Genomic DNA, 57,671 nt, shown 5'->3' on the forward strand with positions numbered 1-57,671 from the left:
AAGAAGTTAGCTTGTAAGGTAAAAATTGATCTGAGTTGTGCACTTACTCATTGGCCATCCTTTGCTTCAAGTCCGGCTTCAAGCAGACTTGCAACAGCGCTGCCGCATACCGTGCCAATAACTCTGCTTCAGTGAAAATTTGCGTGCACATATTCTTTCAAAAGAAGATACACGATGAACATGCACGAGTCTGATTTACATTCGCTTATCTTCATTCAGCGTGCTTTGCTTAAAGACAGTGAGGGCTGCTTGAACGATGTGTCAGAGAAACTTGCTGAGAGGCTTTCCCTTAATGCGGTCTCAATCTACGATGCTTCGCCTCATTCCGATAGCTCAGTGGCTTTTCATCGTGTTGGCAGCACGCAAAAGAGGTCTGCTTCGCTGCCTGCCGCTTGTCTTCCTTCTACACTTAGTTCGGAGCTAAGCCAACGTCTTAGCAAAAGAGAGACCGTGGAAGCGTTCGAGGAACAGGCTTTCATGCTCTACATTCCTTTTTGCCATGAGCAAGACATTTTAGGGTGCCTGCTACTTTGTGGCACTGCCACGCATCGCAACACGCTGTCTACTTCACCTTTAGTGCGTGCTGTTATAGACTCGCTTGGCGATTACGCTCAGCGCAAACGTGCAGAAAGGCTGCACCTGCGCTCACCCTCTGATGCACTCCCTTCGCATACATTAGCGCTCGATGCTTCGCTTGCTCAATCCATCTTTCTTGCCAGCATTAGCCATGAGATTCGCACACCAATGAATATCATGCTAGGCATGAGTGAGCTTTTGCTTGAGACACCGCTTTTGCCCGAACAACTTCACTATATTGAAACTTTCCGCCACGCTGGCACTTCACTGCTTAAACTCTTGAACGACCTCATTGAACTCTCTAAAATCGAGCCAAACCCGCTCGAGATTCAGGCATCTACCTTTTCTCTTTTCTGCACTTTGAAATCACTCACAGAAATGGCGTCGGCAAAAGCCAAAGGAAAAGGCCTCGACTTGCACATGCGACTTGAGCCCAATGTGCCCGATCTTCTTCTTGGCGATGCCAAACGTGTTCAGCAAGCGCTACACTATTTGCTCGAGCATGTTATTAAATCCACTAAGCAAGGCAATCTTGAACTTTGCGTAGCGTTAGAGGCTACTCAATCCGACAGCGCAACACTACGCTTTGAGATAGCAGACAGCACGATTGGTATTGCAGAGCAAAAATTCGGCATCATTTCTGATCACTTCGCGCAAGCTGATTCATCTCGTCTGCTTCAGCATGGTAGCGCTGGACTTGGATTAGCGATTTGTAAGCAACTTGTCGATTCAATGGGCGGCACACTCTGGACAGAAATCAAACCGAATCACAGCCGTTGTCTTTGTGTGCACCTTACCTTTCGCCTTCCTAACAAACAGGAAAGTGTCGCGCAAGCACTTGAAGATAAATTCTTTCTTTTTGCAGATAGCGACCGTACCAGTCGGAACTTGTTACACACTTATTTCAGCCACAAAGGGCTGCACGCCGTTTTTGTCAATACCTCTGACGAAGTGCTGCAGACGCTGCAAACTCTTATGTCTCAAGGTCAAACTTGCGCCGCCATTCTTGTCAACTCTCATTTACCTGAGAAAGAACTCTGCGCAATATGTGATACGCTGACTGCGATAGCATCGCATACTACTATCGTTTTTTACAATGCTCGTCGACAAAGCGACATCCTGCGTTTAGAGCGGTTTCCAAATGTCTATCTCTTGCATGCCACTCAGTTCAATGAATTTGACTTGATACTTCAAAAAATTCTTTCTGCTTATCAGACCCAAAACACCATGTCTTCTTCAGCATTATCTTCAATAAACACTGTTTTACCTACGCCAAAGCCGCTTAAAATTTTGGTCGTCGATGATGGGCACGACAATCAACTTTTAATCAAAGCTTTCTTCAGAAAATTGCCATTTGAACTCCATATGGCGGAAAATGGGCGTACGGCTCTCAAACTTTTCCAAGAACAGCAATTTGATCTTGTACTGATGGATTTGCAAATGCCCGATCTTGATGGTTACGCTGCCACAGCTGCTATGCGCAAGTGGGAAATGCAGCATCAAAAAATGAAGACGCCGATTATTGCTCTTTCTGCCTTTGCGCTGCAAGAGGAAAAAGATCGCGCGCTCAAAGCAGGTTGCGATGCATACCTGACGAAACCTGTCAAAAAAGACGCCTTGCTTAAAACGATTTATGCGTATTGCTCAGGATATGAAGAAAATCACCGTGCATGTTGATGCGGAGTTGCAAGACATTGTGCCCCTGTTTTTAGAAAACCGACGCGCGGATGTCGCAAAACTTACTCATGCCGTACAAAATGGCATGCTTACTGAAGTCTATTCTATTGCCCACAACCTTGCAGGCACAGGTGCAGGCTATGGCTTTGAGGAAATTAGCCTCATCGGGCGCGCCATGTGCGATGCACTTAAAATGAATTACCTCGACGCGCTTCCTCCGCTTATCTCTCGCTTGCAGACTTATCTTGACGCGGTTGAAGTTGTTTATAGACCCTCAGAATAAATTTTCTTCTACTTTGCAACGATTCGTGCACTTCTCTTGTTAAATCGTCCAAATCGACCAATGCAAAAAAACGGACATATAAAACGGACCTATTTTTATGAAAGAGAGATTAGACAACTCCACACAACAGCACTCCTGCTACCGCACTTCATCACGCTCTCAGAGTACTTCTGCCACCGTTGCAAAGTCTGAACTCTTGAAAGAGTCAGTCTTTAATGCTACACTGTTTAGTGGGCTCTGTGCGTTTTTCTGTCTTATTTTTTCATTTCACTGGCAAGGTGCAATTTATGGCGCAACCTTTGGGATGCTTTTTGGTACACTCTGCTTCTGGACTACACGCATACTCACTCGGCATCTCGGCGATGTATTTGGTAGTATTCTCCTCTATGGGTTTGCAGGTACTGCCTCAGGTGCACTTGCTGGCGGACTTACAAAAGTTATCTGCACGCCAATTGCTTCCATCGTCCTTGATGCTATCTACGGCAATACAATTGGCGAACCCGAGCGCGCCTTCTACGCAATTGTCTATGCTGGCTTCTTGGGCGGATTCTTTGGTTTAGCGCAAGCCTTGTTCTTTGATGGTTCTCGTGCTATTGATGCTGCGGAAGGTAAACCTATTGTCATCAAAACAGAATTAGAGGAGAAAAAGCCGAGTGTAGAGCCTACACCGCCGAAAAAGACTACACCATCACTCAAGCCACGCTACCGTGTGCCAAAAGAACTTGTCAGAGAAAGTTTTTTTAGTGAGAATTAAGGTCGCATCCGCCATGCTTTGAGTTGCAGCAGTTTGTTTTTGCGTGTCAGACATCACTGATGCTGCAAGTCTCAAGATGCCCATGTCTATCTGCATGGGCTTTTTTCCTTTCACTTCAAATTGCTTTTTATCGGTTTTTACTTTGCTCTCGTGCCTGTCATCATGTTTCGCCACTTCACTTCTGTCTGAATTGCACCTCAATCGGCACCCCTCTGAAGCCGAACTTTTCTCTGATGAGGCGCTCAACAAACTTTCTGTAACTTTCTGGCACTAGCTTCGCATTGCCTGCATAAAAAGCAAAGAGTGGCGGCTCAACTGCAAGTTGTGTAATGTATTTGACTTTGATTTCCTTACCAGATTTTGACCATGGTGGTGAGCGCTGAATTTCTGGCAGCAGCATGCGGTTCAGGAGACTTGTCTCAATGCGTGTGCGACGTGCTTCCCAAATTTCCTTTGCAAGGTCAATGGCTTTGAAGACACGCTGCTTCGTTACTGCTGAAACCGTAAGGACGGGCAAATAAGACAGCGACTTTAACTCTGCGGCGACAGCGTCTCTAAACACCTCTGCGGTTTTTGCGTCTTTTTCAATCAAATCCCATTTGTTGATAGCAATTAGCGCCCCACACTTGCGCTCCAACGCCATGTTGATAATACGCAGGTCTTGCTTTTCAATGCCTTGTGTGGCATCGATTATCACAATTGCCACATCAGCGCGTTCTAAGGCTTTCTCTGTGCGCGTGGTACTAAAAAATTCTACGTCTTCTTCTACCTTGGCACGTTTGCGCAGTCCTGCTGTATCAATCAAGATAAAGTCTTGTCCATTTCGTTTGAACGCGCTGTCAATAGAATCACGCGTTGTACCGGCAATCTGCGTTACAATCTGGCGCTCTTCGCCTAACACCGCATTGACAAAACTTGACTTACCTACGTTTGGGCGCCCCACCACCGCTAACTTCACCACGCTAAATTGACTTTGCTCCTTTTCAGGCAGTGATGGAAAAGACTTTACGATATCGTCTAAAAGTTCTGCGACCCCGAGCCCTTGCTCACCAGCAATAAAATATGGCTCGCCTAAGCCTAACTTTCGGAATGCTTCCGCATCGGCACGCAGCACATCGCTATCGACTTTGTTTACAGCAAGATAGACTTTCTTCTGGGCAGCTTTTTTGCGCAACAGGTCGGCAACTTCGACATCAACATCGGTGATTCCAGCGCGCACATCGCATACGAAGATAATCGCATCAGCTTCTTCTATTGCCAACATTGCTTGTGAAAGCACTGCACGGCTGATTGCATCTTCTTCTTTGGTATAGCCACCTGTATCCACCAAAAGAAAGGTTCGCCCACACCAGTCTGCATCAAGCACATTACGATCACGTGTAACGCCCGGCTGATCATCGACAATCGCATGCCTTTTCCCTATAATGCGGTTGAAGAGCGTCGATTTGCCGACATTTGGGCGACCGATTATCGCCACAGTTGGCTTCATGCTTCAAGACACCGCATTAGTTGAATTCCACCTCAAAGCGAGAGCCGCTGGCAGCATCTTTGCTAACAAAAATTTTAGTCTCAAATTGTTCATGCAGTTTATCCAGATGGGTAACGATGAACACTTTCTCGAAGTCGTCTTTGACAACATTAATCGCTTCAAGCATAGCATCTAAGCCCTCCTTATCTTGTGAGCCGAACCCTTCGTCAATCACAAGCATTTTAGGACCGAAACCATGCTGCGCTGTCAGAAGTTTGCAGATGGCTACACGTAAAGCAAAATCCATACGAAATCTTTCTCCGCCTGAAAATGTGTTGTAATCGCGCACTGCTCCGCTTGCGTCACTGATATAAATATCCAGAGACTCCACAACTTTCTCGTTTTGCTGCTGGCGTCTTGTTTCAATGTTCAACGCAAGATGATTGTTAGTTAGGTTCTGCAAAATGCGATTTGCTTCTTGCTCAATAAGGGGCACAGCTTCTTCAATCAAGACGCTTTGAATACCTCTTACGCCACAGACTTCTTCTATGTATTTGTAAAGCTCTATCTCTTCTGCATTTGCACTTTTTTCGCGCTTTTTTTGCTCGAGTTCTTCCCGCCTCTTTTCAAGCTCGTTCAGACGCTCTTGTAGAGAATTTACTTTCACTGTTTTGTCTGTTATCTCTTTATTGCAGTCGTTGAGACTTTCTTGCAGTTTTAACTTTCTTTTTCTCTGAGATTTTGAGTGCTTCCACTTCTTTTCTCAAGTCTTCTACTTTTTTTTGCACCTTATCTTTTTTACTCTTGAGTTGCTCTAGTTCATCTCTGAGCTCAACAATTTTTTTGGTGCATTTCTCCAAATTTTGTGCGGCAGTTTTGATTTTCTCGAGCTCTACAGGTACTTTGGCTAATTTCTCCAATTGCTTTCGTAGTGCAGCATGCTGCTCTGCATTATAGCCCAGCGCACTGAGTTCATTTTGCAGACTGGTCTCTTGCTGCTTGAGTTCTGTAGCAAAACTTTCCGACTGCAATTGTTCGCGAAGCACTTTTATTTTCTGATCTGATTCTGCCAGCATCTGACACGTTTGCCGCAGATTTTCCTCGGAGTGCTCAAAATTTTCTAACACACTTGTAGCACGTGCAATTTTGTTTCCAATCTCTTTTGCATCTTTCTCATTTTTTTCTCTCTCAGCGATAGCTTTCCTTATGTCTGCAATTTTGAGCTCAATCTCACGCGCTCGCTGATTTAGCATGTCACTTTCAGTTTTGAGTGTGCGGTACTGTTCACGGTAATCTGTCAGCACTTTTTCTCGTCGCTCTGGGGTCAGCTCTGAATGACAAACAGGGCAGTTCGTTTCCTTGAGTTCTTTGAATGCTTTACCTTTTTCTTCAATCTCGCTCATCTGTTGCTTACAGCTCTGCACTTTGGCAGCAATTGTACCGCTTTCTTTAGCAAGATTTTCTGCATCGCTGCGTAGCTTAGGCAAATCAGCAATCATACCTTGCAAAGTGTTGAGCTTTTCTCGAAGTTGCGCAAGTTCTGTTTGTGCTTCGTGCTTACGATTGATTTCGTTTTGGTATCGCGCTTCCTCTTTTCTCAACATCTCGAGGCGCTGCCACTCGCTTTTTATCTCTTGCTCGAGGTTTTGACGCGCAAGCTGAATCTGACTTTGCGTGTCTCGGAGTTTCTCTCTGAGTCTGCGATAGTGCTCAGCCACACCCTCGAGAGCATTTAATTCAGCTTTGAGTCGTTCATATTCTTTTACATCTTGTTCAACCTGCTCGCGCTTGGAGAGCTCTTCAGTTAGTATGCTTTTTTCTCGTTCCTGCTCTTCGATTTGCTTCTGGCGCTCCTCTGCCTGAGTCTCGATATAGCGTAAATGTGAGCTTTCAGTGGCTAAATCAATTTCTTTTTGTTTGATCTCTTCAAGTTCTTTTTCACACTGTGCAAGTTCATCATCCAGTTTTGCTTTTTGCTGCATAAGTTCTGATAAGCGTGCCTGTGCAGCATCAAAGTCTTGTCTTACTTTTGGCTCCTCTTCAAGTTCACGCCCTAATAGTTCAAGGTACGGTGTCAGTTGTTCATCTTTTTGCTCAAATTTTTTGCGTCTCTCTTTTGCAGCCTCTGCTATTTTTGCATAACGCTCAATCTGCAGAATTTCCGCAAGAATTTCTTTGCGCTTTGTGGGACTTTGCACCGTAAATTCATTTGAACGCCCCTGCAGTAAAAACACAGAGTTGATAAAGGTATCGTAAGACACGCCGACAACGCGCAAGATTTTCTCACTGGTTTCTCTAATATTATTTCCACTTAGCGGCATGAATTGTTCTCGTTCAGCATTCCAGCAAAAAAATTCTACGCTTTGTTGTGCAGTATTTCCTGAGCGTCTTGCAGTGCGCACAATTCGGTAGAGTTCTTCATCTTTTTCAAACTCCAATTCTACTCTTGCTTGTTCTGCACCCTGTCGAATTACGTCTCTATTTCTGCCACGAGGGCTTTCGCCCCAGATACACCATGCAATAGATTCTAATAAACTTGACTTACCTGCACCATTTTTTCCTACAATACAAGCTACATGGAATTGGTCAAAGTGCAGTTCGCAAGGCTCTTCACCGTAAGAGAGAAAGTTTATTAGACGTAGTCGCTTTGGAGTCATGACTGTGAGGAATTTAGGGTTTTGTTGAAATGTCGGTCAAAGACTGTATCAGTAAGCTTCACAGCTTCCATAGAATATTCATCAACGTCGTAACGACGAAACACTTCTTGGTCGAGATAGAGCGAGGCTTCGCGCCAAGTTTGTTTTTGATTGAGCGCCGCAATAGCTTTTTCATAATTTTCTTCACTGCCTTTGAAGACGCGCTTGATGATTTTCTTGCGGTCGCTCAGGGTAATCATCATGCGCAAATCTTTGAGTTCACTTTTCGTGCTTGGTGGCGGCACCACTTTCACAGGCAGCAGTGCGCCCTGCGCTCGATGAATGGATTTCGAGCTCTCTTTTGGACTTTCCTTTAGACTTTCAGGGCTGCTCTTAGTGCTGCTCTCTGGCGACACTTGAATTTGTGAGCTCGTTTGTTTAACAGGCTGGTGCTGCTCTTGTTGCAGGCTTGGTGGGCTTTGCAGTTTTGCACTGTCTGTTGGCGCTATCACCTTACTAGGCAGCGCTGCAAACTCTGCTGGTGTTGGAGCACTTTCTGCTTTTGCCGCAATAGGTGCTGGCACGGGGTCTTGTGTAGGCGGCGCCGGCAAAGCACCCTCTTTTGATGCTGGGTCTGCTGATAGCGTTGGTGCAGGTACAGCTGGCGGATTTGTTTCTGCGGTCTCTTTGAGCAAGGCTAAGCTTTGTAGATGCGTGCCCGACTTTGGGAGTGTAGCGTCAGCGAGAGTTTGCGGCGTGCTTTCTGAGACGTTTTGCGTCTCTGTGTCATCGATCTGTATCGCATTGAGCAGATTTTCATCTAAGAGATTGCGCGAGAGATGCGACATCAAGGTTTCTTCAAATTCAGGTGAGACTTTGATGGTCTTGCGCTTGCGCAGCAGCGGTGTAATGTCGCCTTCAAAGAGCCAAATCATATCATCTTTTGCAATTGCATCAATGCCATGCTCACGCAGTTGGGTCAACAGGCTCAGTGGGGCTAAGGCATCTTTTTCTCTTAGGAAAAGCTGCAGCTCGCTGATAGGCACTTTTGCTTCGCCGCCCAGAAAGTAGAAATCGCAGAGCGGCTCCAAGAGATGCGCCCATTCTGCTGGAGAGTATGTTGCACATACTTTTTTGTCAATCTCACTAATGAGTTTTTCGAAGCGCTCTTCTGGTAGCGACTCGATTTGCTTTTTTGCAAGGTACTTACGCAGCACTTCGGAGAGATAGGCATATTCCACAAATGGCTCTAACATTGCGCTGAGCGCCTCAACTTTGAGTTCATAACTCTCTGCGTAGAGATACTTTCCAAGAAAATGCTGTGGACGTACAAGATATTCTGCAGTCAAACGTGCGGTGCGTCTTAGTAGCTTTAGGCAATCTTCACGTGTCAGGACGGACAATTTTGCAGCATTATCTGCCAGCGCATTACGCAAGGCTTCTAGCGAACTATGACCAAAGAGAAATTTTTCGGATTTAAATCGGCGCAATTCTTCGCGCGCTTCACGGCGCAGTTCGACAAAAAAGAGATTCTTGAACAGTGCAGGGAATGGCAAGAGTTGTAGCGCTGAATAGGAAATTTCGGAGAGCTCACCTAAGTGCAAAGCAAGTCTATCGGCCACTTTGTCGTAAATCGGCGTGGTGCTGTTCATAGTCGATAAGGTTATTTTTTTAAAATACAGATCTGCACTAAAGCTGCATGATTGCAAGCTCATGCGCGTTAGTTGTGGGTACAGGAATCTTACGCTATTGCGTGACTTCTTATCCGAAGCGACCTAAAATGTAGTCTTCGGTAATTTTTTGTTCAGGTTTCGTGAAGATTTTTTCGGTCGAGTCATACTCGATCAATTCACCTTGCATCATAAACGCGGTACGGTCACTCACACGGGCAGCTTGTTGCATGTTGTGCGTTACAATCACAAAGGTATACTGACCTTTCAACATGTCAATCAAATCTTCAACTCTTTGCGTGGAGATAGGGTCTAAGGCAGAGCAGGGCTCATCCATGAGAAGAATTTCGGGCTCAGTTGCTAATGCACGTGCGATACACAGACGCTGCTGCTGTCCTCCAGAGAGCCCCATTGCATTGCTTTGCAACCGATCTTTGACTTCATCCCAAAGCGCAGCTTGCTTAAGCGATCGCTCGACAATCTCATCGATTTGCGACTTTGTGTAGCCCCCAATAAGCCGTAAGCCAAAGGCAACATTTTCATAGATTGATTTAGGGAACGGGTTTGGCTTTTGAAACACCATCCCGATACGACGCCTCAACATATTTACATCAACTTGTGGTGCATAGATATCCTCACCCTCAAAGAAAATTTTGCCCTCTATACGCGCTGGATATGAGACTTCATGAATGCGATTGATGGATTTAAGCAGCGTAGATTTGCCGCAGCCTGATGGACCAATCAGTGCCACAACCTCGCCGCGCTTGACCTCCATCGTGATACCATGAAGTGCAGCCTTGACACTACTGCCGTAGAAGAACTTGAAGTCCTTGACACTCAAAATTACTTTGTTCGACAGGCGATTAGTGTGCTTTACCTTATCAGATTCGGCACGGAAAACAGGCGTATTATCCACAGCTGGTGGATTGGTTTGGAACACGGGCGTAACTTTGGGCTCCGAAGATTGTGAGTCGTTCTGCAGCATAACATTTTTAACTTGGTGAGACTGAAGATAAACAAAAATTTGGCTTTTACATGTAAAATTTGTGTTGCTGAATTATTCTTGCACTCACCCTGCTGTCTTTCTTTCTGGAAACGAACTCGACGCTCAAGACGTTAGCGCATGGTGATTTTTTAGCAAGCTGAGTTGTACCGAAAGTTTTTGAAACCACTAAAACCTAAAACAGACACTTAAACAAAAACTTCATCGCATATCACGCATATGGCTTGGCTTATTCTTATTGTCGCAGGCTTGTTTGAAGTCGGCTTTACCACTTGTATGAAACTCTCCAATAATTTCTCCGACTGGCGCTGGACCGCAGGTTTTCTTATCTGTGCAACACTGAGCTTTGTTTTTCTTAGCAAAGCTGCACAAACCCTGCCGCTTGGTACAAGTTATGCGGTTTGGACGGGCGTTGGTGCTGCAGGTACTGCGCTTATCGGCATTGTCTTCTTCAAAGAATCGTCAGATTTCTGGCGGCTGTTTTTTCTCCTAACGCTTATTGCTTCTATCATCGGTCTGAAATTTGTCTCATCAGAGTAATGCCGTTGCGACCTTGCTTTACTTGAAGCGCCTAATTTCTCCGCTCTTTAGACGCGCCAGATAAGACTCTAAATCGCGTTTAACTTCTGGCGCAAGAATATACAGCCCAATGATATTGGGGAAACTCATTGCAAAAATCATTGCGTCGGAAAAGTCTGTTACCTTGTCCAGACTCATCGTGGAGCCGATAACAATAAAGACACAAAAGAGAATTTTGAAGGTCAGGCTTGTTGCTTTCTTTTCACCAAAGAGGTATGTCCAGGCTTTTAAGCCGTAGTAACTCCATGAGAGCATGGTAGAGAAAGCAAAGAGGAAGACAATCAGTGCGAGCAGATACGGAAACCATGATAGCACGCTTGCAAATGCAGCGGAAGTCAGTGCCACACCGTTCATATCACTTGGCGCATTGAATCCTGTAACTACAATCACCAGTGCGGTACAAGTACAGACAACTACTGTGTCGATAAATGGTTCTAAGAGCGCCACAATCCCTTCCGTAATTGGCTCATCGGTTTTGACTGTTGAATGTGCAATGGCTGCTGACCCGATGCCAGCTTCATTGGAAAACGCAGCACGACGCACGCCTTGAATCATTGTACCTAAGACGCCTCCTGCTACGGACTCTGGCGCAAACGCCCCCGAGATAATTAGCCATAACGCCCGTGGCACATCAGCAATATGCACTATCAAGACCACAAGTGTTGCTAGTATGTAGATTCCACACATGATTGGTACGATTTTATCCGTCACGCGCACAATAGATTTGATACCCCCAATAATCACCAGTCCGACCAGCACGGCTGTTATCAAGCCAAAGAGCCATCCATAACCGAGTAAAACACTTTCTGATTCGCCCGTGATGACTACAAATTGCTTGAAGGCTTGATTGACTTGGAACATATTGCCTGCACCCAATGAACCGCCGACACACATGAGCGCAAAGAACGTCCCCAAAAACTTCCCGACCGCTGCTTGATTGCGCACAGCAAGCGCTTTGCTTAGGTAGTACATCGGACCGCCCGACACACTACCATCGTCGTTGATAGTGCGATACTTGACGCCCAGCGTGCACTCGACAAACTTAGAGGACATCCCCAGCAACCCCGCTAAAATCATCCAAAATGTTGCACCTGCACCACCTATGGACACAGCAATAGCTACGCCTGCAATGTTGCCCAGCCCAACTGTCCCTGACAGCGCCGCTGCAAGTGCCTGAAAGTGCGAGACCTCACCTTTCTGCGTTGGATTGTCATAATCACCACGCACCAGTTCAATGGCATGTTTGAAACCACGAATGTTGATGAATCCCATGTAGAACGTGAAGATAGCAGCACCGCTAATTAGCCAAACAATGATGAGTGGCAAATTCACTTCACCCATCGGAACCGCATAAAACACGACACTTGAGACGGCATCCGTCAGCGGTGCTACAGCTTCATTGATGCGTTCATCTATGGATTTTTCAGCATAAAGTGTGGAGGCAAAAAACAAAATGAAAGAGACGATGAAGCCTAAGCTTCGCATCAAGTTTTTTTCGACATCCGTTTAGGTTGTTTTGCGATAGATTTTTTGTGTCCATCAATATAATTATCTTAGTTTTTATCTGCAGTCTTTTGTCGCCCTGATGCATTCCGACAGAGATTCGACACAAAAAAATTCTTTGTATTTTCAAGTTTTTGGCAATAAGCAATTATATTCAGAGCAGTTTTAAATTTCAACAATCTACAAAAACCATTTGACCGTTTGATGAAACGTCCTATTGCGTTGTTTCAAGCCACTTTTAGTTTATTCTTGATCCTACTTTTGGTAGGATGCGCTACCCCAAGCGTCACTCTGAAACTTGCTCCACCAGAGGAGACTGATTTGGAACTTGTACCTGTTGATGCCGAGAAAATCGCTTACCTTGATTCACTGAGCCGTGCAAACGCCCTGGCACGCCAGAAGCAAGTCAGTGCGCTTGCTCGAGCTGAAGAAAAAGAACAGCGCAAGACAAAGTCGTTGAAGCTGGCACGTGTCAAACTGCTTGCGGAACTTGCCGAAAAACAACATCAAGAAAAAAACGAAGAGATTGTTACCACACTTACTGAAGCCATTGAACTTATCGCTGAACTGATAGAGTACGAAGAGTTGGAGCGTGATTTTAATTTTAGCTGGATGGCTTTTCGTTTGTTACAACTTTACGATGAACATGTTTTTCCGCTTTCGCAGTTAGATACTGATAATCCTGCACTTGCACTTCGGGAGCGACTGCTTGGCAATGCCGAACACATTGAGATTGATGAGCAACTTTTTTCTGGACTGCTTTTGCCCAAAACGCAAATTCCGCTCGAGATTAACGCGGAGGTCAAAAAATTCATTACATACTTCTCAAAGTCCCCAAAGATGAAAGAGATTTTTCAGCGCTATTTAGAGCGAGCGGCACTTTACTTCCCGACAATGGAGCGCGTCATTGCCGAAGAAGGTGCACCACCTGAACTGATTTATCTTTCTATTGTGGAGAGCGGTGTAAATCCGCATGCACGTAGCCGCGCTAATGCGATTGGCACTTGGCAGTTTGTCAAAAGCACAGGTCGGCTCTATGGTTTGGAAGGCAATAAGTGGTTTGATGAACGGCGCGACCTTATCAAATCCACGCGCAGTGCCATGCGGCATCTTAAAGATCTTTACCAAATCTATGGCGATTGGTATCTAGCACTTGCAGCCTACAATGCTGGTCCTGGGCGAGTCAATAAAGCCTTACGCAAATCTCCTCAGAAACGTGATTTTTGGTCGCTACGCAAATACTTTCGCCGTGAAACCCAGCAGTATGTACCACGCTATATTGCAGCGACACTTATTGCGCTGAATCCAGAACGGTTCGGCTTTGAGCCGATGTATTATGCTAAGCCGATTGAATACGATGAAGTCTCCGTGCCCGACTGCATCGCACTCTCCACCATTGCTGAATATTCAGGCGTTTTTGCTCGATACACTTCAATTTTTGAATCCAGAGCTCTTCAAAGCTATCACGCCACCTGCTTACCGCGGCTACAAGCTCAAAGTGCCAAAAGGATATGCTGCAACTGTTGCCGCTGCAATTGAGAATATTCCTATTAGCGAGCGACTCTATTTTATTGCGCACAAAGCCCAGCGCGAAGAATCTTTGATGACACTTGCTAAACAATATCACGTTTCTGCTGATGCCTTAAAGCAATTCAACGAGCTCAAAAGCTGGTCTGTACCAAAAGGCAGTGTCGTGATGATTCCAACCACGTTTGATGTCTTTCAGACGGTTAGCTATTCCCTGCGCGACCTTTCTGACGATAGTCGAGAAGCGCGTTATCGTGTTCGCTATCGTAAGCGCTATGCCATGCGCAAACGCTACAAGAAACGCTCCACGCTGCGGTGCTCACGCCGCCCTCTGCCCCTTTGGTTCGCTAACACATGGGAAAAATGTGCGCCTTTTCTGATTTACAGAAAAATTCGATTATGGAGTTTTAACTCAACTTGCTCTAGCGTGAGGCAATTTGCGGCGCACAAAGTCTTTTGGAAACCGTTTGTTTTCCTGCTACTCACGTTTTCATTCAGCGCATGCAGTCCTGACGACAAAAGCCCAATCGCCAATCTTTATCACGAGTTTACGGCTTACTTCAATGCGTATTACAACGCAACAGTTGAATATGAAAAAGGCTTGAAAGCCATGAAAGGCTCGGTCAGCTATGACCGCAATGCCCGCCTGCAGATTTTTGTCTCACTTGAAAATGCGGCGCAAGGCAAGCAGTTCTTTGATCGCGTCATTGAGAAAACTGCCCTGGTTATTAAAGCTCACCCGAATAGTTCAATTGCTGACAATGCTTTGCTCTTGATGGGTAGAGCGTATTACTACCAACGTGAGTTTGCTGCTGCAGAGCGCAAATTCAAGGAAGTGATTTCAAACTACACCGACAGCGATGTGTTAGATGCTGCCACGTTTTGGTACGGCAGATGCCTTGCACAGCAGCAACAGACCCTTCAAGCTAAAGAGATTTTAGGTTCAGTGATTGCTTCACCGAGAACGAGTGCAGCGGTGCGCGCTGATGCACATTTTGCCCTTGCCGAACTTGCCATACGTGATGAAGCTTTTCAAGAAGCCATTAAGCAAATTGAGCTTGGCTTGCCACTTGCCGTTGATATTGAGCAAAAAGCACGGGCTGCCTTTGTGCTCGCACGCATCTATGACCAGCTTGGAGATTTCAAGAGTGCGGCAACCTATTATCAAGCGGTGTTAAAGCTCAATCCCGACTTTGAGCTTCAATATGCGGCACTGCTTAGCTATGCGCTCGACTTGCGCGAACAAAAAGAGTATGAAGCTGCAGAGCGCGTTCTTCTTCGCATCTTGGGCGATGATAAATATCTTGACAAATTTCCTGAAGTGCGTTACGAACTAGCACAGTGTTATGAGCTACAAGACCGCTTAGGTAAAGCGTTAGACCTTTATATCGAAATTATTCGTCGGCATAAAAAGACAGAATTTTCAGCGCGCAGTTATTTGCGCTTGGGGCTTATCAAGCAAGAGATTTCACGCGACTACGCTGCTGCACTTGCGTTTTTATGACAGTGCCAAAGTTGAGTTCAATCAAGGTGAAGTCGGCAAACTCATTGAGGAATCCGTAAAGCGCATGGAGAAAATCTTAAAACTCTATGAAAGCCGCTCTGCTCTGGATAGTACCTTGCGCTTGGGTATTGTTAAGGGGGATACACGCACGGAGCGTAAGCGTGTTGATACCACGGCACTGCGTGAGCGTCGCACCATGCCGCGCACTCGACGTGACTACCGCCGCAGCGTTTTTCTTGAACTTGGCGGCATTGAGAGTTTTAGTGATTCAGCAGAGGTACGCACAACCATCAAACGCCCAAAAATCACTTTTGCAGCGGCACGCGATAGCGCCACCTACCTGCGCTATAAGCTCGACTACATCGATTATTCAGCTGAAATTGCCAACTTCTATCAGATGATTTTACCCATTGCGGATTCTGCAAAAGCGTGGTACCATATCACACTTTCGTATATTGACGACAGTTTGCACACTTTTCCAGATTCCTTGCAGAAGAAACTCCTTGCTCAAAAAGCACCGCTTCTTTACGCGTTAGCCGAGGTTTATCGCGCCGAAGCGCAACGTGCACAGCAAGATTCGCTCTACAAGCTTATCTTAGAGAAATTCCCCCAAAGCAAGTATGCCGAACGCATCCGTGAATATTTTGGATTGCCACCGCTTGTGGAAGAGACGGCTGATGACCGGCGTCTCTATGCACTGGCTCTCTCCAAATTCGAAGATGGCGAAAAGACACTTGCGCTACGCACTTTGGATTCCTTGATGCACGTTTTTCCACGTTCTGCACTCTATCCCAAAATGCTGTTGCTCAAAGGCTTAATCTATGAAAAACAGGCTTTAGCCGATTCTGCTATATCGGCTTACTCTACCTTGGTAAAAAATTTTCCGAACTCCGAAGAAGCACGCTCCGTTCAAGCAAAATTAGAGGTTGTGCAGCAAGCCAAAGCTACAAAACCTGACTCACTTTCATCACAGGTGAGGAGCAGCAACGACACAATAACCACCGATTTTATGAACATTAAGAAACCAGACACGACACTTGCACTGCCACGCGCGAAATCAACCGACAAGAAAGACTCGTTACTTGCATCGCCTTACTCACGAAGAAAAGAAAGACACGATACAACACTTTTGCGCCCCCGCTCAAAACGAACTATTTTGCGCGACACTTCAAACATCAAATAATTATGATGCATCACATGCCTAGCGCCTCACTTGTGCGCGATGAATACGTAGAAGTTGTAGAGAATCTCCGCCTTACCCCTAGCCTCAACATCCTTTCGCTACATGCACCGTATTTTGCTTCAGTTCTCAAGGCTGGGCAATTTCTTGAAATCAAGACCAGTGAGTCGCTTATACCGCTCTTACGTCGTCCATTTAGCATTCATCGCATTGATGGGGAACGCATTGAAATTATGGTCAAAGTCTTTGGCATTGGCTCACGCCAACTCTACGATGCCGAAAAGGGCACAAGGCTGCTTACACTGGCACCGCTTGGGAAGCCCTTCGGCTATGAACGCGATGATTTTGATGTCGCGTTGCTGGTCTCCGGCGGCATTGGTGTTGCTCCGATGGCGCTACTTGAAGAAGCCTTACGTGCACGCAGCAAAGAAGTCTACAATTTTGTTGGTGCTCGCACAGCTGAAGAGCTTGTTACGCGCTATCTCTCTAATGTAGAAGTTAGCCACAGACGACGGCTCCTTGGGCTACAAAGGTAATGTGGTTTCACTGCTCTCGACACGGCTCTCAGCGTTTAGTGGCAAACGGGTGCGCATCTTTGGGTGCGGCTCAAATCGCATGCTAGATGCACTTTGTACATTTTGCAACGCAAACGGTCTTGCTTGCGAAGTCTCAATTGAATCGATTATGGGCTGTGGGATTGGGATTTGTTATGGCTGCCCTATTCGAGTGCGTGATGAAAACGGCACGGTGCATAACAAGTTGCTTTGTCAATACGGCAGTGTCGTCGATGCGCGCGAGATTGTTTTTGACGATTTTTAACTCTAATGAGAGGTCGTGCCATGCAGCTGAGCGATCCTGAACTCAAACTAATTATCATTGGCGGTAAAGGTGGTGTTGGCAAAACCACCGTTGCCGCTTCGCTTGCCCTTGCACTCTCAAAGTCATTTAAGACAATTGTGGTCTCTACTGACCCTGCGCACTCACTTGCCGATAGTTTTGCACAAGTGATTGGCGACCGCATCACGAAGATTGATGCCACAGCAACTTGCTACGCTTACGAACTCAATGCTGAACGTGCCTTCAAGGATTTTATCGCTCAGCACGATGCTGAACTGCGCCTTATCATGGATACAGGCACTTACTTCGATGAAGAAGATATTGACATGCTGATGAACCTTGCTTTGCCCGGCATGGACGAAGTGATGGGTCTTAAAGCGATTATCGATCTGATTGAACAAGGTGACTACGACAAATACATCATTGATACAGCACCAACTGGACACGCTTTACGCTTGCTGATGATGCCTGACCTTTTGGACAATTGGGTAAAAGTTTTTGCGAAGTTACGCTGGAAATACCGCACTGTTGTCTCCACATTCAAGGGCAACTATACGCCTGATGCTGGCGATGACCTTTTGCTTTCTCTTAAAAAGGCGGTCAAACGCATTGAGAGCACTTTGAAAAATAGCACTCGCTGTGAGTTTTTGCCTGTAACGATTCCGGCAGAAATGGCGATTGCAGAAACGCAGCGTTTGGTTCAGTCACTGCGTCAGTATGGCATTGCGGTGCGGCGCTTGATTTTGAATCAAGTTGTGATGCAGAAAGGCACGGATGCGCTGCTTGCCGCAAAGTATGACGAGCATCGTGCTCTCAGACAGCGAGCTTGTGAGTTATTTCATGACCTTGAACTTATTACGATAGGGCTGCAGCCCACGGAAGTGCGCGGAAAAGAAAAGCTGGAGCATTTTTCGCGATTTATTTTCCAGCTTCAGTGCTTTGACTTTGCTTAAACTGCGCTGCAAGTAAATGCGTGTGTCTTTGTAGTTTTCATCACCAATTGCCATGAAGTTTTTGTAGGCACTCAGAAAGTCTTTTCTATCAAATGCGGCTCTGGCAGTTTGATAGAGTTGCTCTTTTTCTGCAGCGGAAAGTTGCGGTGGCTGTTCTTTATCTTCTTTTTCACGTTGTGCAGCACGTGCTCGACGACGTGCGGCTTCTTCAGCAGCACGTCGTGCTGCCTCTTCAGCTTCTAATTTAGCCTCTTCATATCCCCTATTGGCTTCAGCTAGTCCCTGCTGCGCTTCTTGCGATTCTGGATAGGCACTGAGCACTGCGCTAAACGCCACTATGGCTTTCTGAAAGTTTTTTGCTGCTAGTGCGCTCCTACCAGCTGAAAGATTTTGTTCTACATGTTGTTGAATCTCGGCATTGTTACTCGACAGAAACTTTTTTGGCTTCGCTGTTTTCAGGCTCAAGGCGTTGGAGTTTGCGGTAGAAGCCCACTTGAGCAAGAAAATCATTTTTTGCTTTGGCATCTGCTACTGCACTTTGTAGCATTTGCTTTGTTTCACGATAAAATTGTGAGATTTCAAGTAGCTTGTCTTTTGCAGGTTGATACTTGTAGTTTTCAAGCAGAAACTCAAAGTCAGCTTTAGCTTTTTGGAGCGTTCGATGCTCAAAGGTTTCTTTGCCTTTCTCAAATGTACTTAGGGCACGGTTGTAGATAATCTGAATTTTTTCTTCTTCTGTAAATCGGCTCTCCCACTTTGAGATGGATGCACAGCCGATGGCGAAAGTGCCAAGCATAATCATTACCACTGCTCTAAGACACTTCATCGTACAGTACGCGATAGATTGTAACAGCATAGAGTTTATTTTTGAGTAAGAGCGTAAAGGGTTCACTGAGCATCACACTGCCTTTTGGCAAATGGTTAGCTACCTCTTCAGCGATGAGAATTTCATCAGCTTTTGCTACGCTGCAGAGGCGCGCCGCCGTATTGACCACATCGCCAATTGCCGTAAAATCCATCCGTTCCGCACTCCCAATATTTCCTGTTACAGCTACGCCTGAATTGATTCCGATACCAATGCGTAACCTACTGAAGGCTTCCTCTGCCTTGAAAATCGGCTGCAGTTTTTCTTGTATTGCAACTGCCGCAGCTACCGCACGCTGCTCTTTGGCACTGCCTCTAAAGACAGCCATCACTTCATCGCCCACGAATTTGTCAATGTCACCACCGTAACGCTTGATAATTTCTACTTGCAAATTCAGCAGTCGATTTAGCCGTGCTATGACATACTGCGGTTCATTTACTTCCGCAAACGCTGTAAAGCCGCGCACATCAGAAAAGAGCACACAAATCTCTTCCTTGAGTCCATCCTGCACTGCATCATCTACACCTGCCTTGCGAATCATTCCAAGTGTTGTCTGTGAGACATACCGGCTCATCATCAAGCGCTCTTTTACTGCAATCATCATTTTGTTGAACGAATCTGTTAGTTCGCTGATTTCATCATTGCCTTTCACAGGCAGAGGCTCAAAGATACCTTTGCTGACTTGCTTTGTTCCATTGTTGAGTATCTGCACGCGTTTTACAAAGAGCGCTGTAACGATACCTAAGATGACAAGCGCGACCAAAAAACCTGTTGAGCCGATAATGAGCACTTGGCGCTGTTTGCGCTCGACGAGTTCATTGATATGATCAATCGTGAAGAGCAATCGACTATAGCCCACAAAGATGTTCTGCCCGTTTGCTTCGTAGAAAAGTTTCTTGGTAAGGTAGATTTTATTGCCAATCTTGACTTTCTCATCTGCTTGCAACTCCAGCGCATTCCACAAGCTATCGGATGCTACGGCAGTATCACTTATTTCTTCTCCACGCACATTTTGATAGACATAAAACTGACGCTGCGCATCAAGAAAGAAAATTTCTTCTAAGCCATCTAACTTAGAATTAAAGACTTCTCGCACAAATGCACGCAAGACAAGTTTGTCTTGATCGCCTGTTGAGAGCGCCTCTGCCCCGATGCTGTTCATTGTCTGAAAGGTTGTCATAAAGTTCTTTTCGGAGAGGCGAATCAATTCCTCTTTTTCAGAAGCAAAGATTTCAAAAATGATATAAGAGAGTGCTGCAAGGAAAATAGAAGAGAAGGTCAATAGGTATTTCTTTTGCAAAGTAAGGCGTACAAAGCTTTCTTGCTGGCGTCGTAGCGCCGCATTTAGGTTGCTTTGCCATGCTCGCAGCAAGCCTATCTCAGCTTCTATTTGTTCTTCTTCAAGTTTTTGTCTGTCAAGTTGCTGTTGGGTCATAGCACGCGGCGCAGATTAACGCGTTCTTAAGTTGCTGGTCTTTTCTCGTCACTTAGTTTTCTACAATTAGAGCAGTTCCACAGCAATCAGATATTCGTTTTTTGAGCCCTGTTGCAGTGTCTTAACTGTTCAAAAAATATGAAGAAGGAATAGCTTGTGTCGTTTGAAGATAATAAAAATAATTTGTGCCTTACTACTCTATTTCTTGAGGGCACACATTAAATTTGCTCAAAATTCAGTTCAACTTTTTTTGTTATGGAAACCACCGAATCAGAAGTTGCCTTCAAAGTCAAGGAAGGTCTTGCTAAAGATGTTGGACGCAGCATTGCGCGTCTTGACCCTGAAGATATGAAACGCCTCGGCATTTCTGGAGGCGATATTATTGTGCTGCTTGGCAGACGCCAGACCCTTGCCAAAGTCATGCCATGCTATGCTGAAGATCGGGGCAAAAAAATCATCCAAATTGACGGTGTGCTGCGTGAAAACGCACAGGTTGGACTTGATGAAAAAATCAAAGTCGAGAAAGCCACAGTTGTGCCTGCATCGCGCATCATCCTGCAACCGCTCTCTGGTCCGATGCGCACCGATAAAGATGCGCGCTACATTGCCTCACTCCTTGACGGCACGCCTGTGATGAAAGGCGATCGCATCAGAACTGTATTCTTCGGCATTAAGCCGTCAGAATTTCGTGTCTTAGCTACACAGCCTGAAGGCGCTGTCCTCATCACTACCAATACACAGATTCGCTTAGAACAAGAGAACGCTGCAAAAGAACCTTCACTGGGTGTTTCATATGAAGATATCGGCGGTTTGGGCAATCAGATTCAGCGCATTCGTGAGATGATTGAACTGCCGCTGCGCTATCCTGAACTGTTCGAGCGCTTGGGCATTCGTGCGCCAAAAGGCGTTTTGCTCTTCGGTCCACCCGGCAGTGGCAAGACACTCATTGCCCGCGCTGTCGCCAACGAAACCGATGCTTACTTTACCAGCATCTCGGGTCCAGAAGTGATGGGCAAACTCTACGGTGAATCGGAAGCGCGTCTGCGTGCCATTTTCGAAGACGCCTCTCGCAAAGCGCCTGCAATTATCTTCATTGATGAAATTGATGCGATTGCACCAAAGCGCGAAGATATTGGCAGCGAAAAGCAAGTCGAAAAGCGTGTGGTCGCCCAATTGCTCACACTGATGGATGGCTTGTCTGGACGCGGACAAGTGATTGTGATTGGGGCAACGAATTTGCCCAATGCACTCGATCCTGCCCTGCGTCGCCCCGGACGTTTGACCGAGAAATTTCTATCCCGATTCCTGACCAGCGTGGTCGATTGGAGATTCTCAGCATTCACACACGTGGCATGCCGCTTGCTGAGGATGTCTCACTTGAAAAATTAGCTGAACTCACACACGGTTTTGTCGGTGCAGATTTGGAAGCCTTAGCACGTGAAGCGGCTATGTCTGCTATCCGCCGCATCTTGCCTGCAATTGATTTAGATAAAGCTGAAATTCCATATGAGACGTTAATGTCGCTAGAAGTTACCATGGACAACTTCCGTGATGCGTTGCGCGATGTGGAGCCTTCCGCAATTCGCGAGGTCTTCGTAGAAGTGCCAAATGTACGCTGGGAAGATGTCGGTGGCTTAGAGACGATCAAGCAGGAACTTATCGAGGCTATTGAATTTCCGCTGCGCTATCGTGAAGTCTATGATCAACTTCGCATCAAGCCACCCAAAGGCATTTTGCTCTACGGCGCACCTGGCACAGGCAAAACGCTGCTTGCAAAAGCTGTTGCCTCACAGACCAGCGTTAATTTCATCTCCGTCAAAGGTGCAGAACTGCTCTCGCGCTATGTCGGTGAATCGGAACGTGCGGTGCGTAACATTTTCAGAATTGCTAAGCAAGCTGCCCCTTCGATGATTTTCTTTGATGAAATCGATGCGCTTGCTCCGCGACGCAGTAGCGCCAATTCAGAGGTTGCTGATCGCGTCGTTAGCCAACTTCTTACTGAGATGGATGGCATTGAGGAACTCAGTGGTGTGGTCGTGCTTGCTGCCACGAATCGCATTGAACTGATTGATAACGCACTTTTGCGCAGCGGACGGTTTGAATTGCAGTTGCAGTTACCTCTGCCTGACCAGAGCGCGCGACTTGCTATCTTCAAGGTTCATCTTAGAGACAAACCGCTTGAGTCCGAACTTTTGCCGATTGAACTTTCGCTGAAAACCGAAGGCTGCTCGGGAGCCGACATTGAATTTATCTGCCGTAAAGCCACCATGCTTGCAGCCCGTGATTTTGTCTTGAATCAGTCTCAGGGCAAATTGCTCATCACCATGCGCCATTTTGAGCACGCGCTACAGGCTTTGCACTTGCCAGAACGTGCAGCAGGATAACTTGGGTTATCCATCTTTCTTGATGCGCTCAATGATTTGCGCAATTTTTTTCATCGGCTTGAGCATGCGGCAATTGACAAGTACCAGCGCCGCGGTGACCGCCGCCTCCAAAACTTGCCATCAAAGCCCCAACATCCGTTTTGGACGTGCGATTAAAGATGTTATGACCGACTGCTACAGCGACAAACTCGCCTTGCTTGCCATCCATGATGAGCACTGAAATATTTGCTTCTGGAAACAGGGTGTAGATCAGGAAGCGATTGCCCACCGGCGCTTGCACACCACGAAAATCCGTAATTACCACATTTGCTTCTTGACGCGAATGCTTAAGCAACGCTTCTTTGAAGGCTTGTTCATTTTCTTGGTATCGCTTGATGCGTGCTTTCACATCGGGCATTTCCAAGATTTCTTCGACGGAATGTGTTGCTATCCAATCCACGAGCTTGTACATCAACTCCTTGTTGCTGATTTCATAATCATGCTGCTTGCCTAAGCCTGTTCGCGGATCCATAATGTAAGACAGAAGCATCCAGCCTTTGGGATTTGTTACATCTTCTGGTGAAAGTTGCGCAGCATCGGATTTATCGACTTCTACCAGCAACGGCTTGAAGCGTTCCAGTTTTTCACCCTTGCCTTGTGCAGTATAGTAGTCAAATACCACACGCGCCGCACTTGGCGCCACATCATACCGACCTCTAAAATACTGGTCTTCATTGCGAACCACTTCACTGCTGTGGTGATCGAACCACATTGCCGCATCAGGGTGATAGGGCAGATTTGCTACAATATCCTGACTTGTTACTTTGATTTTGCCGTCTTGCATATCCTTGGGATGACAAAATTCAATCGAGTCAATAGGCTCTACTTGTTTGAGCAGCACCGCGCAGACCAGACCGTCAAAGTCTGACCGTGTAAGAAGTCGCATAAGTATTGGTTTGAGTTAAAATTGCCTTAACTCAGTAAGTTACACACAGCAGTGAAGTTTTGAAAATTCTACGGTATTTCTACCGGCGCAGAGTGTGTGCTTTCAATGCCGAAGCGATCAATTGTTGTCAGAAAAAGTCGTCGCCCTGACGCGATATCTATCTGAATTTCTGGCACAAAAATGTGTTGCCTGATGAGTTTTAGAGTATTGCCTTGTTGTTCATAGAGATTATACCAGCGTGCATTAGGCTGTGCTTGCCAAGACAGTTGTACTACCCCATTTTGCTTTGTGATGCGAATATGCTGTGGGGCTTCAGGCAAAGTGCTTTTTTTCCATGTCATGGGTGGAATGCACGCATAGTCTTCAAAGGCTTCGATACCAGCAGTTGCACTGTAAGGGTAGAATATCACGCCTTCGGCGCCAAACTGACGTGCAAGCGCAAGTTGCTCACGCCATTGTTTCTTGACGCTGGGTTTATAGACGCCTAACCCTACATAAAGATGACGGAAGTTTTTATTTGCACACCAATCTGCCAAGAGTTTTGCAAAGTCTGGATTGAATTGTTTTGCGCGCGCTTCTTCTTGTGTGGTTTTGCCAATGTGGAAGTACAACTGCGGTGCAAGATAATCACAGGCTTTGCGGCGCGTCCACTCGCGTGAATCTTGGTAGAGTGCATAGCTTTCCATCACAGGTTCATTGTCCAGGCGACGATAGACCCCAATTGGCGTTACACCAAATTTGAGATAGGGTTTGAGTTGCATGAGACTGTCGTAGAGCGTCTCGACGAACTGCGTAATCATGCCGCGTCGCCATTCGTCTAATGCAAGTTTGCGTGGATTGTAGCGCTGAAATTCTGCAGTATCGGGGAACGTTGTGGATGGATAGCGCAAATAGTCATCGAGTTGAATGCCATCAATATCGTAGCGGCGCGCGAAATTTAGGATAACTTTGAGAAGATGCGCTTGTACATGCGGGTTTGCGGGATTGAGATACGCTGTTGGTTCATCCGGGTTTAGCACCGCACGTGAGTCTATCCACTCCGGATGCCGCTCCCAAAGAGAGGGGACGCCAACTGACTTTTTCGTTGCATTTTTTCCGCGCAAAATCATCGTATTGAACCATGCGTGAAACTCCAATCCATACTTGCGCGAGCAATCAATCGCATATTGCACCACATCATAATCTGGTGCTTTGCCATAGACACCTGTTAAGTATTCGTGATAGGGTTCAAGGTCTGTTTCGAACAGCACATCAGCTCGAATACGCACTTGAAAGAACACCGCATTGAACTTACGCGCTTTGAGATCTTGAAAAATCGAGTCAAGGTGTTGCTTTTGCTGCTCGGCATTCGTGGTTTTGGGGAAATCAATTCCGAAGGCTGTCGCAATCCAGACGCCACGCAGCTCGTAGCGCGGCTCTAAGACAGCACTGCTCGAGTCTTGCGCCTTACTTTCTATGCCTTGAACTGCGATTGCTATCCACGCCAGGCATACCCTCCATGCACTGACTTTCATCTCAAGCCATGCTGCACGTCTGTGGCTACACATTTCCTCTGGTTCAACTCTCAACTGTCGGCTGCTGTGCAATGCGGCGCTTCAAAATCGCTTCGGCTTCGCATAGTTGCTCAGGTGTGTTTACGCCGCAGATTTCCTCAAATGTCTCGGTCATTAGAGCTACAACGGGCAACCCTTCGGCAAGAAAGATGTTGAAGACATCGGGCAAGTAATACTCCTGCTGTGCATTATCGTTCTTGATGCGTTTGAGCGCATCAAAGAGTTCGCGTTTCTTAAAGACATAAATGCCTGAATTGATTTCATTGACTGCGCGCTCTTCAGGTGAAGCGTCTTTGTGTTCGACCATTTTTACGATGTGTTTGCCATCGGCACTGCGAATGACTCTGCCATAGCCTGTTGGGTTCTCGAGGCGCGCGGTGAGCACCGTTGCAACCGCCTGCTTTGTACGGTGCTGCAAAAGAAGTTTTTCGAGTGTTGATGTGGTGATGAGTGGCGCATCGCCTGAGAGCACCAGCACATTGCCGTTGAAGTTTGCTAATGCCGATTCGGTTTGCATCAGCGCATGACCTGTGCCAAGCTGCGGTGATTGTAGGGCATATTCTAGACCCGCTCCTTGTGTGCACGCTTTTACAGCATCAGCTTGATGACCAACAATGAGCACAATTTTTTCAGGCTGCAAGGATTTTGCCACATCAATCACATACTCAATCATGGGACGAGAAAGCAGTGGGTGCAGCACTTTGGCAAGTTCAGACTTCATTCGCGTGCCTTTGCCTGCAGCCATAATCACCACTGCCAGTGCATTTCTTTCAGTCAAGTTCTTTTCAGTCAAGATTTTCAAAAAAGGTTGGGGCAAATTTGTTAGGCAATATCGTAAGATGGTTCAGCCGCTGTTTCTCCGATACGATATCGATGCAACACTCGATTGTTTTTATCGACGAGCACTACAACAGGTTTATACTCACGCGCTTCTTTTGGCTCCATATCAGCATAGGTCATGATAATCACTTCATCACCGACGGCAGCCAGACGAGCACATGCACCATTGAGTTGCACTACACCTGAGCCGCGCTCACCAGCGATGATATAGGTTTCAAACCGCGCACCATTGCTGTTGTTGACAACTTGGACCTTCTCGTTTGGTATCATCTCTGCGGCATCAATCAGGTCTTGATCGATTGTAATGCTACCTTCATAGTACAAATCGGCATGCGTTACGCTTGCCCGATGAATCTTAGATTTCAAAAGAAATATCCTCATTGCTTGCAGTTAAGAGTTGGAATAGCGCAGTTTAAGCCTTGCTTCAAAGCGCAAAATTAAAAAATGTTTGTGCAAGAAACAACTGTGGTGTTTGCTGTTGCAAAAGCCGTACAATTAGACTATGTTGCGCCAAAATCTGGAGCAAGTTTCAGTCAGAGATTTCAGAGCACTATGCGCTACATTTTATTTTTTTCTTCTCTTTTCATGCTGCTTTTGAGCGGTGCTATTGAGGCTTACTCACAAAAACAACACCTGAAAAACCCATGTCATCCGTTGAGCAAAAACTTTCATCTTTGGGCATCACCTTGCCTGCGGTCTCAAAGCCGCTTGCAGCCTATACGCCTGCAGTGCAATCAGGCAATATGGTCTATGTGTCTGGTCAGTTGCCGCTTGTGAGTGGTGAGCTTGTCAAGCCTGGCGGCAAGGGAAAAGTTGGAACGATTGTAAGCAAAGAGGATGCTAAAGCTGCCGCTCGAGTGTGTGCTATCAACTCACTGGCTGCACTTAAATCGCTTATCGGTGATTTGGACCGAGTGACGCGTGTTGTCAAACTTACGGTCTTTGTTGCCAGCGAATCAGGTTTTACAGAACAACCTTTTGTGGGCAATGGCGCATCGGAACTCTTCAAAGAAGTTTTTGGTGAAAAAGGTGAGCATGCACGCAGTGCTGTAGGTGTTGCTGAACTGCCGCTTGGTGCCAGCGTGGAGGTCGAGGCTATTTACGAAGTGCGGTAGTTGCCTTACTTGGCTTTTTTAGGCACTTTGAACGATTCATTGCGCGTTTTGATTGTTTTACTATAAGTACAATTGTTGTTACTTTTTCAACCCAACATGATGCACTATGAAAACAGCTGCTTCTTCTGCCGTGAAATCGACTAAATCACGATCCTTATCTGAGCCTAAAGAACACCATACCAGCAAGCAAGACTTGACACAATCCGTTGAGCAGATTTTTCGTGACTTTCTGCGCAAAAAGGGCTACCGCGCTACTCCCGAACGCAGCGCTGTCTTGCATGAAATTTACTCGGATGCTGGACACTTCGATGCCGATGAACTCTACATCCGACTCCGGCAGAAAAAATATACCATTTCACGTGCCACGGTCTACAATACGCTGGAATTACTTGTAGAATGCAACCTTGTCAGTCCAAATAGTTTTGGACACAAGCATCTGCACTACGAGCGTACCTATGGCTACGAACACCATGATCATATCGTGTGCAATCAGTGCGGTGAAGTCTTTGAGTTTACTAACCCACAAATTGAAGAGCAACAGCAGCAGGTCTGCAACAGCCTCGGTTTTGAAATTAAACAGCATACCTTGCAAATTTTTGCTGACTGCACCAAGCCTGACTGTGAGCATAAAAAACGCATGGGCACTGGGGCAAAAAGTTAATGCCAAGATGCAATCTCGTGTGCTTTTGCCTGCAGCGTCTATTTTTACCGTCTGTTTAATCACTTTTCCGCTCTTTGCCCTGGCGCAACCGGCTTTGCGTGGTGGCACCCTGCGCGGCATTGTCTATGAAAGTCGCACCGCACTTGAGCGCATCACTCGGCTCGACTCTCTTGGCAATTTTGAGACCACGACGATTCGTAAGCGTGCTGAGGTTCCGATTATCGGTGCCCGAGTGCAACTGCGCGGCACATCTTACGGCGCTATTGCTGATACTGCGGGCTTCTACCAAATTAAGAATATCCCCCGTGGCATCTATGATATTATCTACAGCGCACCCGGCTATCAGACTTTTATCTTCAAGTCTATTTCAATCAAAAACGATACCATCACAGAAATCGATATGGCACTTTCGCCTGTCGTCTCCGAAGCCAGCGAAATCACCGTAACCGCCGACCGCTACGAAAGAAAACTTCAAGAGCTCTCACTCTCTGTTTCGATTCTTAAACCTGACTTCATTGTGGAGCGCAATAGCAACACCTTAGACGATGCCCTACGGCATATCTCTGGGGTGAGCTTTACGAATCAAACCCCAAATATCCGCGCCTCCAGCGGCGTCAGTTTCGGGGTTGGTAATCGTGTGCAACTTCTGCTCGATAATGTTCCCTTTCTTGCACCTGACGATGGCTCGGCACGCTGGGACGCATTTCCTGTTGATTTCATTGAGCGTATTGAAGTCATCAAAGGCGCCTCATCGGCACTCTATGGCTCGGCTGGTCTGGGCGGCACCTTGAACATCGTAACCAAAAATGACTTCCAAACTCGCACCTCGCTGCTCACATATGCTGGCATTTTTGACAATCCTGCCTTCGATATCTGGCGATGGTCAGAGCGTGCGCGCTTGCAATCTGGCTTTGAACTTTCACACGCCCAAAATTTTGTCCATTTTCCATTTACGGCTCGCTGACACGGCGCGTGAGCGACAGCTACCGCGAAAATGCAGACTTTCGTCGCTGGCGTTTCTTTACAAAAGCCGCTTATCAATTCTCTGATGCTGCCTCGCTCTCGCTTGTCGGAACCTACGCCGAAGAACAGCGCGGCAACGGCTTCTTCTGGCGCAGCATTGACGATGCACTCCGCGATGGCTCACAGACAAAACCGCGAATCGCTTCCGATAACATCATCGTTGCACCAACGCTCAAAGTTAATCTCTCACGCCTTTTCGAACTCATCGTGCGCAGCCGTTACTACCGCTCCCGCTTTGAAGATACTGACGGACTAAATTCACTTTCTTTGCAACTCGGCACCGAAGCACAACTCTTATTGGACTTCGGCAAAGGCTTTGTCATCACAGGTGGCTTAGAAGGCTCTTTTACAGATGTCCAGTCGAATCTCTATGGCAATCACTCGGCAATAGGCGCCGCACTTTATCTGCAAAGCGATTTGCCGCTCTTCAAAACCTTCATTATGAGTTTTGGGGTCAGAGCTGATGGCTTAGCCGTTAATCGTGAATCGTTAGTCGGTCGCTTCAATCCTCGCTTTGGGCTTAATTGGACGCTTGGCGAGCATCACTCTCTGCGAGGCAATTTTGGCACAGGTTTCCGCAATCCGACCATTAGCGAACGCTTTGTTGCAACACAAACTGGTTTCATTCAAGTGCAACCGAATCCTGACCTGCGCCCTGAAAGTAGCCTTAGCTTTGAACTCGGTTACCTTTTTAGTTATAGCCGCCCCGTTGAACTCTTTCGCGATTTTGCACTCACCAATGTCTCTCTTGATATTGCCGCTTTCTCGAACGTCTATGATAATCTCATTGAGGTGCGCCCGACCGCCGCAGGGTCATTCTCGTTCCAAAACATCACTTCCGCTCACATCTTGGGCTATGAAATTTCAAGTACGCTGGCGTTTAATCAGCGCCTTCTTCTCCTTACGCTCTCTTACACGCATACCAACCCAATTGACTACACTGACGCTGCAAACCTTCGCTGGCTACGCTATCGCAATCGCCGTTTGTTTTATGTCAATGCTGAAGCCAACATCAGTTTCCTTATGCTTGAATGGAATTACCGTTTTCTAAGCCGCTTTGATGCCATCGACCCTGAACTTGCACTCATTGTACCTGATGGCAATCGTTTGGTTGATGCGCATGTCTCCGACGTGCGGCTTGGCACACGCTTCGCTCTTGGCACCGTGGGCTTTGTGGTAAATGTGATGGTGCGTAACCTGTTCAATTACAATTATGTGGAACAGCCGGGCAGTCTGGCGCCAATACGCCATTTTATTTTGCAACTGCGTGCCAGCGTTTAGCCTTGCTGAAACGTCTCACGTCTTACTTTCGTTGAACTCGGCAGTGTCGATCACCTAATTTTCTTGTCCATGCGAGTACTTATATTCGCTCTTCTTTTTCTAACTTGTTGTTTTCTTCACAAGAAAGCTAAATCAGAACAGGAGGATTTACTTACCATGACCACCATGACCCCGTCAGCACATAGCCAGACCGAAGTGATGACCGTCGGCGGCGGCTGCTTCTGGTGCGTCGAGGCGGTCTTTCAGCGCATAGAAGGCGTTCTGAAAGTCGAATCAGGCTACGCAGGTGGCACGGTGCCTAATCCAACTTATGAACAAGTTTGTATGGGAAATACAGGTCATGCTGAAGTGGTACAGGTTACTTACGATCCCCAAAAAGTTAGCTACAAGGAACTCTTGGAAGTTTTCTTTCGCACACACGACCCCACAACACTGAATCGCCAAGGCAATGATGTCGGCACACAGTATCGCTCAATTATTCTCTATCATAACGACGAGCAGCGCCGTATTGCCGAAGAAGTCATTTGCGAAACCAATGCTGCAAAGATTTGGAGCAATCCAATTGTTACAGAAGTGGTACCGTTCACCGTCTTCTACAAAGCCGAAGCCTACCATCAGAATTATTACAACCAAAACCGTACGCGCAACCCCTATTGCATTTTCGTTATCGACCCGAAAGTGGAGAAACTGCAAAAAGAGTACAAGAACAAGTTGAAGCAAGAGTACGTAAAGTAGAAGATCTCTGTTGCTAAATTGCACCGCGTGATTCTCTGTTAAATCAACCTTTGTGCATGATGCGCCAGACTTTTGCTCTTTTTTTGCTCTCGCTGCTGCTTTTCTCGGGTGGATTTGCGCAAACTGTGCCCGACACAGCAGTTGTCATTAGCGAAATCATGTATGATCCGCCCTCTGATGCTAATTCCGCTGACGAGTTTGTCGAGGTCTTCAACACCAGCCCGACACAGTCGTTTAACTTACGCGGCTGGCGCATCGGCGATGCTGCAGTGTTGCGCACGATTGCTGATACCACAGCAACGAACACTGGCAATGCCACACTCGCCCCACGCAGTTTTGCCGTGATTTTCACGGGGACTGATTTTCGCCGCGCCTTTGCCTACTACCGCCCACTTATTCCTGCAGGTACGCTCATCTTGCGTACTACAGCCAGCATTGCCTTCAATAACACAGGCATCGAGAGCGTTCGCTTGCTTAACGAACGTGGTGATACACTTGCTAATTTTACTTACACAGGTGTTTCTTCAAATCGTGGTCGCTCACTTGAAAAAATCATACTCAATCGTGATGATACACCGACAAACTTTTCTCCAAGTTTGAACATTGGCGGCACACCTGGCAGTCAGAATTCTGTCTCGCCGCTGCGCTTTGACTTGCGCAATGTGCGCCTCTCGTTCTTACCTGCTGATTCTGTTGTGCAAGGTACGAGTGTTACGCTTCAAGCCGTGCTGCAAAATGCAGGCACTGAGCCGATTTCTTCTTTTAGCGTAGAGTTCTATGAAGATCTCGACAGCAATCACATTCTTTCGCCGAATGAGCGCTTCGAGACACGCTCTGTCAGCAGCACTCTTCAACCCAACGACTCTCTTCGTTTTGAGATTGCAATTTCTACACCTGCTCTTGGACTGCGCAGGTTTGCTACAGTTGCTGCACTTGCAAATGATGAGCGGCGAACCAATGACACCTTGCGCCGCACTTTGCGTGTAGTCTCTACGCCTGTGCTCACACCTGCCGATACGTCTATCATCATCAGCGAAATCATGTACGATCCGCCTGAGGACGCAAATGCCACAGCTGATGAATTTGTGGAACTCTACAACACACATCCCTCACTTTCTATTGATCTGCGCGGATGGCGCATCGGTGGCACAGTCAATCTCACACTTACCGATTCAGGTGCGACAGGCACAGGGAATACAGTTCTTCCTCCTCGCCGTTTTGCCGTTGTCTTTAGCCCGAGTTACTTCACCTCCGGACAATTTTACCGTAATCGTATTCCGCAGGGCGCCTTAGTCCTGCGTGCGTCTGGCTCACTGAGCCTTTCAAATACAGCTGATACGGTTACACTGCTCACACCACGCAATCTGGAAGTGGCTCGCACATCTTATGTTGGCAACGCGCGCAACAAAGGCTTTTCACTTGAGAAAATTATTCTCTCTCGTGATGATGCGTCCACGAACTTTGCACCAAGTTTGGTACAAGGTGGCACGCCCGGCTTTATCAACTCGGTTACGCCCAAAGAGCGCGATCTGGCTTTACGCATCGCTGAGCAATTTTCTACGCCGCCACAAACTGCTATCACTATTCCCTACACGGTTCAGAATCGTGGGTTGCTTGCTTTTGGTAACGGCGCCACCACACGTGTCTTTGAAGATCGCAATCGTAACGCAATTGGCGAGCCCACCGAGCAAATTAGTACGAGCACACTCATGCGTGACCTTGCTCCACGTGACTCCATACGCCAATCTTTCACCTATACGCCCCGCACTGCTGAACCTGTTGAGTTCATTCTCACACTGAGCATTACTGGCGATGAAGACACCTCGAACAATGTAGCTCGCACGCGCCTTCTTTCTGGCGCACCGCGCACCTCTGTTATCATCAATGAAATCATGTATGCACCGATTCAAGACCCTAATGACTTTAAGCCCGATCAGCCAGAGTATGTAGAGCTTTTTAATCGCAGCAATGCGCCTGTGGATTTGCGTGGATGGTTTATCACGGATGCGCCAAATGAACGTGGCGAGTTTAACCAGTTTTTCTTTGCGCAAGATTCGTCGGAGAATTATGTCTTGCAGCCCAACGAATATGCTGTAGTTGCGCCCGACCGTGCTACCGTGCGCGACAGCACGCGCCTCGTTCAATTCTTTACTTATTTGCAAAGTGATCGTAATGCCAAGCTCTTTACTTCAGTGCGCTCAAGTCCCACCAGCCGCACAAACCTCTCCGATTTGAGTCTGAACAATGATGGCGATCTGGTCGCACTCTACGACAACACAGGTTTCTTAGTCGATTCAGTGCGCTACTCACCGCGCTGGCACAATCCGTTTTTTTCTTCCACGCGCGGGCTTTCTTTAGAGCGCATCAATCCGAATGGTGGCAGCAATGATGCACGCAACTGGACAACTTCAACCAATCGCGAATTTGGCGGCACACCTGCACGGCAGAATAGCACCTTTGCCCCGTCACCAGAGATTTCAGGCACCGCTTCAACGCTTGCGCTTTCGCCCAATCCGTTTTCACCTGATGGTGATGGACGTGATGATTTCCTTGTGATTCGCTATCAACTGCAAGGCACAGCCAATCGCATTCGCATTAAGATTTTTGACGCCAGAGGTCGACTTGTGCGCACACTGGCTAATAGCGAACCCTCGGGCGCACAAGGCGAAGTTATTTGGGATGGCTTAGACGATAATCGCCAACCGCTCCGCATGGGCATCTATATCCTCTACCTTGAGGCGCTTGACGCATCTTCTGCTATTATCGAAACCTTGCGTCAAACCGCTGTGCTTGCTAAACCCATGTGAAACTGAAACTTTGAAAAGTTACTTGCAGTTTGCTATATTGCTACAACAAACATTTGGCTGTCAATCAAATCAAGCTCTGACGTTTTTTTTCTGTTCTCAGTAAAAAACCAATTCAGAGAGAAGCATATGCCCAAAAACAGGTACTTCTATTACTCCGAGGAAGAGTGTCGGTATGTAGAGGTTCGGCGCAACTATACCACACTTCTCGGACAAGCTGCCTTAGTTCTACTTCTTACTGTGCTCTTTACGGTCGGATTTATGCATTTCTATGGCAATCAGATGGTTAAAGATAGGCAGTATCAGCAGCTTGAGGCGCAAGTAGTAGAGTTGACAGCCAAACTTAACCATGCGATGGGAATGCTTGAAAAACTCTCGGAAAGTGATAATTCTTTGCGTCGCGTCGTTAATTTGCCTTTGATGAGTGCAGAAGAAAAAGCGCTTGGTACTGGTGGTCTGCGCATGCCCCTAGATACGACAAACACCATAGCTTCTTTGATTTCTATTTCAAGTCAGATGATTAACCGTCTTGCGCATCAAGTTGAAATTCAAAGCGAAAGCTACGCAGAAATTTTGCAGAAGTATGAAGAAAACAAGCGTTTCTTTGCATCAGTACCTGCCATTAAGCCTATCGATGGGGTACGCACGAGTCCCTTTGGCATGCGGTTTCATCCGATTTACCGCATCATGAAGTTTCACTCTGGTCAAGATTTTCATGCAGCGATTGGTACGCCAGTGTATGCCACAGGCGATGGCATTGTCGAAAGTGCGCAGTATAATGATGGCTATGGCAACTGCATTGTCATTGATCATGGTTTTGGCTTGAAGACGCTTTATGCACATCTTTCAAAGCTTTTGGTAAAGCCAGGTCAAGCTGTGAAACGTGGTGACAACATCGCTCTCTCTGGCAATAGCGGCATCTCTGACGGACCGCATTTGCACTATGAAGTTATCAAAGATGGTGTGAAGGTAAATCCAATTGCGTATATGCTTGATGAGATTTCACCGACTGAGCTTCAAGAAGCAGTAGTTTTAGCACCAGAAGAATTACACCACAATTGAACGAATTAGAGTTTCAAATTGTATCAATCCCTGAATAACAATTAGTCTCTGCTTTAACCCTTAAAATTTCTGGTAGTTGAACTATGTACTGGAACCTTGAACTTGCTCGTTATCTCGTTGACGCTCCTTGGCCTGCAACAAAAGACGAACTCATAGATTATGCCAATCGTATAGGAGCACCTCAAGAGGTTATCGATAACCTTAACGAGCTTGATGGTGAAGAGCCCTACGAGAGTATCGAGGAAATCTGGCCAGATTTTCCTACGAACGAGGACTTCTATTACAACGACGACGACGCCGATAACTATTGATGTGCAGCTGGGCTCTAGCTTGTTTTTGCTTTGAACGTTTATCAGATATCTTTTGGAGCGCAACTGCGAACTGTTGCGCTTCTTTTTTATTTCTTATGCTTTCCCTTACTGCTCTTTGCCCAAGTCTCACCTTCTGTGCCCTCCAAGACCACCTACATTGACCGTCTGTTTATTCTGGGTAATAAAGCGCTGAAAGAAAAAGACCTTTTGGCGGAAATGAAGACGCATGAGAACACCGTGTATCTCTCGTTTTTTAGACCTTGGGTAGGACTCTATCAGTTTGGCAAAATTTTTCCTGACTCCTCGAGCTTTCGCAATTTCTTTCAGAACACCTTGGGCGAAGCCCCTGTGGAATACGATTCTCTGCTTTTTCAGGACGATCTTGCACGCCTTTCAGAACTTTATGCTGCCAATGGCTACCTTGCAGCGACCTTTCACCCCGAGTTTGAATACAATGCCGATAGTTCGCTTGTCATCATTCGCTTGAAGATTGATGAAGGTGCGCCGACGATTATTCAATCCATTCGCTATGTTGGTATTGATATCTTGGAGGAAAGCGAGCGCGATCTTTTTGAGCAAGAGTCTGCTATTCGCATTGGTGAAGTCTATACCATTCGCGACATGCTGCGTGAGCGTGCCCGCATTGTCTCGTTTTTTCAAGAGCGTGGCTATGCGTTTATGTCAACTGACAGCGTGCGTGCCGAAGTACGTCTTTCCAACCAAAACCGCAGTGCCGCTATTACCATCTTTATTCGCTTGCCCGAACAACTGCGCTTCGGCGATATTACCGCCATCGTGCATAACCCTGTGCAAAGTGATACCTCCAGCCAATTACGCCGCAGCATTCAAGATGGCATTCAAGTCGATATTTATAGTGAGCAATACATTGAACCTTATTTGATACGACGCTCGATTGCTTACCGTCCTGACCAACTCTCAAGTCTTTCAGCAAAGCGTGAGACGCTGCAGCAATTAGGCTTGCTTGGCATCTTTGAAGGCGCCACCATACGCGACGACTCTGTGCGAGACGGTCGGCTTTACACCACAATTGACTTGCAACTGGCGCCGCGCCATCAAATCAAACCTGAACTTCGCATTGACAATCGTAACAACGCGCCGAATTTTTCCCCTGCAATTAGTTATCTCAACCGCAATTTGCTCGGTGGCGCACAATCTTTCACGGCTGCTGTCTCTGGGGGCTTTCAACCGAATCTTGGGGCGAGAACTCAAATTTTTGCTGGTGAAGAAATCACGCTCGATCCTATTGTCTATAACTTTGACGCACGCTTGGAATACAGCGTACCTTATTTTTTTAGTCCTCGCAATCGCCTTATCGCCTTGCTTCAATACAGCATTTTGCAGGATGCGCCTCGACGCCAGCAATCTGTACTCTTTCGGTTTCGTAGCCAAATTTTTCCAAACATCTTTCAGCAAATTACTTTAGACTTTTTGGAAGTAGAGTTTGTTGATATTCAACTGCCTAATGTCAGTGATGCGGTGCGTGAAGATCTGTTTAATCGTGGCGTGCCGCGCACATTTCCTCGCAATATTTCGAGCCGCCTTGATTTTTTCTTCTCAAATCTGCCTGAGGCACAGCGCACACTTGACGCTCGTTTGAACACAACCTTTGAGCTTTCAGGCGCCTTGCCTTATCTCTTCGGCGCCGGATTCGGCGAAGGTGACGCACAACTTTTTGGACTGCGTTACAATCAGTTCATACGCCTCAGTGCCTTGGGCAGCGTTGGCATTCCAATTAGCGGAAATAATCAACTGGCGTTCAAAGTCTTTGTAGGCTACCTTTTTCCTTACGCTAAAAGCGCGAACAATCCTACGCCACTTGAACGGCGCTTCTATGCCGGCGGTCCGAATAGTCTGCGTGGCTGGGGATTTAACTTGCTCGGTCCTGGCAACAATCCCGCAGATTCTGCTCTTGCCGTCTCTCGACTTGGCTCCGATATCAAACTTGAGTTTAGTGTTGAAGAGCGTATTTCTTTCTTTAGAACCTTCGGCTACCCTTCAGGTATTGTTATTTTTTTTGATGCGGGCAACATTTGGGCACGACAAGGCGAAAATGCACTTGTAGCCTCCACGTTCTTTGAGCAAGTTGGCTTGAATACCGGCTTAGGCTTTCGTTTCGGTACACCGATTGGTCCACTTCGTCTCGATTTTGCGTATCGTATCTATGATCCATCGCTGCCTTTGGCAGAGCGCTGGCAAATTCAAAAATGGCAACTCGGCAGTTTTCAATTTAACTTTGGCATTGGCGAAGCGTTTTAACAACACACTAATTTATGCAGATACAACCACGCAACATTGTTGCTCCATCTATTCTTTCGGCTGACTTTACGCGCCTCTCTGAACAAATCAAGCAAATTGAGCAGGGCGGCGCTGATTGGGTTCACTGCGACATCATGGATGGTCGCTACGTCCCAAACATCACGTTTGGACCGTTCATTGTTGAAGCAGTTCGCCGCTGCACCTCCTTGCCGATTGATACACATCTCATGATTGTGGAACCCGAAAAGTATGTGAAAGCTTTCATTGATGCAGGGTCAACTCATATTACGGTGCATCAAGAAGCCTGCTTGCATTTGCATCGCACGGTGGAGCTCATTCATTCGCTCGGCGCTAAAGCGGGTGTCTCACTTAATCCAGCAACGCCTGTTTCCACGCTCGAAGAAATTTTGCCGTTCCTTGATCTTGTACTGATTATGTCAGTTAATCCGGGATTTGGCGGACAAAAATTTATTTCATCGTCTATTGACAAGGTGCGCAAGTTGCATCGCTTGCGAGAAGCACTTAACCCGAACCTCATTATTGCTATCGATGGTGGCATTACACCCGAGAATGCACCACTCGTGCGTTCTGCAGGCGCTGACGCACTCATTGCTGGCTCCGCTGTGTTCTGCGCCACAAATATATCTGAGGCAATTTTTCAACTTAGACAGTCAGACTAATTTTTTTTGCCGCATCTTACTGAAATGCGAAGTAAACTTTTTACCTTTGAGTGCCGTCCACGCCTTTTTATTACTCAAGTAGATATGATAATGCCTCCTGCGAAATGTAGAGATATGAAAGTTATTGTGTTACTGCTGCTCATCTTTCCACAACTTGTTTATGCCTCCTTGTCCGGACGCACTAATTCAGATTTTGCAATGCCTGCGCTGTATCGCTATGATGTCCTGCTCGAGCACCAATTTAGTCAGTTTGTTACAGGTGATTTTAATGGCGACCGCAACGCTGACATCGCCCTCATTGAGCCTCAGTGTAACCGACTTGTTATTTTGTATGGCACCGCCGTCTTAGATGAGTTTAGTCCGAAGTTTTTCACACTTCCTGCATCTATTCAAGCTTTGCAAGCAGCAGACCTAAATCATGATGGGATTACCGATTTGGTTTTCCTTGCACGCTCGCCCACGCGATTGATATGCTACTACGGCAGTTCCGCTGAACGCCTTTTACTTAAAGCTGAAATTGAGATTGAGCCCGGCGCAGAAAAAATGTTGATTTTCCCTTCTCATTACCACACTTCCATTTTTTTCTATGGGCAGATGCAGGGCATTGGGCATGTGGAGTATTTTCCATCTTTTGGATTTACGCGCAAGTCTACGCTCTCCAGTCAGAGCATCTTTGCACAGGTTGCACTGTGCGAGCCATCGGGGAGCAATATGCTCCCCAATTTTGTGGCATATAGCGCCGTAGAACGCACCATAAAGTATATTCGAAATGACCAAGATTCGCTCCTTGGTCCTCTTTCCTTTCGTCTTGAACGCACCCTTTCCAGTTTTCTTGTTGCTGACTTTAATCAGAATGGTGTGCCAGATATTGTGCTTGGGTTTGAAGTCTCACGCCTTGCTCCTGCCGAACTGCAAGTGCTTTACGATATCGGTATTCAAACGGGCAAACTGCCGCTGCAGCTCTCACTTTCGGCTTCGCCTATGCATCTCTTTGCACAAGATTTTAACAATGATGGTCTTACCGACATTTTCGTACTCAATTCATCGGCAGAGCAGCTTTCTCTTTTTTTTGGCAAGCCCGGTGGCGACTTTCAAGAATGCTGCGCCCTCGGCATTGATCACGCCTCACAGTTCACACTCACAGATCTGAACGGCGATACCTTTTCTGAAATTCTTTTTCTTCAGCCCACTAAAAAGCGCATCGTGATTTTCTCCACAACCTCCATGCGCGAGCACAAAAAGACTTCTCTACTTATCGAACGCTTGGTCATCAGTCCACACCCAACATCCTTAGTTGCTACAGCACGCAAACCGCAACCACTGATTGGTGTGTTAGGTCATGGACAATCGTCGCTTTCTTTGATTGCAGGTCCCAAACCTTGGCAAATCTATAAGTCTGCTCCACTCGGCAGCAAGATAAAATTTATCTGGCACCCTGATAGTAACTCTGATTTGTTTGCTATTTCCGAGCGGTCAGACAAACTTTTTGTCTTTTCATCCCAATTGCTTCCTTCTGTCGAAAAAGTCGCTGAACTACCTATTCTTGCCTTAAATATCACAGACTTTGAGCATTGGCGCATCTCTCCTTCTTCTTCATTTCTCTTTCTTATTGATCATAGCAATCATGAGATTTTACCACAACTGATTTCTTATCGCCTTACACGCACTGGTACAGCCCAACTCAGTGAGTTTACTTTTGCACCATTTGTTCCGATTGAACATCTTTTCTTTTTGCATCGTGCGCCGTTCTTCAAACAACATCTGATTGCTGCAATTGAGCGCGATCACACCCAGACCATTACAGCGCACCTTTATGCCTTTGGCAAACAGCATCAGCAGCACGTTCAACTTGTCGAGAAACTGCAAATCCGCTTGTTGCGTACCAAACTGCCTATACACACTTGTCTTTGCAATGATTTCGACGGCGATCAGAAACCTGATTGGCTCCTTGCCTCTTCAAGCCAGACTTGGCTTTTGCTTTCCAGCAATCAATACAAGGCAGAATCTCTTAGCTCACTTGTTAGCCTACTTCCTTCTGACTTTGCACGAGTTATAGATATCAATGGCGATGGCTATCTTGATATTCTTATTGGCAAATCTGATAAAGAGCAACTTTGTGTTGCTTTCGGCAGCACAAAAGGTAAGTTTTCCACCCTGAAAATACTTGCCAATAATGTACGCGTCGCTGATGCGAAACTGCTCAAACTGGATTCTGAAACAGTGCTTCTTGTTGCTAATGCAAAACTCCACACGCTTGATGTCATCAAAACAGATCAGCTTTACACCCCTGCAACTGCGCGACAGTAACCCCGCACCTTTGCTTGCAAATTTAGTTTGTCTCATCAGTCACATTAGATTTCATCAAAAAATAAAAGGCAGCATTTGATGATGCTGCCTTTGGAGTTATGCTGCACACTTTTTTGCTGCGAGACTTAAAACTTAATTTACGGTTGTCAGCGGCATCTCGAAGCGCCCGTCCGTGATATTTCTTCTTACGGTTGCGCTAGTTGGACTTGTGCATCTAAAGCTGAACGTACCTGCAACCACTCGTGCCTGCGTGTCAAATCGCGTGAGGGTTAGAGTTCCAGCATTTGCTTCTGTCGTTACAAAACTCTGTACCTGACCTGATGTGTTCGTGCCGTATGTTGCAAATCCTTGACCGCTGCTGCCGACTGTACCAACTGCAACGAGCGTAAATGTTCCTGTACCCTGCACATTGCGGAGCGAAATGGTGATAGCAGACGATGGCGATGCGTCTCCTCTTGCACCATTGAGTGTAAGGTCACGCGTACTTGATGAATAAGCTGCTAAAGCTGTTGCTGCTGACCAGTCTTGTCCATCAACCTTTGCACTCATTGAACCAGTGCCAGTTTGTCCTGTGTTTCCACCAGAATTATCACTGGGATTACTGTTTTGTCCGCAACTCATGAGTAGGACGGATATCAGTGCTGCGAAAAGAAATTTATTCGTTTTCATAGTAGTGGAGAGTTAGATGTTTAATGGAAAATACCCGTTAAAAGTTCGGCACAAGGTTCAGCTAAAAACTGTTGCTAAAGAACTTCTATTGCCTATGTAGATGTGCAGCACTGGCAATCCTCCAATGAGTAAGAATAAGAAGGCGAGCGTTTAGACGCTCGCCTTTTTTGCAACGCATTTCAGCTTAATGGTATCAGTTGAAAGAACGAGTTGTTTCGTAGCGTTTGCCTTCTTGCTTTTCTATTTTTTCGTGCTCATGTTCATCTTTGAAATCTGGGTTGAAGGTTACAAGTCCGTCTTTATCCATCATGACACGGTCATAGTCGTAGCAGCCCCAGAGCATACGCGGGTTGCCCACGAAATTTTCTGTTGGTGGCGGCGAGGGAATCGTCCACTCTAAGCCCAAGGCATACCATGGATTTTTGGGTGCTGGTTTGCCTGCAAAGAGTGAGTGAATAAGATAAATTGCCATGACAATAAATCCTAATGCGAGTATCCATGTGCCGAATGTGGAGAGCATGTGCATGGTTTGATACTGGTCGAGATACGCATAGTAGCGACGTGGCATACCTTGCAAGCCCATGATGAACTGCGGGAAGAAAGTTACATTGAAGCCGATGAAAATCAATGCGGCTGAGACTGCAGCCCAGAATTCATCATACATTTTACCCCACATTTTTGGCCACCAGTAGTGCAAGCCTCCCAGAAATGCCATGACGGCACCGCCCATCATCACATAGTGAAAGTGCGCAACAACGAAATATGTGTCATGCAAATGGATATCAACGGAGAGCGTGCCTAAGAAAATGCCAGTTAGACCGCCGATGGTGAAAAGTGAAAGAAAGGCATGTGTGTAAAGCATTGGTGCCTGAAACGTTAGCGAGCCTCGATACATAGTTGCTATCCAGTTAAACACTTTTATCCCAGAGGGGATCCCCACCAAAAAGGTGAGGAAAGAAAAGATTGTGGAAGTCAGTTCAGACTGTCCGCTGGTGAACATATGATGTCCCCACACAAGGAAACTCACCAGTGCGATGGCGACGCTTGAAAATGCAATCGGTCTGTAGCCAAAAATTTTCTTATGCGAAAAGGTTGCAATCAGTTCGGAAATGATTGCCATCGCTGGCAAAATCATCACATAGACTACTGGATGCGAGTAGAACCAGAAGAAATGTTGATAGAGTACGGGGTCGCCGCCGAGAGCGGGGTCAAAGACGCCGATGCCAAATGCACGCTCAAAGATAAGTAAAAGCAGCGTAATGCCCAGTACAGGTGTTGCCATGACCTGAATTAGCGATGTGGCATACATGCCCCATACGAAGAGCGGCATATTGAACCATGTCATACCTGGGGCGCGCATCTTATGAATTGTCACGATGAAATTAATACCCGTAAAAATCGAAGAGAAGCCTAGAATAAACGCCCCCAGTGTCATTGAAATCACAGAGCCTTTTGTCTCTACGCTATATGGCGTATAAAATGTCCAGCCTGTATCGACACCGCCCGAGAGCAAGGAGTAGACGCAAAAGATTGCGCCGAAAAGATAGACGTAATAGCTTGCCAAGTTCAGTTTTGGGAACGCTAAATCTTTTGCGCCCAGCATCAGAGGCAACACAAAATTTCCGATGATTGCAGGAATGGATGGAACGATAAAGAGAAAGACCATAATTGCGCCGTGCAGCGTAAAGAGCTGATTATAGGTATCGGGTCCGACCAGCCCGCGCTTCATCACTTCAGCTTGCAAGCCTGCCCCGTGAAACCACAGCTCAAAGCGCAGTACAAGCGCATAGATACCGCCAACTAAGAAAAATGTCATCACTGTAAAGAGATACAGCAAGGCGATACGCTTGTGGTCGAGCGTGTAGATCCACGACCAAATCCCTTTCGGGGAGTTGAGATAATTTCTTGACACTTCACTTGATGTCGTTTTTACTGTACCTGCGACATCGGCTTGTTGCAATGCAGCCATTGTTTCCCTCCTTTATTGATTACTCCTTTTAATTTCAATAGCAAGCATATCTGCTTACTTAAGCGTCTTGATGAATTCAATAAGTGCATCAATTTGTTTGTCCTTCAATAAGCCTTGGTAGGTTGGCATTACAGGCTGATAGCCTGCGACCACTTTCGCATTTGGTTCAAGAATTGATTGGCGGATGTAGTTTTCATCGACCAAGACTTCTGAGCCATCTGCCATCTTATGCTTTTTGCCAAAAATGCCTTTCCAAGTCGGACCAGTATTTGCGCTGCCATCAATGCTGTGACAAGTCGCGCAGGCTTTGGACACATAGAGTTTTGCACCAAACTCCTCAGGTGCCATTTTGCCTCCGCTTTCAGCTTCTTCCAGCCATTTCCTGTATTCTGCTTCGGTCTTGACATGCACTTTGCCAATCATTCCAGAGTGGCTTGTGCCACAGTATTCGGCGCAGAAAATGTCGAACGATCCTTCCTGTGTCGGTGTGAAAGAAATGGTCGTGTAGCGGTTTGGCACAGCGTCCATCTTGATGCGAAATGCCGGCACATAGAAACTGTGAATTACATCTGTGGAAGAAATCAGTGCTTTGATGGGTTTGCCAACAGGCACAACAAGTTCATTGACACTATTTGTCCCGTTCGGGTAATCAAACGCCCAGAACCATTTTTTTCCTGTTATTTTGATTTGCATGGAATTTGCAGGTATCACGCGCATATCCATATAGGAGCTGAATCCCCAGAAGAAAATCATAATGACGAGCACTGTCGGAATCAGCGTCCAAATAATTTCTAAGCGACTGTTATGCGAAATCGAAGATGTGAAGGTAGGTTTTTCACTTTTACGTCGATATTTCCAGAGGTAATACAGTGAGACCAGCGTTACGGCAACGAAAAGAATTGCACTTGCATTGGCAATGAAGACAATCAGTGAGTCAACTTCACGTGCAACGGTTGAGGCTTCAGGCGGTACCCAACTGGTTGATACTTTTGGATTCATAATGCTGCTTTCGGTTTAATTCGTTGGAAGATCTACACTCGGTTTTCCGTTGCGTGCATGCCTGCGGCTTTCACGCATCCAGAATGAGCCTACCACAATCGTTAAGACGATGATTGTCAAGACACCGCCCAGACGCATAATGTTCATAGCGACGGGCACATAACTTCCGGCACTTGCGTCGTAGTGGAAGCAAGAGAGAATCAGCCTATCTATCGTTGAGCCAATTTTCCCCTGCGCAGCTTCAATGAGACCTAGTTTCAAATCAAAATTTTTGTAATTGATGCCATAGACATAGCGCGTAATTTTGCCCTCAGGGGAAAGCAACATAATCACCGCAGGATGAGCATATTCATCGCGCTTGTTGTCATAGAAATACTTGAACCCCACGGCGTCCGCTAGCGCTCTTGAGTGCTCTGATGCACCTGTCAGGAAGAACCATCCTTCTTCTACGCCGGGCTTACCAAAGACTTCTTTGTAGCGCGTCTTTTTTGCCGCTGCAAGCTCTGCGGTCTCTCGGCTATCAATACTGACCGTGAGAATCATGTAATCTTTACCCAAAACAAGGTCAAGTGTTTTAGCAGATTCTGCCACGCTATTCAACACCATATTGCACAGCATTGGACAGCGGTAATACGCCATCACCAAAATAATTGGCTTACCTTTGTGCAGATAATCGCTGAGTTTGACAGCTTTGCCTGTCTCATCCTGAAAACTCAAGTCTTCTGGAATAGTCTCTCCTAGATGCTCAACAACATCAATACCTTGTAAGGCTCTTGGCTTTTCCTCAATGAGTTGTGCTTGCGCGCTGCATGCGTAGCTTAAGCCCAAGAGCACCATGTAGAGCGTTCGTTTTATCATCTTATTCTTTTATTCTTGTTCTTTTTCAATCGCCTTCTTCATTTTCTGGCTTTGTGAACTTTCTTGCAATCGTAATGCCAAGCAGTCCGAGTCCTAGGACAACTGTAGTTAGCACGACCATAAAAAAGAGTGTCGATAACATGCTTTGCTTTTTGTTCGCTGCCCTTCGGTTGTGGAACTTTGGTCTCTGTTACTTTGCAAGCGTTATTTTCTCTTAGCTTAATTTATTTCTGGATTACTCTCTTGGTCTCACTTGTCGAGAAATTGACCTTAGGCACGTTGTCTTTTTCTTTGCTTTCTACGCTAGCCGACTGCGCCTCAAGCATGGCTTTCTTTTTCTGGTAGGCTTCATCGGTGAGAATTTTCATTGCTTCACTAATTGGAATTTGGTAAAGGCCTTTCTTTTCATCGATCACTTTGTAACTATTCAGTGCGCCTTCTTCGCGTTGACGCACATCGCGCAAGAGATTCGATTCAGGCTTTAGGGCGTTTTCTAACATCTGCTGCTCACGGCTGATGATAAAGTATTGCGAGATTGCAAACATTATGATCCCCACGAGAATCGTACCGATGATAAAGGAGCCAATAATCCGCCCGCCATTGACGTCTTCACGCTCATAGTCGATTTCCAATTTTTCGAAAATTTCATCTGGGCGCAAAGGGGCGTTTTGTTGCGCTTCTTTGCTAAGATTTTCCGACGCTTGCTTTCTTTCTTGCATTTCAATCATGCTTTGTTCTCCTTTGCGGCAAATTTTTCAATTAGTTAAACTTTTCATCTCCTATTGATGAAACTCCAGCGAAAGTTTGAGGCGTGCGTCACCAATTGGTAAAAGTGGCGTTGAGGTTAGGCGTTGCCAGAAGAACCAAAGGCAGACACCGCCAACACCGAGGAATGTCGCTAGGTGCATCCATGAGAGATGTACGCCATGCGCTGCATGTTCGCCACCGTGCGCACCGTAGTTTGGCATCACAAGCCAGAACAGATCGACAAACTGCATAAAGAGCATCCATGCGGAAATAAGGCGCATAAAGGTAAGATTGCGCTTTGCTGCGCGTGGCAGCAGTGAAAAGAACGGAATGGCAAAGTGCCCAATCACTAAGAACATGGAGACATACTCCCAGCCGTGTTCCCAGCGATGCTTGTAGAAAATGGTCTCTTCTTCAATGTTGCCATACCAGATGAGCATAAACTGCGAGAAAGCAATGTAAGCCCAAAAGACCGTGAAGCCGAACATCAATTTGCCCATATCGTGATAGTGCTCGACTTTGATTTCGCGTGCTAGCACACCATTTGCACGCAGATAAAGTGAAAAGAACACGATGAAAGCCAGGGTCGACCACCATGCTCCAGCGAAGATATAGACACCGAAGATGGTCGAATACCAGTGCGGGTCTAACGACATCACCCAATCCCATGCGGCAAAGGTTAGTGAGAGCGCAAAGAGCAGAATGCCGGGGGCGCTAATGGCTTTGAATGTGGCACGATGTTTTTCGTTGTAGCCTTTGTCTTGATCGAGCGATGTTTTGTAGAGTGAGTATGCCAGTGCGGTCCAGATAGCAAAATAGATGAAGGCGCGTGCAAGGAAAAATCCTGTGTTGAGCCAACCGGCTTTGTGCTGCAAGGTTTTGTCTGCTGCGACGGCTTCAGCATGCGACCAGTGATAGAGGTCATGAATTCCAAGCCCGATTGGGATGAAGAGAATCGCCATGACGGGAATGGTAATCATCAGTGATTCAGAGATGCGGCGGAACACCGTGCTCCAATCTGCACTGACAATATGATGCAGCATGGTGAAAAAGAGGCTACCGAGTGAAATGCCGAGCCAAAAACAATAGGCGACAAGATAAGCGTGGAAAAATTCGGTGCGGTTTATTGCAAAACCAACGGCACAGGCTGCAAGTCCTGCACAGCCTACACCCAGAGCAATTTTTCCAAAGCCGTTATCTTTGATAATTCTGAATTCTTGAACGCTCATAGGTTCTCCTTATTGCTTGATAAGTTCTTTACGCACGTTTTCGGGCACATCGGCGATGTTAGCATGCTGCGCGCGTTGCAGAGCACGAATGTAAGCCACAATCGCCCAGCGATCTGCCACTGAAATCTGATGCTTGTAGCCTGCCATGTTTCTAATCCCATTTGAGGCTACAGCAAAGAGATGACCATCGGGCACGGTGAGCAAGCGTGGCTCATGCAAGTTTGTTGCCGGCACGATGTATCCGCCCTGTGTTGCACGTTCTACTACAATGCCTTTGCCATCACCTACGCGGCTATGGCAGGGCGCACAGTAGATGTTGTAACGCTGCTGACCGCGCTGTAAAAGTTCCATTGTTAGGTCAACTGGCATTACTTTGACGGTATCGCCGGTTTTACTGATGCCTGTATAATAGACGCTGTTTTCACGCAAGCCACCGCGTGCGACTGTGCCTGCCACAGGAATACGCATCGCTAAACCATCTTCGAAAAACTCGCTCTTTCGAAATGGCTTCATTTTTTCTTGCGTATCCATATTTGGGTTTGGGTGAATCGGCGGGTTTTCACTGGGTAGACCGCGTACGCCGCAGCCCGCCACTGTCATCACTATAATCCACGCGCCGACAAGCACCAGCACTGACAACTTATGCTTTGCAAACATTTTTCATTTTACTGCCTCCATCTTTTGGCTTGCCACTTTTTCGACTTCCGATTCTTCAATCGGACGATGTACGATTTCTATGTTTTTGCCCCCAATGCTCTCAAAGAATGCCTTGATTTCTTTGACATTGAACTTTTTGTCCCACATAAAAATCGCAATAAAGAAACCATCGTCAGTTGCTTTTGCCGTAAAGCGCTCGGAGTAGAACATCGGATGGAAAAAGCGGGGCATTTTGTTGAGGTAGAACATACCGATAATTGCGGCAAAGGCTGAGGTGAGTACCATCAATTCAAACATGACCGGCACAAACGCAGGCAGACTGAAATACGGCTTACCTGAGAAGACCAGCGGATAATCCACTGCGTTTGTCCACCACTGCAGCCAAATCGCAAAAAGAAAGCCGCAGAATCCGACGCCAAAGACGATAAACCCAAGTGGCGAACGCTTTAGTCCCATGGCTTCATCCATTCCATGGATTGGGAAAGGAGAATAGCACTCAAAGCGGTCATAGCCAGCCTCACGCACTTTTTCAGCGGCGCGCAAGAGTTCTGCAGGATTATCGAACTCTGCTAGCACAGCTTCGGCTTCAGCTTCAATTAAAATCTGACGTGCTTCATCTTTGACTGATTCTGCTTTGCGCTTGAGTTCTTCGAGCGTTTGCACGCCACCGTTTTGCGTAGGTTGATTGTGAATTTCGTTCATCTTAGTGTCCTCCTTTCGCGGCAAGTTCGGCTTCTTGCTTGTGTGCCTTACTCTCTTGTCTATGTGGTTCATGGTGTCCATCGTGGTGCTGTCCATATCCTTCCCAGTGTGGATTAGCTTGTGGCAAAACACCTTTCACTTCAAACATTGCGATCATGGGCAAGAAGCGCAGAAAGAGCAGAAACAGCGTCATAAACACACCCAGCGAACCGACAAAGGTCATCACATCAAAGATGGTTGGATTGTAGTATTTCCAGCTTGAGGGCAAAAAGTCTGTTGAGAGTGAGGTTACGGTAATGACGAACCGCTCAAACCACATTCCGATATTGATGAGAATGGAAGCAACGAACATGACGGGAATGTTCTGACGCAATTTCTTGAACCAGAAGACTTGCGGCACGACCACGTTGCAGAAAATCATAGACCAATACGCCCACGCATAAGGACCTGTTGCGCGTTTGATGAAAATCGAGGCTTCATATTCGTTGCCGCTATACCATGCAATAAAGAACTCACAGCCGTACGCATAACCGACCATCATGCCAGTTACCAGCATAATGATGTTCATTTTCTCCAGATGCTGCATGTTGATGATGGCTTGCATTTTGGGATAGACGATGCGTGCCAAGACAGCCAGTGTCATTACCATTGCAAAGCCGGAGAAAATGGCGCCTGCAACGAAGTAAGGCGGGAAGATTGTCGTGTGCCAGCCGGGCAAGATACTGGAAGCAAAGTCAAACGAGACGATGCTATGCACGGAGAGCACGAGCGGTGTCGACAACCCTGCTAAAATCAAATAGGCTTTTTCGTAGTGTTTCCACTGACGATTGCCGCCACGCCAGCCCATGGCAAAGAAACCCAGAATGTATTTACGCAGTCCGGGTTTTGCACGATCGCGTAGCGCTGCCAGGTCAGGAATTAAACCAACATACCAGAAAAGCAGCGAGACGGTAAAGTATGTCGACACGGCAAACACGTCCCACATGAGCGGTGAGCGGAAGTTGGTCCACATCTGCATCTGGTTGGGCACTGGAAAGAGCCAATAATCTAGCCACTGCCGTCCTGTATGCAGCGAGACAAACGTTGCGGCACAAATCACCGCAAAGATAGTCATTGCTTCAGAGAAGCGGTTGATCGATGTGCGCCATTTCTGACGAAACAGAAAGAGCACCGCAGAAATCAGCGTACCAGCATGACCGATACCGACCCACCAGACAAAGTTGGTGATATCCCACGCCCAGCCGACGGTTGTGTGATTACCCCAGATGCCGATGCCTTTGAAAATGAGATAGACAATTGTGCCTAACCACATCAGCGCCGCAGCAAAGGAAATCCCAAACGCAATCCACCATGCCTTCGCGCGGGATTTTCTGTCACTTCGCCCACATCTTGCGTAATCGTGTGGAAGGTCGGGTTGTTTTCAATCAGCGGCTTATCAAGAGCTTCTTGCCGCTTTCTTTCTTCCACTGCTGTAGTACTTGCTTGCATAACGCTTTTCGTTTGAACGGTTCAGTGAAACTTTGCTTTCTTGTTTGCTTGAATGTTCATTTGTCTCTCTGCCCTCAATCAGTATTCATCTTTTGAGACTTTGACTGGGCGCGACGGCTTGGAATCTTTTGCTGGTTGCCTATCGCTCATATTCTCGAGCTTTGGATTGTCGTGCATGCGCTTAAATTCCAGCAGTGAAAAAACGATTCCACCAATGAGCAGAATGGTGATAATCGTCCCGAACACCACTAACGCTGTATCGCTCATCTTGCCCGCCCTCCTTCGGTTTGGTTAATCTTGATTTATTGGTGTTCTCGTTACAATGCTTCGGAAATAAAGCCCGAGCGAGATGCTGCCTACGACCCAAATGCCGACAATCTGTCCCGCATCTTGATTGTTTTCAATGAACCAGAGATAATTGCCAAACGCATAGGCAATGATGACCGCGCCAAGAAAGAAGTAGTCAAAGACGCGAATGCTCTTTGGGTTCATCTCTTGCAAGGCAAAGAAAATCCCGATGCAGGCAAGGAGCGTGACCACAAGACCAGCTATCAAAATCATCTGATTATCCATAGCCCTACTCCTTTGGCATAGTGGTTGCAATGTTTCGGAAATAAATCCCCATCACGAGATTTGTTGGCACCCAGAGGCTGACAAAGAGCGCTTCATTGAACTTACCACTCAGTAGCAATACATTTGCCAGCACAAATGCGACCAGTGCTGATAGCATAAAAAAAGATGTCGGAACGGCGTAGCATACTTCTCTCCTTCTCTCTATGCTTTTTGTTGTTCAAGTTCGGGATTCGGATTGCGCAGTTTAGCCAGATAGGTCGTTCTCGGCTTGACATTCAACTCACCGAGAAGTGCATAGTTGCGGTTCTGCGCTTTGATTTGCGAGACCTTGCTGTTTGGATCTCTGATATCGCCAAAGACGACGGCTTGCGTTGGGCACACTTGCTGACAGGCTGTCATGATTTCACCGTCGACTACTTCTCGACCTTCATTTTTAGCCATAATCTTCGTTGTCTGAATGCGATGTACACAGTAGGTACATTTTTCCATCACACCGCGCGAGCGTACAGTTACCTCCGGGTTCATCGCCATTTTCGTGATTTCAGGAATCTCACGGTTCCAGACCACATTATCATTTTGATAGTTGAAGTAATTGAAACGGCGCACTTTGTAGGGGCAGTTATTGGCGCAGTAACGCGTGCCGATGCAACGGTTATAGACCATCGTATTTAGCCCTTCTTGATCATGCACGGTTGCTATGACTGGGCAGACTTGTTCGCATGGGGCATTTTCACAATGCTGACAAGCCACAGGTTGATAGACAATTTCAGGCATATCGCCTTCGCCCGAGAAATAGCGGTCAATGCGAATCCAGTGCATGTGCCGACCTTTCGCCGTTTGCTCTTTGCCGACTACCGGCACATTGTTTTCGCTCTGACAGGCTACCACGCACGCATTGCAACCAATACACGCATTGAGGTCAATCGTCATGCCCCATTGATGCCCTTCATCAAATTTGTAAGGCGATTCGTAGAGCTTCGATGGGGGATATTTCGTCAGATGCGCATCCACAAAGTCAGGCTTTTGCTGATACTCTGCAAGTGTGCCTTCAATGACAATCGTTCGTCCTTCCATGTAACCGTAATACTGCGTGGAAGCCACCAGCATGGTTTTGCCTGTTTTTACAACTTCCACGCCTGAGCAAAAGTCCATAGCATCGCTGGTACGCACGGCATAGACATTTGCACCTACACCGTTACCGACGCGCCCTACCCTTTCACGACCATAGCCTAAGGCGACGGTAATTGAGCCGTCAGCATGTCCAGGCACAATCCACACCGGCAGCTCAACTTCGCGCCCTCTCACACGCAGCTTAATGACTTCGCGCTGTGTTTCATCTAAATTGAACTTCCATTTCAAGCCAAGTTGTCGCGCGGTCTCTTGGCTCATGAGCGCGGCATTATCCCAGCAGATTTTGGTAATGGCTTCGGGCATTTCATGTAGCCAAGCGTTGTTGGCATATCGCCCGTCAAAGGTCGCCGTTGAAGGCTGAAAGCAGAGTTCAAGCCCTTTGGTCTCAGCATCAAACGGCTTTTGTGAGAACATCTGAGCAAGCTCTGCCGTGTTCAGCGTTGGCACAATAGGTTGTGCAGCACTGTTTTCAATGATACCATCATGCAACGCCTTTCGCCAGAAGTCTTCAAAGGCAAGCCCACTTAGCCCAGTGTGTTTTTGCCATGTCTCCTGCGTGAGTGCATAACCTTTGGCATCGACACCTGTGGTAATTAGGTTTAAGACCTCAATGGGTGAGCGCGTATCAAAAAGTGGTGCAATAAGCGGCTGGATGAGGCTTGCTGTACCATCTGCAGCGCGTGCATCACCCCAAATTTCCAAGAAGTGTGCTCTCGGCAAATGCCATGTGGTCAGTGCTGATGTTTCATCATTGTGATAACTAAGGTGAATCGAAGTTTTGACTTTCTTTAAGGCACCCTTGAAGTCCAAATCGGCTGGGGCGTTGTAGACAGGATTGCCGCCTAATATGACTAATGTTTCAACTTGACCTTCATGGATTGACTTCACGAATTTTCCAAATTCACTTCGGCTCGGCAGTGCAGCGTCTTTGAAGGGGACAAATGACAGTGTCTTGCCCAAATTTTCCAGTCCTGCGTTAATTGCAATCGCCAGAGCGTGCACAGGTGCCGGTTGTTCTCTGCCCACCACAACGAGCGATTTACCTTTGTTTGCAATCAGGTCTTTTGCCACAGCTGCAATCCACTTCTTGTCAAACTCCATTTGTGGTGCGCTCAGTGCAGCTGACCCGGCAATCGCCACACCTTGATTTTTGAGCTCTATCGCTAAGGCAGCTAAGAACGCCCCGATGTGTCTTGACTGCATGCGCAAGCGATGATCCGCCATCGCTCCTGTTGCACTGAAAGCGTTTTCAACGACATAGAGCCGATTCATCGTATCTTTTTCCGAGCTTACCCGTCGTCCGTCAATGAACGCACGTGCATTTACAATGCTTTCGGATTCTTTAAGCAAGAAATCTGCATCGAGTGCCAAAATGACCTGCGCGTTGCGGAAGTTGTAAATTGGTCGTAGCCTTTCACCTGTTGCCACGCGCACACCTTCGAAGATGTTTTCATCGCTGATGGGTTCGTACGCCACGACTTCTGCTTGTGGAAAGGCTTTGAGACACTCACTCATCAAGCGCGCCTGTGTTGGTGAGGCAAACGATTCAGTCAGAATCGCCAAGCCTTGTCCTTTGTTCTCGACATAGCGCAAGAGTTCATTGCGCCAAAATTCGGTGAAGGCTTCCCACGACTGCTTTTCACCTGCTTTGAGCACATACTGCGAGCGATCTGGGTCATAGAGATTCAGGATTTCTGCTTGCGTAAACGCACTGCCTGCTCCCAAGCTGGCTGGATGTTTTTCATTGCCCTCGATTTTGTTAGGTCTGCCTTCGTAGCTGCGCACTAACAAGCCATAAGCGGAAAGCCCAAAGGGCATTGTAGTTGCATAGTACTGTGCAACACCGGGCGTGATATCTTCGGGAGCTTTGACATAGGGCACAATTTTCTCAACAGGCGACGGCAACTGGCAAGCCCTGCTAAAAGCAACGACGCGCCCATAATGGTGAGAAACTTGCGACGCGAAATCGGATCGCTCATCTCCACAGCACTCTCGGGGAATTCTCGCTCTACCCACTCTTGAAACTCTGGTGAATTAGCCTCTTCTTCAAGAGCGCGCCAATATCTTTTGCCTGTGTGCGGCGTCTCTATTTTAGGTCGTGGCGTGCGTTTCATACTTCAAAACTTGGTTTGATTTTCTAACAACTTCCTATGTGCCTCTTTATCGATGGCATGCCGAACACTCCGTCGGCGGATTGATCTTGCGCTTAGCTTTAAGTTCCGAGACAAATTCTGTATGATTTGTTGGCACAACCCAATTCATATTCGTTACTTCGTTGACTGGTCGCAGATGCGGATCAGGATTTCGATGACAATCCAAGCACCAGCCCATAGAGAGCGCTTCTACTTGCATCACACCACGCTCATCCATCTGCGCGACATTGCCGTGGCAGCTCTGGCATCCGATACCGACATTGACATGCACACTGTGGTTGAAATACGCATAGTCTGGCACTTTGTGCACTTTGATCCATTCGATTGGCTTGCCTGTGGTCCAGCTCTCACGCACCTTCAAGAGCTTTTCACTGTTCGGCAGCACATGCTTTTCGTGGCAGTTCATGCAGGTCTGTGTCGATGGCACGCTGGCATTTGCGGCTTTTTCAACGGTTGTGTGGCAGTAGCGACAATCCATGCCCAAGTCACCTGCATGCAGTTTATGACTATACGGTACTGGCTGTTTGGGACGGTAGCCTACATCCAGCGCTTTAGGCGACCAGTAATACCAAATCAACAGCACGACCAGCACCAAGCCCCCAACAGTTCCAATTGCAAAGACCGTTGGAAATTTGTTGAGCCATCGCGGAAATAACTGCGCCATATGAAACTCCTCAGATAGGTTATTTCTAATTTGTTAGCGTCTTTAATACCTTAGCTCCAGAGCAAATGCGTTGCTGTGCTACTTGCAATCAGTGCTGCAAATAGCCCGAAGAGATAGACAATAGAATACCCAAACAGGGCACGCACTGCTTCTTTGGTGCGATGTCTTCGTGCACCAAGCGTTTTCTTAACATAGAGCACACCAAGCCCCAGCGCCACAGCACCGAAGACATAGCTCTCAATGACAATTGCTAAAGCTACTGTTACACCGATTGTAATGAAAGTGTAAATCAGAATTTGCCGCATGGTCTCGTCGTCGCCTTTTACCACGGGCATCATTGGATAATTGACTTTCAAGTAATCTTCTTTGCAAAAAATCGCTAATGCCCAGAAGTGCGGAGGTGTCCAAAAAAACACAATTGCAAACAGCAGATAGGCTTCTAGCGCAACATTACCTGTTATAGCTGCCCACACCCCAATAGGCGCCATTGCGCCAGCCGCGCCACCGATGACGATGTTTTGTGGAGTTGTCGGTTTGAGCCAAAGCGTGTAGAAAAATCCGTAAAAAAGAATCGTCCCTGTCGTAATGAGCGCGCTAAGCCAATTAAAGGCAAGAGCGAAAATGCCGATACCCACCGTTGCAATAATGACAATAAAGCCAAGGGCTTGATTTGGTGTGAGTTTGCCTTGCGGCAACGGACGGCGCAATTTGGTACGTGCCATCTGCGCATCGACATTGCGCTCAAAGTATTGATTGAGCGCATTTGCTGCCCCACCTGTGAGATAGACTGCAAAGAGAATGAGCGCAAACTGCAGTGGATCGTGCAGCACACTGCCTTCCAAGCACAGTGCTACAGCTGCCGATAAGACAACCAGCAGCATAATTGTTGGCTTTGTTAAGAGCAGCAGACTTTTCAGCACTTCACCAACTGATTGGTGCGGTCTGCTCTCTTTTTGTGCAACCTTTGCAACCTTATTTAATTCCTTTAATTCCATGTTTGCATTGCACATTACTTATCATCAGGCACTGCATCTTGATGATGATAGTCTCAAACAGATTTATGTTTGAGTCTGCTTGTCTTGAAAAATGTAGGAAAGAGCAAATGTACTTGCTTTGCTTGGTGTGTAGAAAAATGTGCAATGTTAGCGCTTAGAGAAAGGTACTTTGGGATTTCAGATGTTGCGTGTCTTGGGGCTTGCACACACCCACTGTAGCGGGTTGCGCTTTCCCAGAAGCTAAAGCTAACTGGGTTGCCAAATTCAGCGTGAGTGTTGCAAAGAGACTTCATACTACTACAGTTCATTTTTACTGTGCTCACTTGCGTAAAGCGATACTTCTGCTTTAACCTGCGCGGTGCGCGTGTGTTCATTTTTATTTTAGAACTGATGAATAATAGCAAAAAGTCTTTAACGATACAAGAAAAAAATTAGGATGCCGTGTGTTAGCTATTACGATTGCTCTTCATCATCCAATTCATCGAGCTGAAGTTTTTCGCGGTGCTTGCGTAGTTCGGTGCGTCGCAGCCGTGCCTTCGTCCAGTTCTGTGTTCTGACAAAGCGATAGATGCCGTAGAGTGCCAGCACCGCTGCAAGCGTTGTGCCATACTGTTCTGTGATAGGATTACGTCCAAGTTGGAAGTAGACACCAATCGCCAGTGCAAAAAAGAGCACAGCAAAGCCATAGCCTGTAATTTCTGTGAAAGTCAGTCCGCCAAAGATGGTGCGACTTTTGTTGCGCTCACGAATCTTTGCACCAATGCTGCCTTTTTCAGGCAAGTAAATTTTTTCATCATCTGAATCTGCTGCGCCGTTTTTTTGCGCGCTGCCATTTCGTGGATAGTCTTCTCTTTCTCTTTCCTCGTTCATAGCTTTTTTAATCGCTTCGGTTTGAGTTTAGCAAAGTGCCAATAAGTTAGTGCATTTCAAGAGCAATTTCTACCTGGCTGCGCGGGCGCTAAAACAATACAGACAAGGATTGTTGCCGTGTCTCTGAACAAAGGGCTTGCAAAGCATGTGCTTCTTCAAGGCGAAGCTTAGTTCTTTCCTTTCATTAACGCAGGCAGGGCACGTTTTGGTGCTGGTGTAGGTTTGCGCAACAGCGATCGCAGTGAATCTTGCTGATTGCTTTGCGACACAAGAAAGGGCGAGCGAATGTCAGATTGCTTGATGCGCACGAGCACATAAAACAACTCATCTTTCACAGCATTCCATCGCTCTAACACCTCAAGGTTTTTTAGTTGAAACTTGAGTTTCAGTGCTGTTGCAGTCTCATAGAGTCGCTCACGCGCAATGTTGCTCTCTCGAGCCAGACGAATCGAGTAGAACTTGGCAACTGTATTGGTCATAATGGCAAAAAAGGCTTGCTCTTCAGCAGTTTTCCATGCGTCGTTTTTATTGCCTTGCGACGTATAAAACCCTACGCCATAAGCGTATCCATTTTCTATCCAAAACCGCTTTTTAATCCAGTCAGGCTCTGGCAACTTTGAAATATCTATGAAGTTTCTTGGCACATCGATAGCTGAATCCAGTGAGAACAGGCAAGCCATGTCACGCCGTGCTACACTTGTAATAAAGCAATCGACTCGCTGCAGTCTTTCTTGAACTGTTTGCAACAGACTATCAGGGAAGTAGTAGTAATAGTCGCTCTCGATTAAGAAGCGGTCGTCATTCTCATTGGTATAGACAATGTATTTGCCATCTGCAATACACTCTTGATAGACGCAATACATGCGTGCACCATCAATTTCAGCTGGGGTACGGTTGTATGTAAACCCTATAACATGATGAGGATATCGTGCTGGATAAAGAAACCACTCAGGATAGACTTGGGCTTGCAGCCCCAGAGGCAAGAGCCAAGCGGATAGCAGCAGCAGGTACTTCATACAACAACTGGTTAGAGAGATTGGCAGGAAGCGACTTGTTCATGCCCCTCAAAAAAGAAGGGCGAAGGTTTGCTTCGCCCTCCGACTTTGTGCCCTATCTTACTTACTATCGTATTCCGCCATTTCTTTTTCGAGTTCTTTGTAGGCTTGTGATGCGCGGAATCTCTCGTAGAGCTTAGGATTAGTTTTTGTTTGATCAATGATTGATTGATTAAGCATATCAGGATCCATTCCATAGACCACATAGACACGATATTGTCCGTCCTTCTTTTTGTAGGCTTTTTGGCGGAGCGAGCTTCGTTGCGCCTTGCAAAACATTCTTACTGCTGACTTTCATGACATTGGTAAAAGCTTCGTTGATTTCAGGACCACCTGCTGAGGTATTGCCTTGAATTTCTTCCGCAAACTTTTTGGTCAGGGTTTGCACTTTGGCTTCATAGCGCTCTGAGATTTTGCGCTGGCACTCCATCACAGCTTTTTGCTCTGCAAAATCTTGGCGTGGTGACTCAGAGTAAGCGACTTCTGCAATACCTCCCTTTTTGT

At 46.8% G+C, this 57,671-nt stretch carries 49 protein-coding genes and 3 pseudogenes (1 of these 52 running past the window's edge); 22 read left to right on the plus strand and 30 right to left on the minus strand.

Features of this window, described 5'->3' with window-relative positions; translation table 11 throughout:
• Window positions 1–174: 174 nt before the first annotated feature.
• From CMR00_07990 to CMR00_08000, 3 genes are all read left to right on the plus strand, one after another.
• On the plus strand, window positions 175–2,253 hold the full coding sequence (locus tag CMR00_07990) for a hypothetical protein (protein PIO47816.1): 2,079 nt from the start codon (window positions 175–177) through the stop codon (window positions 2,251–2,253).
• On the plus strand, window positions 2,210–2,536 hold the full coding sequence (locus CMR00_07995) for a histidine phosphotransferase (GenBank protein PIO47817.1): 327 nt from the start codon (window positions 2,210–2,212) through the stop codon (window positions 2,534–2,536). The genes CMR00_07990 and CMR00_07995 overlap by 44 nt, the downstream gene beginning before the upstream one ends.
• A gap of 97 nt (window positions 2,537–2,633) precedes the next feature.
• Entirely contained in the window at window positions 2,634–3,290 is a 657-nt protein-coding gene (locus CMR00_08000; GenBank protein ID PIO47818.1) for a hypothetical protein, read from the plus strand.
• 175 nt (window positions 3,291–3,465) lie between these two features.
• Here the strand turns inward: CMR00_08000 and CMR00_08005 are convergent, their stop codons facing one another.
• The 5 genes from CMR00_08005 to pstB form a co-directional block, all read right to left on the minus strand.
• Complete coding sequence (locus tag CMR00_08005) at window positions 3,466–4,779, minus strand: ribosome biogenesis GTPase Der (protein PIO47819.1); 1,314 nt, start codon at window positions 4,777–4,779, stop codon at window positions 3,466–3,468.
• A 16-nt stretch (window positions 4,780–4,795) separates the two neighbouring features.
• On the minus strand, window positions 4,796–5,473 hold the full coding sequence (locus CMR00_08010) for a hypothetical protein (protein PIO47820.1): 678 nt from the start codon (window positions 5,471–5,473) through the stop codon (window positions 4,796–4,798).
• Entirely contained in the window at window positions 5,445–7,415 is a 1,971-nt protein-coding gene (locus CMR00_08015) for a hypothetical protein (GenBank protein PIO47821.1), read from the minus strand. The genes CMR00_08010 and CMR00_08015 overlap by 29 nt, the downstream gene beginning before the upstream one ends.
• Complete coding sequence (locus CMR00_08020; protein PIO47822.1) at window positions 7,412–9,046, minus strand: hypothetical protein; 1,635 nt, start codon at window positions 9,044–9,046, stop codon at window positions 7,412–7,414. Before CMR00_08020 ends, CMR00_08015 begins: the two co-directional genes overlap by 4 nt.
• A 109-nt stretch (window positions 9,047–9,155) precedes the next feature.
• Window positions 9,156–10,049, minus strand: a complete 894-nt coding sequence (gene pstB / locus CMR00_08025) for a phosphate ABC transporter ATP-binding protein (protein ID PIO47823.1) — start codon at window positions 10,047–10,049, stop codon at window positions 9,156–9,158.
• Between the two features lie 237 nt (window positions 10,050–10,286).
• Here pstB and CMR00_08030 point away from each other — a divergent pair, with 237 nt between their 5' ends.
• A complete protein-coding gene (locus CMR00_08030; GenBank protein ID PIO47824.1) occupies window positions 10,287–10,607 on the plus strand; it encodes a QacE family quaternary ammonium compound efflux SMR transporter in 321 nt (106 codons plus the stop codon).
• Window positions 10,608–10,625: 18 nt separating this feature from the next.
• Here CMR00_08030 and CMR00_08035 read toward each other — a convergent pair whose 3' ends face one another.
• The gene (locus tag CMR00_08035; GenBank protein ID PIO47825.1) at window positions 10,626–12,131 is read right to left on the minus strand and encodes an alanine glycine permease; all 1,506 of its coding nucleotides are present in this window, start codon (window positions 12,129–12,131) and stop codon (window positions 10,626–10,628) included.
• A 222-nt stretch (window positions 12,132–12,353) separates the two neighbouring features.
• On the opposite strand from CMR00_08035, the gene CMR00_08040 reads away from it, so the two are divergent.
• Genes CMR00_08040 through CMR00_08065 form a run of 6 tightly spaced genes read left to right on the plus strand, consistent with a single transcriptional unit; the run spans window position 12,354 to window position 18,150 of the window.
• Window positions 12,354–13,688 carry a hypothetical protein gene (locus CMR00_08040; protein ID PIO47826.1) on the plus strand — a complete coding sequence of 445 codons (1,335 nt, stop codon included), beginning with the start codon at window positions 12,354–12,356 and terminating at the stop codon, window positions 13,686–13,688.
• On the plus strand, window positions 13,486–15,180 hold the full coding sequence (locus CMR00_08045; GenBank protein ID PIO47827.1) for a hypothetical protein: 1,695 nt from the start codon (window positions 13,486–13,488) through the stop codon (window positions 15,178–15,180). The genes CMR00_08040 and CMR00_08045 overlap by 203 nt, the downstream gene beginning before the upstream one ends.
• Complete coding sequence (locus CMR00_08050; GenBank protein PIO47828.1) at window positions 15,167–16,363, plus strand: hypothetical protein; 1,197 nt, start codon at window positions 15,167–15,169, stop codon at window positions 16,361–16,363. Before CMR00_08045 ends, CMR00_08050 begins: the two co-directional genes overlap by 14 nt.
• A 2-nt stretch (window positions 16,364–16,365) precedes the next feature.
• Complete coding sequence (locus tag CMR00_08055) at window positions 16,366–16,896, plus strand: hypothetical protein (protein ID PIO47829.1); 531 nt, start codon at window positions 16,366–16,368, stop codon at window positions 16,894–16,896.
• A 1-nt stretch (window position 16,897) separates the two neighbouring features.
• Window positions 16,898–17,179 carry a hypothetical protein gene (locus tag CMR00_08060; protein PIO47830.1) on the plus strand — a complete coding sequence of 94 codons (282 nt, stop codon included), beginning with the start codon at window positions 16,898–16,900 and terminating at the stop codon, window positions 17,177–17,179.
• Window positions 17,180–17,199: 20 nt separating this feature from the next.
• Window positions 17,200–18,150 (plus strand): ATPase, encoded by a 951-nt coding sequence (locus CMR00_08065; GenBank protein PIO47865.1) that lies wholly within the window; start codon window positions 17,200–17,202, stop codon window positions 18,148–18,150.
• A gap of 421 nt (window positions 18,151–18,571) precedes the next feature.
• Here CMR00_08065 and CMR00_08070 read toward each other — a convergent pair whose 3' ends face one another.
• Entirely contained in the window at window positions 18,572–18,976 is a 405-nt protein-coding gene (locus CMR00_08070; GenBank protein ID PIO47831.1) for a hypothetical protein, read from the minus strand.
• Window positions 18,963–20,450 carry a hypothetical protein gene (locus tag CMR00_08075; GenBank protein ID PIO47832.1) on the minus strand — a complete coding sequence of 496 codons (1,488 nt, stop codon included), beginning with the start codon at window positions 20,448–20,450 and terminating at the stop codon, window positions 18,963–18,965. Before CMR00_08075 ends, CMR00_08070 begins: the two co-directional genes overlap by 14 nt.
• A gap of 255 nt (window positions 20,451–20,705) precedes the next feature.
• Here CMR00_08075 and CMR00_08080 point away from each other — a divergent pair.
• Window positions 20,706–22,834, plus strand: a pseudogene (locus CMR00_08080) (AAA family ATPase).
• A gap of 6 nt (window positions 22,835–22,840) precedes the next feature.
• On the opposite strand, the pseudogene CMR00_08085 reads toward CMR00_08080, so the two are convergent.
• The 4 genes and pseudogenes from CMR00_08085 to CMR00_08100 form a co-directional block, all read right to left on the minus strand.
• A pseudogene (locus CMR00_08085) lies at window positions 22,841–23,759 on the minus strand (exopolyphosphatase).
• A 68-nt stretch (window positions 23,760–23,827) separates the two neighbouring features.
• Window positions 23,828–25,306, minus strand: coding sequence for a hypothetical protein (locus CMR00_08090; protein PIO47833.1), 1,479 nt, complete (start codon window positions 25,304–25,306; stop codon window positions 23,828–23,830).
• A 10-nt stretch (window positions 25,307–25,316) separates the two neighbouring features.
• Window positions 25,317–26,057: a UDP-N-acetylglucosamine pyrophosphorylase gene (locus CMR00_08095; GenBank protein PIO47866.1), complete on the minus strand. Its 741-nt coding sequence runs from the start codon at window positions 26,055–26,057 to the stop codon at window positions 25,317–25,319.
• A 77-nt stretch (window positions 26,058–26,134) separates the two neighbouring features.
• Window positions 26,135–26,533 (minus strand): aspartate 1-decarboxylase, encoded by a 399-nt coding sequence (locus tag CMR00_08100; protein PIO47834.1) that lies wholly within the window; start codon window positions 26,531–26,533, stop codon window positions 26,135–26,137.
• 263 nt (window positions 26,534–26,796) lie between these two features.
• Between CMR00_08100 and CMR00_08105 the strand changes: the two genes are divergently transcribed.
• The 11 genes from CMR00_08105 (at window position 26,797) to CMR00_08155 (ending at window position 40,408) form a co-directional block, all read left to right on the plus strand.
• The gene (locus CMR00_08105; protein ID PIO47835.1) at window positions 26,797–27,267 is read left to right on the plus strand and encodes a LysR family transcriptional regulator; all 471 of its coding nucleotides are present in this window, start codon (window positions 26,797–26,799) and stop codon (window positions 27,265–27,267) included.
• 106 nt (window positions 27,268–27,373) lie between these two features.
• Window positions 27,374–27,928 carry a transcriptional repressor gene (locus tag CMR00_08110; protein PIO47836.1) on the plus strand — a complete coding sequence of 185 codons (555 nt, stop codon included), beginning with the start codon at window positions 27,374–27,376 and terminating at the stop codon, window positions 27,926–27,928.
• Window positions 27,888–28,892 carry a hypothetical protein gene (locus tag CMR00_08115; protein PIO47837.1) on the plus strand — a complete coding sequence of 335 codons (1,005 nt, stop codon included), beginning with the start codon at window positions 27,888–27,890 and terminating at the stop codon, window positions 28,890–28,892. The genes CMR00_08110 and CMR00_08115 overlap by 41 nt, the downstream gene beginning before the upstream one ends.
• Window positions 28,877–30,232, plus strand: coding sequence for a hypothetical protein (locus CMR00_08120; protein ID PIO47838.1), 1,356 nt, complete (start codon window positions 28,877–28,879; stop codon window positions 30,230–30,232). The genes CMR00_08115 and CMR00_08120 overlap by 16 nt, the downstream gene beginning before the upstream one ends.
• Window positions 30,233–30,388: 156 nt before the next feature.
• On the plus strand, window positions 30,389–30,967 hold the full coding sequence (msrA, locus tag CMR00_08125) for a peptide-methionine (S)-S-oxide reductase (GenBank protein ID PIO47839.1): 579 nt from the start codon (window positions 30,389–30,391) through the stop codon (window positions 30,965–30,967).
• Window positions 30,968–31,023: 56 nt separating this feature from the next.
• Window positions 31,024–33,774: a hypothetical protein gene (locus CMR00_08130; protein ID PIO47840.1), complete on the plus strand. Its 2,751-nt coding sequence runs from the start codon at window positions 31,024–31,026 to the stop codon at window positions 33,772–33,774.
• A 126-nt stretch (window positions 33,775–33,900) separates the two neighbouring features.
• On the plus strand, window positions 33,901–34,833 hold the full coding sequence (locus CMR00_08135) for a hypothetical protein (GenBank protein PIO47841.1): 933 nt from the start codon (window positions 33,901–33,903) through the stop codon (window positions 34,831–34,833).
• An 83-nt stretch (window positions 34,834–34,916) separates the two neighbouring features.
• Window positions 34,917–35,144 carry a hypothetical protein gene (locus CMR00_08140; protein PIO47842.1) on the plus strand — a complete coding sequence of 76 codons (228 nt, stop codon included), beginning with the start codon at window positions 34,917–34,919 and terminating at the stop codon, window positions 35,142–35,144.
• Between the two features lie 30 nt (window positions 35,145–35,174).
• Window positions 35,175–37,421, plus strand: a complete 2,247-nt coding sequence (locus CMR00_08145; protein PIO47843.1) for a hypothetical protein — start codon at window positions 35,175–35,177, stop codon at window positions 37,419–37,421.
• Between the two features lie 14 nt (window positions 37,422–37,435).
• On the plus strand, window positions 37,436–38,101 hold the full coding sequence (locus CMR00_08150) for a ribulose-phosphate 3-epimerase (GenBank protein PIO47844.1): 666 nt from the start codon (window positions 37,436–37,438) through the stop codon (window positions 38,099–38,101).
• 114 nt (window positions 38,102–38,215) lie between these two features.
• Window positions 38,216–40,408: a hypothetical protein gene (locus CMR00_08155; protein ID PIO47845.1), complete on the plus strand. Its 2,193-nt coding sequence runs from the start codon at window positions 38,216–38,218 to the stop codon at window positions 40,406–40,408.
• A 132-nt stretch (window positions 40,409–40,540) separates the two neighbouring features.
• Here CMR00_08155 and CMR00_08160 read toward each other — a convergent pair whose 3' ends face one another.
• The 18 genes and pseudogenes from CMR00_08160 to CMR00_08245 all read right to left on the minus strand — a co-directional run.
• Complete coding sequence (locus tag CMR00_08160; GenBank protein PIO47846.1) at window positions 40,541–41,077, minus strand: hypothetical protein; 537 nt, start codon at window positions 41,075–41,077, stop codon at window positions 40,541–40,543.
• 193 nt (window positions 41,078–41,270) lie between these two features.
• The gene (locus tag CMR00_08165; GenBank protein ID PIO47847.1) at window positions 41,271–43,046 is read right to left on the minus strand and encodes a cytochrome c oxidase subunit I; all 1,776 of its coding nucleotides are present in this window, start codon (window positions 43,044–43,046) and stop codon (window positions 41,271–41,273) included.
• Window positions 43,047–43,100: 54 nt separating this feature from the next.
• Window positions 43,101–44,045 (minus strand): cytochrome c oxidase subunit II, encoded by a 945-nt coding sequence (gene coxB / locus CMR00_08170; protein ID PIO47848.1) that lies wholly within the window; start codon window positions 44,043–44,045, stop codon window positions 43,101–43,103.
• Between the two features lie 15 nt (window positions 44,046–44,060).
• A complete protein-coding gene (locus tag CMR00_08175; protein ID PIO47849.1) occupies window positions 44,061–44,903 on the minus strand; it encodes a hypothetical protein in 843 nt (280 codons plus the stop codon).
• Window positions 44,904–45,127: 224 nt separating this feature from the next.
• Window positions 45,128–45,631, minus strand: a complete 504-nt coding sequence (locus tag CMR00_08180; protein ID PIO47850.1) for a hypothetical protein — start codon at window positions 45,629–45,631, stop codon at window positions 45,128–45,130.
• A 51-nt stretch (window positions 45,632–45,682) separates the two neighbouring features.
• On the minus strand, window positions 45,683–46,879 hold the full coding sequence (locus tag CMR00_08185) for a hypothetical protein (GenBank protein ID PIO47851.1): 1,197 nt from the start codon (window positions 46,877–46,879) through the stop codon (window positions 45,683–45,685).
• A gap of 9 nt (window positions 46,880–46,888) precedes the next feature.
• Window positions 46,889–47,536 (minus strand): quinol:cytochrome C oxidoreductase, encoded by a 648-nt coding sequence (locus CMR00_08190; GenBank protein PIO47852.1) that lies wholly within the window; start codon window positions 47,534–47,536, stop codon window positions 46,889–46,891.
• A gap of 3 nt (window positions 47,537–47,539) precedes the next feature.
• Complete coding sequence (locus tag CMR00_08195; protein PIO47853.1) at window positions 47,540–48,238, minus strand: hypothetical protein; 699 nt, start codon at window positions 48,236–48,238, stop codon at window positions 47,540–47,542.
• Between the two features lies 1 nt (window position 48,239).
• The gene (locus CMR00_08200; GenBank protein PIO47854.1) at window positions 48,240–49,550 is read right to left on the minus strand and encodes a hydrogenase; all 1,311 of its coding nucleotides are present in this window, start codon (window positions 49,548–49,550) and stop codon (window positions 48,240–48,242) included.
• A gap of 254 nt (window positions 49,551–49,804) precedes the next feature.
• Complete coding sequence (locus CMR00_08205; GenBank protein PIO47855.1) at window positions 49,805–49,993, minus strand: hypothetical protein; 189 nt, start codon at window positions 49,991–49,993, stop codon at window positions 49,805–49,807.
• Between the two features lie 24 nt (window positions 49,994–50,017).
• Window positions 50,018–50,299 carry a hypothetical protein gene (locus tag CMR00_08210; protein ID PIO47856.1) on the minus strand — a complete coding sequence of 94 codons (282 nt, stop codon included), beginning with the start codon at window positions 50,297–50,299 and terminating at the stop codon, window positions 50,018–50,020.
• A 201-nt stretch (window positions 50,300–50,500) separates the two neighbouring features.
• A pseudogene (locus CMR00_08215) lies at window positions 50,501–53,544 on the minus strand (molybdopterin oxidoreductase).
• Between the two features lie 46 nt (window positions 53,545–53,590).
• The gene (locus CMR00_08220) at window positions 53,591–54,247 is read right to left on the minus strand and encodes a cytochrome C (GenBank protein ID PIO47857.1); all 657 of its coding nucleotides are present in this window, start codon (window positions 54,245–54,247) and stop codon (window positions 53,591–53,593) included.
• Between the two features lie 50 nt (window positions 54,248–54,297).
• Window positions 54,298–55,257, minus strand: a complete 960-nt coding sequence (locus tag CMR00_08225; protein PIO47858.1) for a protoheme IX farnesyltransferase — start codon at window positions 55,255–55,257, stop codon at window positions 54,298–54,300.
• A gap of 38 nt (window positions 55,258–55,295) precedes the next feature.
• Window positions 55,296–55,535 carry a hypothetical protein gene (locus CMR00_08230; GenBank protein ID PIO47859.1) on the minus strand — a complete coding sequence of 80 codons (240 nt, stop codon included), beginning with the start codon at window positions 55,533–55,535 and terminating at the stop codon, window positions 55,296–55,298.
• A 160-nt stretch (window positions 55,536–55,695) separates the two neighbouring features.
• Window positions 55,696–56,112, minus strand: coding sequence for a hypothetical protein (locus CMR00_08235; protein PIO47860.1), 417 nt, complete (start codon window positions 56,110–56,112; stop codon window positions 55,696–55,698).
• Window positions 56,113–56,279: 167 nt separating this feature from the next.
• Entirely contained in the window at window positions 56,280–57,128 is an 849-nt protein-coding gene (locus CMR00_08240) for a hypothetical protein (GenBank protein PIO47861.1), read from the minus strand.
• A 220-nt stretch (window positions 57,129–57,348) separates the two neighbouring features.
• Window positions 57,349–57,671: the 3' portion of a hypothetical protein gene (locus tag CMR00_08245; GenBank protein PIO47862.1), read on the minus strand. It continues 151 nt past the right edge of the window; the window shows 323 of its 474 coding nt (coding positions 152–474); the start codon falls outside the window, past its right edge; it ends in the stop codon at window positions 57,349–57,351.

Source organism: [Chlorobium] sp. 445, from assembly GCA_002763895.1.
Lineage (GTDB): Bacteria > Bacteroidota > Chlorobiia > Chlorobiales > Thermochlorobacteraceae > Thermochlorobacter.

What these genes read in the sequence shown, in the direction of transcription:
- CMR00_08100 (PIO47834.1), bottom strand. Translation starts at nt 26,533, where the DNA reads ATGAGGATATTTCTTTTGAAATCTAAGATTCATCGGGCAAGCGTAACG.
- CMR00_07990 (PIO47816.1), top strand. Translation starts at nt 175, where the DNA reads ATGAACATGCACGAGTCTGATTTACATTCGCTTATCTTCATTCAGCGT.
- msrA (PIO47839.1), top strand. Translation starts at nt 30,389, where the DNA reads ATGACCACCATGACCCCGTCAGCACATAGCCAGACCGAAGTGATGACC.
- CMR00_08160 (PIO47846.1), bottom strand. Translation starts at nt 41,077, where the DNA reads ATGAAAACGAATAAATTTCTTTTCGCAGCACTGATATCCGTCCTACTC.
- CMR00_08065 (PIO47865.1), top strand. Translation starts at nt 17,200, where the DNA reads ATGCAGCTGAGCGATCCTGAACTCAAACTAATTATCATTGGCGGTAAA.
- CMR00_08150 (PIO47844.1), top strand. Translation starts at nt 37,436, where the DNA reads ATGCAGATACAACCACGCAACATTGTTGCTCCATCTATTCTTTCGGCT.
- CMR00_08030 (PIO47824.1), top strand. Translation starts at nt 10,287, where the DNA reads ATGGCTTGGCTTATTCTTATTGTCGCAGGCTTGTTTGAAGTCGGCTTT.
- CMR00_08225 (PIO47858.1), bottom strand. Translation starts at nt 55,257, where the DNA reads ATGTGCAATGCAAACATGGAATTAAAGGAATTAAATAAGGTTGCAAAG.
- CMR00_08155 (PIO47845.1), top strand. Translation starts at nt 38,216, where the DNA reads ATGAAAGTTATTGTGTTACTGCTGCTCATCTTTCCACAACTTGTTTAT.
- pstB (PIO47823.1), bottom strand. Translation starts at nt 10,049, where the DNA reads ATGCTGCAGAACGACTCACAATCTTCGGAGCCCAAAGTTACGCCCGTG.
- CMR00_08195 (PIO47853.1), bottom strand. Translation starts at nt 48,238, where the DNA reads ATGAACGAAATTCACAATCAACCTACGCAAAACGGTGGCGTGCAAACG.
- CMR00_08175 (PIO47849.1), bottom strand. Translation starts at nt 44,903, where the DNA reads ATGATAAAACGAACGCTCTACATGGTGCTCTTGGGCTTAAGCTACGCA.
- CMR00_08040 (PIO47826.1), top strand. Translation starts at nt 12,354, where the DNA reads ATGAAACGTCCTATTGCGTTGTTTCAAGCCACTTTTAGTTTATTCTTG.
- CMR00_08140 (PIO47842.1), top strand. Translation starts at nt 34,917, where the DNA reads ATGTACTGGAACCTTGAACTTGCTCGTTATCTCGTTGACGCTCCTTGG.
- CMR00_08090 (PIO47833.1), bottom strand. Translation starts at nt 25,306, where the DNA reads ATGTGTAGCCACAGACGTGCAGCATGGCTTGAGATGAAAGTCAGTGCA.
- coxB (PIO47848.1), bottom strand. Translation starts at nt 44,045, where the DNA reads ATGAATCCAAAAGTATCAACCAGTTGGGTACCGCCTGAAGCCTCAACC.
- CMR00_08070 (PIO47831.1), bottom strand. Translation starts at nt 18,976, where the DNA reads ATGAAGTGTCTTAGAGCAGTGGTAATGATTATGCTTGGCACTTTCGCC.
- CMR00_08210 (PIO47856.1), bottom strand. Translation starts at nt 50,299, where the DNA reads ATGGATAATCAGATGATTTTGATAGCTGGTCTTGTGGTCACGCTCCTT.
- CMR00_08200 (PIO47854.1), bottom strand. Translation starts at nt 49,550, where the DNA reads ATGTGGTTAGGCACAATTGTCTATCTCATTTTCAAAGGCATCGGCATC.
- CMR00_08185 (PIO47851.1), bottom strand. Translation starts at nt 46,879, where the DNA reads ATGAGCGTTCAAGAATTCAGAATTATCAAAGATAACGGCTTTGGAAAA.
- CMR00_08005 (PIO47819.1), bottom strand. Translation starts at nt 4,779, where the DNA reads ATGAAGCCAACTGTGGCGATAATCGGTCGCCCAAATGTCGGCAAATCG.
- CMR00_08165 (PIO47847.1), bottom strand. Translation starts at nt 43,046, where the DNA reads ATGGCTGCATTGCAACAAGCCGATGTCGCAGGTACAGTAAAAACGACA.
- CMR00_08205 (PIO47855.1), bottom strand. Translation starts at nt 49,993, where the DNA reads ATGAGCGATACAGCGTTAGTGGTGTTCGGGACGATTATCACCATTCTG.
- CMR00_08020 (PIO47822.1), bottom strand. Translation starts at nt 9,046, where the DNA reads ATGAACAGCACCACGCCGATTTACGACAAAGTGGCCGATAGACTTGCT.
- CMR00_08105 (PIO47835.1), top strand. Translation starts at nt 26,797, where the DNA reads ATGTCATCCGTTGAGCAAAAACTTTCATCTTTGGGCATCACCTTGCCT.
- CMR00_08135 (PIO47841.1), top strand. Translation starts at nt 33,901, where the DNA reads ATGCCCAAAAACAGGTACTTCTATTACTCCGAGGAAGAGTGTCGGTAT.
- CMR00_08220 (PIO47857.1), bottom strand. Translation starts at nt 54,247, where the DNA reads ATGGCGCAGTTATTTCCGCGATGGCTCAACAAATTTCCAACGGTCTTT.
- CMR00_08000 (PIO47818.1), top strand. Translation starts at nt 2,634, where the DNA reads ATGAAAGAGAGATTAGACAACTCCACACAACAGCACTCCTGCTACCGC.
- CMR00_08240 (PIO47861.1), bottom strand. Translation starts at nt 57,128, where the DNA reads ATGAAGTACCTGCTGCTGCTATCCGCTTGGCTCTTGCCTCTGGGGCTG.
- CMR00_08095 (PIO47866.1), bottom strand. Translation starts at nt 26,057, where the DNA reads ATGGCTGCAGGCAAAGGCACGCGAATGAAGTCTGAACTTGCCAAAGTG.
- CMR00_07995 (PIO47817.1), top strand. Translation starts at nt 2,210, where the DNA reads ATGCGTATTGCTCAGGATATGAAGAAAATCACCGTGCATGTTGATGCG.
- CMR00_08180 (PIO47850.1), bottom strand. Translation starts at nt 45,631, where the DNA reads ATGATTGAAATGCAAGAAAGAAAGCAAGCGTCGGAAAATCTTAGCAAA.
- CMR00_08230 (PIO47859.1), bottom strand. Translation starts at nt 55,535, where the DNA reads ATGAAGTCTCTTTGCAACACTCACGCTGAATTTGGCAACCCAGTTAGC.
- CMR00_08190 (PIO47852.1), bottom strand. Translation starts at nt 47,536, where the DNA reads ATGTTTGCAAAGCATAAGTTGTCAGTGCTGGTGCTTGTCGGCGCGTGG.
- CMR00_08055 (PIO47829.1), top strand. Translation starts at nt 16,366, where the DNA reads ATGATGCATCACATGCCTAGCGCCTCACTTGTGCGCGATGAATACGTA.
- CMR00_08075 (PIO47832.1), bottom strand. Translation starts at nt 20,450, where the DNA reads ATGACCCAACAGCAACTTGACAGACAAAAACTTGAAGAAGAACAAATA.
- CMR00_08035 (PIO47825.1), bottom strand. Translation starts at nt 12,131, where the DNA reads ATGCGAAGCTTAGGCTTCATCGTCTCTTTCATTTTGTTTTTTGCCTCC.
- CMR00_08110 (PIO47836.1), top strand. Translation starts at nt 27,374, where the DNA reads ATGAAAACAGCTGCTTCTTCTGCCGTGAAATCGACTAAATCACGATCC.
- CMR00_08045 (PIO47827.1), top strand. Translation starts at nt 13,486, where the DNA reads ATGCTAAGCCGATTGAATACGATGAAGTCTCCGTGCCCGACTGCATCG.
- CMR00_08235 (PIO47860.1), bottom strand. Translation starts at nt 56,112, where the DNA reads ATGAACGAGGAAAGAGAAAGAGAAGACTATCCACGAAATGGCAGCGCG.
- CMR00_08015 (PIO47821.1), bottom strand. Translation starts at nt 7,415, where the DNA reads ATGACTCCAAAGCGACTACGTCTAATAAACTTTCTCTCTTACGGTGAA.
- CMR00_08130 (PIO47840.1), top strand. Translation starts at nt 31,024, where the DNA reads ATGATGCGCCAGACTTTTGCTCTTTTTTTGCTCTCGCTGCTGCTTTTC.